38 protein-coding genes and 1 rRNA gene (1 of these 39 only partly in view) are annotated in these 47923 nt (G+C 70.7%); 17 read left to right on the top strand and 22 right to left on the bottom strand.

Going from position 1 to position 47923, the window contains the following annotated elements:
* Nucleotides 1–88: ribosomal RNA gene (gene rrf / locus ABZ470_RS09400) — 5S ribosomal RNA — on the top strand; the annotation flags it as partial.
* A 458-nt stretch (nt 89–546) separates the two neighbouring features.
* Here the strand turns inward: rrf and ABZ470_RS09395 are convergent.
* From ABZ470_RS09395 to ABZ470_RS09385, 3 genes are all read right to left on the bottom strand, one after another.
* Nucleotides 547–2010 (bottom strand): phosphodiester glycosidase family protein, encoded by a 1464-nt coding sequence (locus ABZ470_RS09395; protein ID WP_352008387.1) that lies wholly within the window; start codon nt 2008–2010, stop codon nt 547–549.
* A 219-nt stretch (nt 2011–2229) separates the two neighbouring features.
* Complete coding sequence (locus ABZ470_RS09390; protein WP_352008388.1) at nt 2230–2625, bottom strand: cupin domain-containing protein; 396 nt, start codon at nt 2623–2625, stop codon at nt 2230–2232.
* A gap of 9 nt (nt 2626–2634) precedes the next feature.
* A complete protein-coding gene (locus ABZ470_RS09385; RefSeq protein WP_352008389.1) occupies nt 2635–4260 on the bottom strand; it encodes a PucR family transcriptional regulator ligand-binding domain-containing protein in 1626 nt (541 codons plus the stop codon).
* Nucleotides 4261–4456: 196 nt separating this feature from the next.
* On the opposite strand from ABZ470_RS09385, the gene ABZ470_RS09380 reads away from it, so the two are divergent.
* The gene (locus ABZ470_RS09380) at nt 4457–8386 is read left to right on the top strand and encodes a HAMP domain-containing protein (RefSeq protein ID WP_352008390.1); all 3930 of its coding nucleotides are present in this window, start codon (nt 4457–4459) and stop codon (nt 8384–8386) included.
* Nucleotides 8387–8392: 6 nt separating this feature from the next.
* Here the strand turns inward: ABZ470_RS09380 and ABZ470_RS09375 are convergent, their stop codons facing one another.
* Nucleotides 8393–9118, bottom strand: coding sequence for a TetR/AcrR family transcriptional regulator C-terminal domain-containing protein (locus tag ABZ470_RS09375; protein WP_362910987.1), 726 nt, complete (start codon nt 9116–9118; stop codon nt 8393–8395).
* A gap of 495 nt (nt 9119–9613) precedes the next feature.
* On the opposite strand from ABZ470_RS09375, the gene ABZ470_RS09370 reads away from it, so the two are divergent.
* The 4 genes from ABZ470_RS09370 to ABZ470_RS09355 all read left to right on the top strand — a co-directional run bounded on the left by ABZ470_RS09370 (nt 9614) and on the right by ABZ470_RS09355 (nt 15123).
* On the top strand, nt 9614–10912 hold the full coding sequence (locus tag ABZ470_RS09370) for an aspartate aminotransferase family protein (RefSeq protein WP_352008392.1): 1299 nt from the start codon (nt 9614–9616) through the stop codon (nt 10910–10912).
* The gene (locus ABZ470_RS09365; RefSeq protein WP_352008393.1) at nt 10909–12420 is read left to right on the top strand and encodes a CoA-acylating methylmalonate-semialdehyde dehydrogenase; all 1512 of its coding nucleotides are present in this window, start codon (nt 10909–10911) and stop codon (nt 12418–12420) included. The genes ABZ470_RS09370 and ABZ470_RS09365 overlap by 4 nt, the downstream gene beginning before the upstream one ends.
* A 121-nt stretch (nt 12421–12541) precedes the next feature.
* A complete protein-coding gene (locus ABZ470_RS09360) occupies nt 12542–13735 on the top strand; it encodes an extracellular solute-binding protein (RefSeq protein WP_362910986.1) in 1194 nt (397 codons plus the stop codon).
* Nucleotides 13736–13896: 161 nt separating this feature from the next.
* Nucleotides 13897–15123: a saccharopine dehydrogenase C-terminal domain-containing protein gene (locus tag ABZ470_RS09355; protein ID WP_362783638.1), complete on the top strand. Its 1227-nt coding sequence runs from the start codon at nt 13897–13899 to the stop codon at nt 15121–15123.
* A 19-nt stretch (nt 15124–15142) separates the two neighbouring features.
* Here ABZ470_RS09355 and ABZ470_RS09350 read toward each other — a convergent pair whose 3' ends face one another.
* Nucleotides 15143–15388: a hypothetical protein gene (locus tag ABZ470_RS09350; protein WP_352008396.1), complete on the bottom strand. Its 246-nt coding sequence runs from the start codon at nt 15386–15388 to the stop codon at nt 15143–15145.
* A gap of 179 nt (nt 15389–15567) precedes the next feature.
* Nucleotides 15568–16920, bottom strand: a complete 1353-nt coding sequence (gabT, locus tag ABZ470_RS09345) for a 4-aminobutyrate--2-oxoglutarate transaminase (RefSeq protein ID WP_352008397.1) — start codon at nt 16918–16920, stop codon at nt 15568–15570.
* Nucleotides 16921–17012: 92 nt separating this feature from the next.
* On the opposite strand from gabT, the gene ABZ470_RS09340 reads away from it, so the two are divergent.
* Nucleotides 17013–18500 carry a PucR family transcriptional regulator gene (locus ABZ470_RS09340; protein ID WP_362910985.1) on the top strand — a complete coding sequence of 496 codons (1488 nt, stop codon included), beginning with the start codon at nt 17013–17015 and terminating at the stop codon, nt 18498–18500.
* A 16-nt stretch (nt 18501–18516) separates the two neighbouring features.
* On the opposite strand, the gene ABZ470_RS09335 is transcribed toward ABZ470_RS09340, so the two are convergent.
* Complete coding sequence (locus ABZ470_RS09335) at nt 18517–19143, bottom strand: TetR/AcrR family transcriptional regulator (protein WP_352008399.1); 627 nt, start codon at nt 19141–19143, stop codon at nt 18517–18519.
* 214 nt (nt 19144–19357) lie between these two features.
* Here ABZ470_RS09335 and ABZ470_RS09330 point away from each other — a divergent pair, with 214 nt between their 5' ends.
* A complete protein-coding gene (locus ABZ470_RS09330) occupies nt 19358–20785 on the top strand; it encodes an aldehyde dehydrogenase family protein (protein ID WP_362910984.1) in 1428 nt (475 codons plus the stop codon).
* Between the two features lie 45 nt (nt 20786–20830).
* Here the strand turns inward: ABZ470_RS09330 and ABZ470_RS09325 are convergent, their stop codons facing one another.
* Nucleotides 20831–21949 (bottom strand): hypothetical protein, encoded by a 1119-nt coding sequence (locus ABZ470_RS09325; RefSeq protein WP_352008401.1) that lies wholly within the window; start codon nt 21947–21949, stop codon nt 20831–20833.
* Nucleotides 21950–22073: 124 nt separating this feature from the next.
* Between ABZ470_RS09325 and dxr the strand changes: the two genes are divergently transcribed.
* The 4 genes from dxr to ABZ470_RS09305 all read left to right on the top strand — a co-directional run bounded on the left by dxr (nt 22074) and on the right by ABZ470_RS09305 (nt 25669).
* Entirely contained in the window at nt 22074–23258 is a 1185-nt protein-coding gene (dxr, locus tag ABZ470_RS09320) for a 1-deoxy-D-xylulose-5-phosphate reductoisomerase (RefSeq protein ID WP_352008402.1), read from the top strand.
* A gap of 34 nt (nt 23259–23292) precedes the next feature.
* Complete coding sequence (gene ispG / locus ABZ470_RS09315) at nt 23293–24462, top strand: flavodoxin-dependent (E)-4-hydroxy-3-methylbut-2-enyl-diphosphate synthase (protein ID WP_352008403.1); 1170 nt, start codon at nt 23293–23295, stop codon at nt 24460–24462.
* Between the two features lie 40 nt (nt 24463–24502).
* Nucleotides 24503–25006: a GNAT family N-acetyltransferase gene (locus ABZ470_RS09310; protein ID WP_362910983.1), complete on the top strand. Its 504-nt coding sequence runs from the start codon at nt 24503–24505 to the stop codon at nt 25004–25006.
* A gap of 201 nt (nt 25007–25207) precedes the next feature.
* Nucleotides 25208–25669, top strand: coding sequence for a hypothetical protein (locus ABZ470_RS09305; RefSeq protein ID WP_352008405.1), 462 nt, complete (start codon nt 25208–25210; stop codon nt 25667–25669).
* Nucleotides 25670–25752: 83 nt separating this feature from the next.
* Here ABZ470_RS09305 and ABZ470_RS09300 read toward each other — a convergent pair whose 3' ends face one another.
* Nucleotides 25753–26136 carry a RidA family protein gene (locus ABZ470_RS09300; protein ID WP_352008406.1) on the bottom strand — a complete coding sequence of 128 codons (384 nt, stop codon included), beginning with the start codon at nt 26134–26136 and terminating at the stop codon, nt 25753–25755.
* Nucleotides 26137–26268: 132 nt separating this feature from the next.
* On the opposite strand from ABZ470_RS09300, the gene ABZ470_RS09295 reads away from it, so the two are divergent.
* Together ABZ470_RS09295 and ABZ470_RS09290 are read left to right on the top strand one after the other, a co-directional pair.
* Nucleotides 26269–27828 (top strand): alpha/beta hydrolase, encoded by a 1560-nt coding sequence (locus tag ABZ470_RS09295; RefSeq protein WP_362910982.1) that lies wholly within the window; start codon nt 26269–26271, stop codon nt 27826–27828.
* Between the two features lie 82 nt (nt 27829–27910).
* A complete protein-coding gene (locus tag ABZ470_RS09290) occupies nt 27911–28753 on the top strand; it encodes a DUF4081 domain-containing protein (RefSeq protein WP_352009434.1) in 843 nt (280 codons plus the stop codon).
* A 9-nt stretch (nt 28754–28762) separates the two neighbouring features.
* On the opposite strand, the gene ABZ470_RS09285 is transcribed toward ABZ470_RS09290, so the two are convergent.
* Together ABZ470_RS09285 and ABZ470_RS09280 are read right to left on the bottom strand one after the other, a co-directional pair.
* Nucleotides 28763–29140, bottom strand: coding sequence for a DUF3037 domain-containing protein (locus ABZ470_RS09285; protein WP_352008408.1), 378 nt, complete (start codon nt 29138–29140; stop codon nt 28763–28765).
* The gene (locus ABZ470_RS09280) at nt 29137–29958 is read right to left on the bottom strand and encodes a HipA family kinase (RefSeq protein ID WP_352008409.1); all 822 of its coding nucleotides are present in this window, start codon (nt 29956–29958) and stop codon (nt 29137–29139) included. Before ABZ470_RS09280 ends, ABZ470_RS09285 begins: the two co-directional genes overlap by 4 nt.
* A gap of 154 nt (nt 29959–30112) precedes the next feature.
* Here ABZ470_RS09280 and ABZ470_RS09275 point away from each other — a divergent pair, with 154 nt between their 5' ends.
* Nucleotides 30113–31903, top strand: coding sequence for a trypsin-like peptidase domain-containing protein (locus ABZ470_RS09275; protein ID WP_362910981.1), 1791 nt, complete (start codon nt 30113–30115; stop codon nt 31901–31903).
* 8 nt (nt 31904–31911) lie between these two features.
* Here the strand turns inward: ABZ470_RS09275 and ABZ470_RS09270 are convergent, their stop codons facing one another.
* Nucleotides 31912–33609: a CHAP domain-containing protein gene (locus tag ABZ470_RS09270; RefSeq protein ID WP_362910980.1), complete on the bottom strand. Its 1698-nt coding sequence runs from the start codon at nt 33607–33609 to the stop codon at nt 31912–31914.
* A 315-nt stretch (nt 33610–33924) separates the two neighbouring features.
* Nucleotides 33925–34527 carry a helix-turn-helix domain-containing protein gene (locus ABZ470_RS09265; protein ID WP_362910979.1) on the bottom strand — a complete coding sequence of 201 codons (603 nt, stop codon included), beginning with the start codon at nt 34525–34527 and terminating at the stop codon, nt 33925–33927.
* Nucleotides 34528–34627: 100 nt separating this feature from the next.
* Here ABZ470_RS09265 and ABZ470_RS09260 point away from each other — a divergent pair, with 100 nt between their 5' ends.
* Nucleotides 34628–35566 carry a zinc-binding dehydrogenase gene (locus tag ABZ470_RS09260; RefSeq protein WP_362910978.1) on the top strand — a complete coding sequence of 313 codons (939 nt, stop codon included), beginning with the start codon at nt 34628–34630 and terminating at the stop codon, nt 35564–35566.
* Here the strand turns inward: ABZ470_RS09260 and ABZ470_RS09255 are convergent.
* The 6 genes from ABZ470_RS09255 to ABZ470_RS09230 form a co-directional block, all read right to left on the bottom strand.
* Nucleotides 35551–35916 carry a VOC family protein gene (locus tag ABZ470_RS09255; RefSeq protein ID WP_362910977.1) on the bottom strand — a complete coding sequence of 122 codons (366 nt, stop codon included), beginning with the start codon at nt 35914–35916 and terminating at the stop codon, nt 35551–35553. The genes ABZ470_RS09260 and ABZ470_RS09255 overlap by 16 nt on opposite strands.
* Entirely contained in the window at nt 35913–38216 is a 2304-nt protein-coding gene (locus tag ABZ470_RS09250) for a serine/threonine-protein kinase (RefSeq protein WP_362910976.1), read from the bottom strand. Before ABZ470_RS09250 ends, ABZ470_RS09255 begins: the two co-directional genes overlap by 4 nt.
* 105 nt (nt 38217–38321) lie before the next feature.
* The gene (locus ABZ470_RS09245) at nt 38322–39578 is read right to left on the bottom strand and encodes a serine hydrolase domain-containing protein (protein ID WP_362910975.1); all 1257 of its coding nucleotides are present in this window, start codon (nt 39576–39578) and stop codon (nt 38322–38324) included.
* Between the two features lie 84 nt (nt 39579–39662).
* The gene (locus ABZ470_RS09240; protein WP_352008417.1) at nt 39663–39932 is read right to left on the bottom strand and encodes a GntR family transcriptional regulator; all 270 of its coding nucleotides are present in this window, start codon (nt 39930–39932) and stop codon (nt 39663–39665) included.
* 81 nt (nt 39933–40013) lie between these two features.
* Complete coding sequence (bluB, locus tag ABZ470_RS09235) at nt 40014–40640, bottom strand: 5,6-dimethylbenzimidazole synthase (RefSeq protein ID WP_352008418.1); 627 nt, start codon at nt 40638–40640, stop codon at nt 40014–40016.
* Nucleotides 40641–40855: 215 nt separating this feature from the next.
* Nucleotides 40856–42292: a BTAD domain-containing putative transcriptional regulator gene (locus ABZ470_RS09230; RefSeq protein WP_362910974.1), complete on the bottom strand. Its 1437-nt coding sequence runs from the start codon at nt 42290–42292 to the stop codon at nt 40856–40858.
* A gap of 254 nt (nt 42293–42546) precedes the next feature.
* Between ABZ470_RS09230 and ABZ470_RS09225 the strand changes: the two genes are divergently transcribed.
* On the top strand, nt 42547–43926 hold the full coding sequence (locus ABZ470_RS09225; protein WP_362910973.1) for an alpha/beta fold hydrolase: 1380 nt from the start codon (nt 42547–42549) through the stop codon (nt 43924–43926).
* Between the two features lie 25 nt (nt 43927–43951).
* Here the strand turns inward: ABZ470_RS09225 and ABZ470_RS09220 are convergent, their stop codons facing one another.
* The 3 genes from ABZ470_RS09220 to ABZ470_RS09210 all read right to left on the bottom strand — a co-directional run.
* Nucleotides 43952–45370: an ATP-binding protein gene (locus tag ABZ470_RS09220; protein ID WP_352008421.1), complete on the bottom strand. Its 1419-nt coding sequence runs from the start codon at nt 45368–45370 to the stop codon at nt 43952–43954.
* A 10-nt stretch (nt 45371–45380) separates the two neighbouring features.
* On the bottom strand, nt 45381–47066 hold the full coding sequence (locus tag ABZ470_RS09215) for an FAD-dependent oxidoreductase (RefSeq protein ID WP_352008422.1): 1686 nt from the start codon (nt 47064–47066) through the stop codon (nt 45381–45383).
* A 77-nt stretch (nt 47067–47143) separates the two neighbouring features.
* Nucleotides 47144–47923 carry the 3' portion of a helix-turn-helix domain-containing protein gene (locus ABZ470_RS09210; RefSeq protein WP_362910972.1) on the bottom strand. Its footprint extends 72 nt past the window's final position, so 780 of the gene's 852 nt are visible here — the last part of the coding sequence; its start codon lies off the right edge, out of view; the stop codon is at nt 47144–47146.

Raw genomic sequence — 47923 nt, 5'->3', positions numbered from 1 at the left:
CGGTTACATTCCGAACCCGGAAGTTAAGCTCTTCAGCGCCGATGGTACTGCACCGGGGACGGTGTGGGAGAGTAGGTCGCCGCCGGACAATCTTTTGTGGGGGGTCATCCTTTGGGGTGGCCCCCCTTTTTTTTGTTGTGGGGTGGTGTGTGGGGGTGGCTGGGGGCTGCCCCCTTTTTTGTTTGTGCCTGGCCCGGGAGTGCGGGGGTGTTTGAGGGGTAGCGGGGCTGCCCCTTTTTGTGCCTGGCTCCGGGGTGTGCCCGGGGGTCCCGGGGGTGTTTGGTGCGGTGGGGTTGTGTTCCGGGCGAGGCGTCTGGGGGTTAGGGGTGGCGAAAGCCGCCCCCTTTTTTTGTTTGTGCCCGGCCCGGGAGTGCTGGGGTGTTTGAGGGGCGGCGGGGACCGCCCCTTTCTGGGTTTCGAGGGTGGGCGGTGGGAGGGTCGGGTGGGCGCCGTACGGGGTGTGCTCCGGTGCTCGGAGGAGTGCTTCTCGTAGCGGAGACGACAACGCCCTGGTCGGAGTGACCAGGGCGTTGAAGTCAAACAGGGTCAGGGGGTGACGAACAGGCCGTCGCCGACCGGACGTTCGGCACCGTCCGAGGGCTGGTTGACGACCTTCCCACGAACCACCATCGCGCTCGATCCGCCTCCGTCGAGGTTGATGGCCTGCTTGGCGCCCAGCCAGCGCATCAACTGAGCGGCCTCGACCATCGACGCTCCCACGGTGACGCCCGGGATGCGGCCGTCGATGGTGGCCAGGATCAGTCCGCCGTTCTTGGTGACGCCCGCCATCGTCCGAGGGTGACGGCGGAGCATCATGTTGAGGGAGGCCTGCCCGTCGGCGAGAGCGGTGATGTGGATTCGGCCGTTCTTGACCAGGCCTACGCCGCCCGCCATGACGTATGTCTCGGGGGTGAGGGGAACGGCCCGCCGGGTCCGCAGATCGATGACCTTGGTGTCCACCTTCACCGTCGCGGTCTCCGCGGCGTGTTCGAGCAGCCAGTCGGACATGAGGCCGGTGCCGTGCAGTACGGAGAAACCGCGCGGGACGACGCCACCCGCCTGACGGGCCGAGACGACCCTTCCCTGGGGGTCGATCACGGCCTCGGTGCCGCCGTCGGCCGCGGTCTTGGTGCCGAACTCCTCGGTGTAGAGGACGAGTTCGTCGGCGGCCGGCGCCCGGTTGACTCCCTGGATCGCGGTCTTCTCCCCGTCGGATGAAGTGGCTGTGACAGCCGACCTCAACTCGGTGATCTTGACCTTCCTGCCGTTCAGGATCAGTCCGGTCCGGCCTTCCACGGCCTCGCTGAGGAGTTTGCCGCCGACCACGGAGATCCCCATCGGATCTCCCTTGATCTCCTTGACCGTGTGGATGTTGAAGAAGCCGCCGTTGACGCCGGCGATGGCACCGACGAGCTTGCCCATCGAACTGGTGGTCTCGCGCTTGGCGATGGACTTGCCGATGCTCGTTTTGAACGATCCCCGGAAGGTTCTGGGGTCGATCGTCAGCACACGCAGGTTCCAGGGGCCGGTCGTCTCCAGGCCGTCGTCACCGAGGTAGTCGGCCTTGGCCTTGATGTCGAATCCCTTGAGTTCCTTGACCACCTTGTCCGCCTCGGCGCGCTTCTTGAACGGCCACTGCCCGACGCGGACCAGATAGCGTTCCACGGAGGGGGCGTCAGCGGCGGCGGGTTGGACGACCTTCTGGACCTCCGGGGTGAATCCGGCGGACTCGACCTCGGAGGCCTTCGCCTGGGCGGTGGCCAGACTGCCGTCCTCGTGCCCGTTGGGCATCAGCACGGCCACGGTCCAGCCCTGGGTGGATGTGCCGTGCCTTACGGTGAAAAGGTCGACTCCGGGGGCCACGTTGCGTTGCTTCGTCACCGGGGCCACTCGTTCGCCGAGCGGGAACGCCGAGGAGGGGAAGGGCAGGGTCGCCTGTCCCGCCTGGGCGGGCATCGCTGTCGCTACGAGTGTGATGGCGGAAAGCCCGACGACGAGACGTCGTGACATGAATATCTCTCCCCGTTGGTGATCAGACTGCGGCGTACCATCGTGCCGAAGATCTACCTACCGGGGTGGGCGAAACACGCTAAACGTATTGAGAAAGTGTTCTTTCCCACACGGTGTCTTTGCGGGCGAAGCCCCTCAGACCCTCTGTTACGCGAGGGACCTGCGCCAAGCGAATGGGCCGTATGGAAATCCACTTTCCATACGGCCCGTAGCCGGGACTCAGGACACGGAGTGATACACCTTGCGAAGGGTCTCGTGGACGATCCAGGTCGTTTTGGTCCCTGCGGAGAGCAGGCAGACCGAGCCCGGGGTGAGTTCGATGCTGGTGCCGTTCTCGACTTCGAGGGTCGCGCGGCCGGCCAGGACCACGAAGATCTCGTCGTTCTCCACGTCGGTCACGGTTCCGGGGGTTATCTCCCAGATTCCCCGGCTCTGCGAGCCGTCGGGCGACGACCAGAGCTCCACGGAGGAGACCTGGGGCGAGCCCGCGAGGATCTGGGCGGGGTCCAGCTCGTCGGGCGACAGCCGTACGTCTCCGGCGGGGACGGCGAAGACGCCTGCGGCGCCGACCATGCGGGCAAGGTCGGCGGCCTCGGGGACGAGGATCTCGGGCATGGGGGCCTTTCAGGTGCGGGGGTTGTCTCTCCGGAACGACTCCAGCGCCAGAAGCGCCACGTGGAGGGAGAGACAGGACTCGACATCGTCCAGGTCGATGTCGAGAACACGTTCCAGCCTACGGAGCCGGTCGTAGAAGGCGGGCCTCGACAGGTGGGCCTTCTGTGCGGCGACGGCCTTGTTGCGGCCCGCGGCCAGGTAGACGCGCAGGATTCCGGTCAGGTCGCCGCCGCGCTGGGCGTCGTGGGCCAGCAGGGAGCCGAGCTCGCGTTCGGCGAAGGTCTGCAGACGGGCGTCGTCCCGGAGCAGGTGCAGAAGGCCACGTAGCCGCAGGTCCGGCAGCCGGTAGAAGGGGCGTCCGTCGGGTTGTCTGACGGCCACGTCCGCGACCTGCTCGGCTTCGAGGAAGCTGCGCCGTACGTCGCGGAGCGAGTCGACCACGGATCCGGCGGCCAGGACGAAGGGTGTGGCGAAGGTCATTCGCAGGCGGTCGGCGAGTGCGGTCAGCGAGGGCTCGGCGAGGGTCCGCGGGGGCAGGGGGAGCAGGACACCGACGCGGTCCTGGTCCAGGGCGCCGACAAGGGCGGGGAGGCGGGCGTCGCGGCAGGCCGAGGCCGCCGCCTCGGCCAGCTCGTCGAGCCTCACGAGCCGCTCCTGCCCTTCGAGGGAGTCGTCCTGCGGATCACACAGGCGTAGCACCACGCTGATCAGCTTGCGTCCGGTGAGCGGCACGCCGACCGCCCTGGCGCGGGCGGCGGCCTCCTCCGGGTCGGCGTAGGAGTGGGTCAGGATGCCGGTGATGATCGTGCCGTGGGCCTGGCGCTCAAGGGACTCCTGGTGGCGTTCCAGCAGGCGGCCCAGGGCGAGGGTGGTCGCGGCGCGCTCGGCGAGCACGACGTCACGCGGCCCCGGGATGCCCTCGCAGAGCAGGATCAGGCGGCCCCAGTCCTGGCCGCGCGCGCCGACCGTGGTGACCAGCCAGCCGGAGGAGGAGTCGTAGGCGGTCCTGCCCTCGGGGGCGACCGCCCGTGAGCGGGTCTCCCAGCTGGCCAGCAGCGTCCCGGTGTCGCGGCCCGCCGTCTCACAGGCGAGCACCTGGTGGGCGAGGTTCTCCAGCAGCACGGGGCGCCCGGAGAGGCGTGCGACCTGGCTGAGGACCTCCGCCGGGGAGGCGCCCTCGACCGACAGCTCGGTGAACACCTCGTGGAGCTGCTCTGAGGCGCGCAGCTCCTCAAGCTGGATGTCGATGATCCTGGCGTGCACCGACTCGGTGATCTGCACGAAGGGGGTCTCGCGGGCGAGAGTGACCAGGGGCAGGCCGTGCTTCTCCGCGGCGTTGATCACCGATCGGGGCAGCTCCCTGATGAACTTGCGGCCCAGTTCGACGATCAGGCCGGACGCGCCGACGGCGGCCAGTTCGGCGACGTAGGCCGTCAGGCCCTCCTGGTCGTCGGGCAGCGCGATGCCGGTGGTGAGAACGAGTTCTCCGCCGCGCAGCAGGTGGGCGATGTCGGTGACCTCGCCGACGTGGACCCAGCGGACCCGGGTGCCGAGCCGGTCGGCTCCCGCGACCACCCGTGGGTTGCCCCGGCGGACGGTGTCCAGGGCGAGAACGTCGGCGATGGTTGGGAGCACTCGTTGAGAGTATCCGATCAGCCTGTAAGTTAGAATGCCGCCTGCTTTACAGCCTGAAAGGTCAACTCCCTCTTTGAGTGGACCTTTCTCTGCGTTCAGGCGGATTTCCCGCCTAATCATCAACCGCCCGGCCTCCCCGTCCACTGGCCTTAGGATGACTTGACCTTTTCTCGGCCGAACGAACGCGGTGGTGAACATGGTTGAGACTACGGACGGAACGAGACGTGGTTCCACACAGGCCGCCGGTGTGGAGGAGCTCGATCTGCGTCAGCTTCTGGCGGGGCTCACCGCCGTACGGGACGGTGACTTCGGCACCCGGCTGCCCGACGAGGGCGACGGTCTGCTCAAGGAGATCGCCACCGTCTTCAACGGGATGGTGGACCAGCTCTCCCTGTTCACCTCCGAGGTGACGCGGGTGGCCCGTGAGGTCGGCACGGAGGGCCAGCTGGGCGGGCAGGCCGAGGTGCCCGGTGTCTCCGGCACCTGGAAGGACCTCACCGACTCGGTCAACGCCATGGCGGGCAACCTGACCGACCAGGTCCGTGACATCGCCCAGGTCGCCACCGCCGTGGCCACCGGTGACCTCTCGCAGAAGATCACGGTGGACGTCCGAGGCGAGATCCTGGAGCTGAAGAACACCCTGAACACGATGGTGGACCAGCTGTCGTCGTTCGCCGACGAGGTGACGAGGGTGGCCCGTGAGGTCGGCACGGAGGGGCGGCTCGGCGGGCAGGCGGAGGTGACCGGCGTCGCGGGGACCTGGCGTGACCTGACCGACTCGGTGAACTTCATGGCGGGCAACCTCACCGACCAGGTGCGCAGCATCGCGCAGGTCACCACGGCGGTGGCCAGGGGTGACCTGTCGCAGAAGATCACGGTCTCCGCGCGGGGGGAGATCCTGGAGCTGAAGAACACCATCAACACGATGGTCGACCAGCTGTCCTCCTTCGCCGACGAGGTGACGAGGGTGGCCCGTGAGGTGGGTACCGAGGGGCGGCTCGGCGGGCAGGCGGACGTCAAGGGAGTCTCCGGCACCTGGCGCGACCTGACCGACTCGGTGAACTACATGGCGGGCAACCTCACCGACCAGGTACGGAACATCTCCCAGGTGGCGACCGCGGTGGCCAGGGGTGACCTGTCGCAGAAGATCACGGTCTCCGCGCGGGGGGAGATCCTGGAGCTGAAGGACACCATCAACACGATGGTGGACCAGCTGTCGTCGTTCGCCGACGAGGTGACGAGGGTGGCCCGTGAGGTCGGCACGGAGGGGCGGCTCGGCGGCCAGGCGGACGTCAAGGGAGTCTCCGGCACCTGGAAGGCGCTCACCGAGTCGGTCAACGTCATGGCCGACAACCTCACCGCGCAGGTGCGCAGCATCGCCGAGGTCACCACCGCGGTCGCCAAGGGCAACCTGTCGCAGAAGATCCGGGTCGACGCCAGGGGGGAGATCCTGGAGCTGAAGGACACCATCAACACGATGGTGGACCAGCTGTCGTCGTTCGCCGCGGAGGTCACGCGGGTGGCCCGTGAGGTCGGCAGCGAGGGACGGCTCGGCGGCCAGGCGGAGGTCGAGGGTGTCTCGGGCACCTGGAAGCGGCTGACCGAGAACGTCAACGAGCTCGCGGGCAACCTCACCCGTCAGGTCCGTGCGATCGCCGAGGTGACCAGCGCCGTGACCTCGGGCGATCTGACCCGTTCCATCACCGTGGACGCCTCGGGGGAGGTGGCCGAGCTCAAGGACAACATCAACTCCATGGTGAAGTCCCTGCGGGAGACCACCCTGGCCAACCAGGAGCAGGACTGGCTCAAGTCCAACCTGGCCCACATCTCCGGTCTCATGCAGGGTCACCGTGATCTCGCCGTCGTGGCCGAACTGGTGATGAACGAGCTGGCCCCGCTGGTCCGCGCGCAGCATGGCACGTTCCTGCTCGCCGAGGAGGCGGGTGGCCGCTCGGAGCTGCGGGTCGTCGGCGGCTACGGTCATCGGGACACCAGCCGCCGCTACGGCTTCGGGGAGTCGCTGGTGGGGCAGGCGGCCCTGGCCAAACGCCCCATCCTGGTCGAGGACATCGCCGACGGCTATCTCACGATCTCCTCAAGCCTGGGGGCGGCAGGGCCGGTCAACCTCATCATCCTGCCGATCATCGTCGAGGATCAGGTGCTCGGGGTGATCGAGCTGGCCAGCCTGAACAGGTTCACCCCGGTGCATCGGGCCTTCCTCGAACAGCTGGTCGGCACCATCGGCGTCAACGTCAACACCATCGTCGCCAACGCCCGTACCGACTCCCTGCTCGCCGAGTCGCAGCGCCTGGCCACGGAACTGCAGATGGGGCAGGAGGAGCTCCAGCGTTCCAACGCCGAGCTTGAGGAGAAGGCCGAGCTGCTCGCCCGGCAGAACCGCGACATCGAGACGAAGAACAGGGAGATCGAGCAGGCCCGCCAGGAGCTTGAGGAACGCGCCAAGCAGCTCGCCCTGGCCTCCAAGTACAAGAGCGAGTTCCTGGCGAACATGAGCCACGAACTGCGCACCCCGCTCAACTCGCTGCTGATCCTGGCCCAGCTGCTGGCCCAGAACCCGGCCCGCAACCTCACCGCCAAGCAGGTGGAGTACGCCAACGTCATCCACTCGGCAGGCACCGACCTGCTGCAGCTGATCAACGACATCCTCGACCTGTCCAAGATCGAGGCCGGCAAGATGAACGTCAGCGTCGAGCCGCTGCCGCTGCGGCGCCTGCTCGACTACGTCGAGGCCACCTTCAGACCGCTGACCACGGAGAAGGGCCTCAGGTTCGACGTCACCATCGCCCCGGACGTGCCCGGAGAGCTGCTCATGGACGAGCAGCGGCTGCGTCAGGTGGTGCGCAACCTGCTGTCGAACGCGGTGAAGTTCACCGAGAGGGGTTCGGTCGGGCTGCGCATCGAGCTGATCGAGGAGACCGACCTGCTGGGGGTCCCGGGCCAGGAGGTGCTCGCCTTCCACGTCGTGGACACCGGGATCGGCATCGCCGAGGAGAACCTCTCCCAGATCTTCGACGCCTTCCAGCAGGCCGACGGGACCACCAGCCGCAGATACGGCGGCACCGGTCTGGGACTGTCCATCAGCCGTGAGATCGCGGCCCTGTTCAAGGGCGAGATCAGGGCGGTCAGCGTCCTGGGGCAGGGCAGCACCTTCAGCCTCCGGCTGCCGGTCGCGGACGTCGCCCCCCGTGGCCGTGACGTTCCGGCCGCCGGGCCCGTGGCGAGGGCGGTCGTCCCGCCGGGGGAGGAACAGGCCGGTGGGGAGGGGCGCCGCCTGCTCGTCGTCGAGTCACGCCGGGGCGGGCTGCTGTCCCAGCTCGCCGAGAGCGTCGCGGCCGACCTGGACGAGACGCACGGGCCGGTCAGGGTGGCCACGGCCAACGACCCCGTCACCGCGGTCGAGGCCCTGAGGCGGGACGACCATCACTGCATCGTGCTCGACCTCGGGATGTGGCAGGACGGGGCGGCGGAGTTCCTGCGCGGGCTTGAGGAGGACCCGGTGCTGCGTGAGCTGCCCGTGCTCGCCCACCACACCCGCACGCTCACCCGGCCGCAGGAGGACCTTCTCAAGGGTCGTTCGAATCCCCAGCCTCTGGAGCTCCTGCCGAGTCTCGACGAACTGCGCGAGCGCATCACGTTGCACCTGTCGGCCCAGGCGCGCGGCGCGGTTCTGCCACTGGTACGGCCTGACCTGGACGAGCGGCCCCACGCGCTCCGGGAGGCGGACGCCGTACTGGCCGACAAGAAGGTGCTGGTGGTCGATGACGACGTGCGCAACGTCTTCGCGCTGACCAACATCCTGGAACTGCACGGCATGCGGGTGCTGTACGCGGAGAACGGCCGCAAGGGCATCGAGATGCTGTCGTGCAACGAGGACGTCGACCTGGTCCTGATGGACATCATGATGCCGGAGATGGATGGTTACGCGGCCACCGCGGCCATCCGCAAGATGCCGCGCTTCGCGGACCTGCCGATCATCGCGGTCACGGCCAAGGCCATGCAGGGCGACCGGGAGAAGACACTGTCGGCGGGGGCGAGCGACTACGTCACCAAACCCGTCGACGCGCAGGAGCTGCTCACCCGCATCCAGCAGTGGATGTCGCCGTGAGCCCCCTCATCGCTGCTTGAGGCGCGCTTCGAGGCCGTCGAGGAAGCAGGTGAGCCCGAAGTCGAAGTTGACGGCGCGGAGGGCCTGCTGGTCGAGGTCGGCGTACTCGGAGTAGCGGGCGGCCAGTTCGGGATAGTCGTTCGCGGCACGGGTCACGATGTCCGTCATCGCCTTGACCAGGTCCTGCTCGTTCAGCCCGGATCGCCTGGTGGCGGACCGCCAGGCGATCTCCGGCAGGGTCGTGCCCAGCACGTAGGCCATCATCGTCGAGGCGGCGTGGTCCAGGCCCATGCCGGTGAACCCCGCCTTGGCGAAGGTGCGCATCAGCCCGTCGGACAGGCGCATGGCGTTGGGGCCGATGCTGGGCATGGTGCCGATGAGCACCGCGGACCAGGGGTGGGCGAAGAGCGCCTGGCGCACACCGTAGGCGAAGGCCGAGGCCGCGTCGCGCCAGCCGCTCGTCTCCGGGTCGAACGGCGGGACCTCGCTGAAGACCTCGTCGAGGACGAGTTCGAGAAGGTCGTCCTTGTTGGCCACGTGCCAGTAGATGCTCGTGGCCCCCGCCCCGAGTTTGGTGCCCAGGCGGCGCATGCTCAGCGCCTCCATCCCCTCGGCGTCGAGGATCTCCATGGCCGCGCGCACGATCTGCGCCCGGCTCAGCGTCGGGCTCTTCGAAGGACGCTTCTCACGGGTCCACACCGAGGACAGGGGCTGTTCCACATCCCTAAGCATACGGCTGATAATACGGTGTTCGATTTATCGCACAATGTGCGAGTGCCGAGGGCGGGCATCCGAGGGTGAGGGGGATGTCACGGAAGGGTGCCAAAAATTCATGTATTTCAGATTGCTTAAGTGGGAAATATGGGCGACGATGGTTCATGAGTCGCCCGAGCCCGTGGAGGTGGACATGGCCGGCACAGCCCGCGTCTGGCGAACGTCCGGGCGTGCCGGTGCGAGGGCCCGTGGCGTTCGGGGCCTTCGTGGCTCAGGCGGCTCACGGCGTCCCGGTCTGGCCGGGGCCGCCTCCTCCGAGAAGCCCGGGCGGGGAACCTGGGGGGTGCTCCGCCCGGCATCCTGTACGGCTTGCGCCAACCGTCGCAGGGCGCAAGCCGTACAGGAACTCGGAGGTAGGACTGGAACGGCGTTCTAACAACATGACGGCTTTGCCGGTCATATCCCGACAGTCTGGTGGTTTGAGCAGGTGAGGTAACCCGACATACTCGTTGTATGTCGGACCTTTTTGCACGCCACCGCGCGGTAATGCCCAACTGGTTGGCCCTCTACTACAACGAGCCCATCGAGATCGTCGGCGGCAAGGGCAACCGGGTCGTCGACGCCTCCGGTAAGAGCTATCTGGACTTCTTCGCGGGCATCCTGACCAACATGATCGGCTACGACGTGCCCGAGGTGCGCGAGGCCGTGGAACGTCAGCTCGCGACCGGCGTGGTGCACACCTCCACGGTCTATCTGCTCCGCGGCCAGGTCGAGCTCGCCGAGAAGATCGCCCGGCTCTCCGGCATCGAGAACGCCAAGGTCTTCTTCACCAACTCGGGCACCGAGGCCAACGAGACCGCGCTGCTGCTGGCGACCTACGCCCGCCGGTCCGACCAGGTCCTGGCCATGCGGCAGAGCTACCACGGCCGCTCCTTCGGGGCGATCAGCGTGACGAGCAACCGCTCCTGGAAGAACAACTCCCTGTCGCCGCTGAACGTGCACTTCCTGCACGGCGCCGACCGGCATCTGACCCAGTTCCGCGGCCTGTCCGACGCCGACTACATCGCCGCCTGCGTGGACGACCTGCGCCACGTGCTCGCCACCTCCGTCGGAGGCGACGTGGCCGCGCTGATCGCCGAGCCGATCCAGGGGGTCGGCGGCTTCAGCATGGCGCCCGACGGGCTGTTCGCCGCCTACAAGGAGGTCCTCGACGCCGAGGGCGTCCTGTTCATCTCCGACGAGGTGCAGACCGGCTGGGGCCGTACCGGTTCGGCGTTCTTCGGCATCCAGAACCACGGCGTCACGCCGGACATGATGACCTTCGCCAAGGGGCTCGGCAACGGCTTCGCGGTCGGCGGCGTCGTGGCGCGGGGCGACCTGATGGACGGCCCGCACGCGGCCGGCCTCGCCACCTTCGGCGGCAACCCGATCTCCATGGCCGCCGCCAACGCCACCCTCGACTACGTGCTCGACCACGACCTGCAGGCCAACGCCGCCAGGACCGGCGCTCTGATCATCGACGGGCTCAGGCAGGCCGCGCCGCGTCTGCCGATCGTCGGCGACGTGCGGGGCAAGGGCCTGATGTTCGCCGTCGAACTGGTCGACCCGGCGACCGGGGCACCCTCTCCCGCGATCGCGGCCAGGTTCATGGAGGAGACGAAGAAGGCGGGCCTGCTGGCGGGCAAGGGCGGCCTGTACGGCAACGTGCTGCGGATGGCCCCGCCGCTCACCCTGACCCAGGACGAGGCCGCCGAGGGCCTCGGGATCATCGTCAACGCGCTCGAAACCGTCAACGCCGAGGTCACGTCGTGAAGAACATCACCCACTGGATCGACGGCGCCCTCACCGAGGTTCCCGAGGCGGGCCGTACGTCGGAGATCTTCGACCCGGCGACCGGCCGGGTGGCCGGGCACGTCCACCTGGCCTCGACGGAGGAGGTGGACGCGGCCGTCGCCTCGGCCGTGGCCGCCTACCCCGCATGGAGGGACTCCTCGCTGGTCAAGCGCTCACAGGTGCTCTTCCGCTTCCGTGAGCTCCTGAACGCCAACCGTGACGAGCTGGCCCGGCTCATCTCGGCCGAGCACGGCAAGGTCCACTCCGACGCGCTGGGCGAGGTCGCCAGGGGCATCGAGGTCGTCGAGTTCGCCTGCGGCATCCCGCACCTGCTCAAGGGTGGCTTCTCCGAGGGCGTCTCGACCCGGGTCGACTCCTACTCGATCCGTCAGCCGCTGGGCGTCGTCGCGGGCATCACCCCGTTCAACTTCCCGGCCATGGTGCCGATGTGGATGTTCCCGATCGCGATCGCGGCGGGCAACGCCTTCATCCTGAAGCCCTCGGAGCGGGACCCGTCCGCCTCCCTGCTGCTGGCCGGGCTCTGGAAGGAGGCGGGGCTGCCCGACGGTGTCTTCACCGTGCTCCAGGGTGACAAGGTCGCGGTCGACCGGCTGCTTGAGCACCCCGACGTGCGGGCTGTCTCGTTCGTCGGCTCGACCCCGGTCGCCCGTTACGTCTACGAGACCGGCAGCGCGGCGGGCAAGCGGGTACAGGCGCTCGGCGGCGCGAAGAACCACATGCTCGTGCTGCCCGACGCCGACCTCGACCTCGTCGCCGACGCGGCGGTCTCGGCGGGCTTCGGCTCCGCGGGGGAGCGGTGCATGGCGATCTCCGTCGTGCTCGCCGTCGACCCGATCGGGGACGAACTGGTCGACAAGATCGTCTCCCGTGTCTCGGCGCTGACCGTCGGCCCCGGCGACGACCCGGCCTCCGAGATGGGACCGCTGGTCACCGGGGCACACCGCGACAAGGTGGTCTCCTACCTCGACCTGGGGGTGTCAGAGGGGGCCAAGCTCGTCGTGGACGGCCGCCTGACCCCGGTGCGCGGTGGCACGACAGCCGAGGAGACCCCCGGTTTCTGGCTCGGCCCGACGGTCCTGGACCACGTCCCGGCCGACTCCCGCGTCCATCGCGAGGAGATCTTCGGGCCGGTGCTGTCGATCGTGCGCGTCTCCTCCTACGAGGAGGGGCTCGGCCTGATCAACAGCGGTGAGTACGGCAACGGCACCGCAGTCTTCACCAACGACGGCGGCGCGGCCAGGCGCTTCCAGAACGAGGTCGAGGTCGGCATGGTCGGCATCAACGTGCCGATCCCGGTGCCGATGGCCTTCTACAGCTTCGGCGGCTGGAAGGCGTCACTGTTCGGCGACAGCCACGTCCACGGCACGGAGGGCGTGCACTTCTACACCCGGGGCAAGGTCGTCACCTCCCGCTGGCTCGACCCGAGCCACGGTGGGGTCAACCTCGGATTCCCGACCAACCGGTAGCCGCGCGGGCGGTGACGGGACGGCCCCGCGGGAAGATCTCCCGTGGGGCCGCTCCGTATGTGGACGGGGCTCCGCGGGCGGCCGATAGGCTCCGGACAGATCGAGTCGTAGGGGGAGCTGCGTGAGCGGGGACAGGTTCCGGCGTACACGTCTCGGCGCACTGGCCGGTGTTGTGGCCCTGACGGTCTGTCTCCCGGTCGCGACGGCCCCCGGCGCGCTCGCCCGGCGGGCGGCCGTTCAGGAAACGCGGTCCCCGACACCGACACCGAGCCCGAAGCCTTCGGCGTCGATCGGCAAGGGGGAGGGCACCCTGCAGGTGCTCACCTACCAGGGCCACGTCGAGTACGGCGGCGCGACCGCGAGCGCCGACTGGCTCTCGCCCTTCGAGAAGCTCACCGGCTGCAGGGTCAGCAGGCTCGACCGGGTCCACTCCGGCGAGGAGATGGCGGAGAAGGTCCGTTCGGCCTCCTACGACGTGATCTCGGCCTCCCCCGACCTGGCCGGGAGGCTGATCGCGGACGGCGCGGTCAGGCCGCTGGACACCACGCTCCTGCGGTCCTACAAGGACATCCCCCGGCGGCTGCGTGAACTGCCCGCCACCCGGGACGCGAGCGGCAAGGTCTACGGAGTCCCCTATCTGTGGGGGACCAACCAGGTCATACGCGAGCCCGGCGCCCCCGACGGGCCGGACGCGGTCTACCGGACGGAGCAGTCGGCCGTCAGGGACACCCCGCTGAGCATCGCCGACGCCGCCCTGGCACTCAGGCGGACCAGGCCGGAGCTGGGGGTCAAGGACCCCTACCAGCTCACCCCCGCCCAGCTCGACGCCGCCGTCGGGCTGCTGGCCGAGCACGACGGGCCCCGCCGGGTGTACTGGACGAGCACCCTGGAGGTGATCCAGGCCTTCTCGACGGGGGAGGCGCACGTGGCCCAGGCGCTGCCGTACCACCTGGATCTCTTCGAGCGCGCGGGCAGGACGGTCGAGCGGGAGAAGGGGCCGGTGACCGGGTGGGCCGACGCCTGGATGGTCGGGACCGGCGCCACCAGCCCCAACTGCGCCTACAAGTGGCTCAACTGGGTCGGCTCCGCGGACACGCAGCACTCGGCCGCCGCCTGGACGGGGCTGGCCCCCGCCAACGTCAAGGCCTGTGACGGTGAGGTCCGGAGGCTGTGCGACGCCTACCACGCGCGTGACGACCGCGAGCTCGGGCATGTCCTCTTCGCCACGCGTCCGACGAAGGACTGCGGTGGTTCGGGTGGGGAATGCACTGACTACACCGAATGGGAAAAAAGGTGGAAGGACCTGGTGAAGTGAGCGGGGTGGCCACCGCCCGCGGCTGAACGGGACGCCCCCCTCCGTCCATGTGTGAGGCGGCCACGGTTTCCGTGGGGGCGTCCGTCACCCGCGACGAATCCGGTGGTGAAATCACGTCCCGAATATCGACTGGTTGACCAGTCAGTGGATAGGATCCCGCCATGAGAATCCTTCTTGTGGGAGCGGGCGGGGTCGGCTCGGCCGTCGTCCCCATCGCGGCGCGCCGAGATTTCTTCGAACACATCGTGGTGGCCGACTCTCAACAGAGCCGGGCCACCGCCGCGGTGGCCAGAGCCGGTGACCCGCGGTTCAGCGCGATCACGCTGGACGCCTCCGACCAGGAGGCGGTCGAGGCCGCCCTGGCCGGGCACCGCTGCGACGTGCTCCTCAACGCCGTCGATCCGCGTTTCACCATGCCGCTGTTCAGGGCCGCGCTCAACGCGGGGGCGGACTACCTGGACATGGCGATGTCGCTGTCCCGCCCCCACCCGGGCAGACCGTACGAGCTGCCGGGGGTGAAGCTCGGTGACGAGCAGTTCGCTCTGACCGGGCGGTGGCGGGACAGAGGTCGCCTCGCGCTGGTCGGCATGGGGGTCGAACCGGGGCTGGCCGACGTGTTCGCGCGCTACGCGGCCGAGCACCTCTTCGAGAGCATCGAGGAGATCGGTGTCCGCGACGGGTCGAACCTGGTGGTCGAGGGCTACGACTTCGCGCCGACCTTCTCCATCTGGACGACCATCGAGGAGTGCCTGAACCCTCCTGTGGTCTGGGAGGACGGCGCCTGGCACACCACCGAGCCGTTCAGCGAACCCGAGGTGTTCGACTTCCCCGAGGGGATCGGCCCCGTCGAGTGCGTCAACGTCGAGCACGAGGAGGTCCTGCTCGTGCCGCGCTGGATCGACGCCGGGCGGGTGACGTTCAAGTACGGTCTCGGCGAGGAGTTCATCGGCGTTCTGAAGACCCTGCGCAAGCTCGGCCTGGACAACGCGGGCAAGATCCGGGTCGGTGGTGTCGAGGCCTCACCGAGGGACGTGGTCGCCGCGGCCCTGCCCGATCCGGCGACGCTCGGCGAGCGGATGCGCGGCAAGACGTGCGCGGGCACCTGGGTGAAGGGCGTCGGCAAGGACGGCGCGCCCAGGGAGGTCTACCTGTACCACGTGGTGGACAACGCGTGGTCGATGCGGGAGTACGGCTGCCAGGCCGTGGTGTGGCAGACGGCGCTGCACCCGGTGGTCGCGCTCGAACTGCTGGCGAGCGGGGTCTGGGCGGGCTCGGGGGTGCTGGGGCCCGAGGCGTTCGACGCGGTGCCGTTCCTGGACCTGCTCGATGACTACGGCTCGCCGTGGAGGATGCGGGAGCAGACGCACGGGGCGCTGCTGTCCGCCTGAGACGGCGCGGAGGCGAGCCTCAGAAGAAGGCCGCGCGGCGGGGCAGGTGGTAGATGTTCTCCTCGGTCTCCTGGACCAGTGCCTCGGCGCACTCGTCACAGGCGAACAGCGGGGAGTCGTTGGGCAGCCTGCCGATCCTGATCCTTGGCCGGGGCCATCTCTTGTGGCAGGTAACACAGGCGTCGCCCTCGCACTGAGCCCGGGTGAGGCCCTCCGGGTCGAACGTCGCCGTGATCCGTGCCGCCCTGGTATGCCGCCAGTCCATCACGTCTCCCGTCTTGATCGCGAAGTCTTATACCGGAACCGTTATAACGCCGTTTCCGTCCGTGATCAGTGTGGTAAGTGTCAAGCGGTGGTTAAATCACTCCCTGTGCGCCTTCCATAACGCAATAAAAGGGGCACCCAGTCTTAAGCCGGGTGCCCCTTTTGCGGTGATCCAAACCGTTAGATCTCGCTGATGATCTTCTCCAGGATCGTCAGCCCCTCTTCGAGCAGGTGGTCGGGCATGACCAGCGGCGGAAGGAATCTCAGAACGTTGCCGTAGGTGCCGGCGGTCAGCACGAGCAGTCCCTCCGCGTGGCACCTGGCGGCGATCTCGCCGGCCGCCGTCGGGTGCGGCTCCTTGGTGCCGGGGACGACCAGCTCGATCGCGATCATGGCGCCCCGGCCGCGCACGTCACCGATCACCGGGTTGCGCTCCGCCACGGCCCGCAGCCGGGGGAGCATGACCTCGCCGATGTGACGGGCCCTGCCGGTCAGGTCCTCGGCCTCGATGGTCTCGATCACACCCAGCGCCGCCTCACAGGCCAGCGGGTTGCCGCCGTAGGTGCCGCCGAGACCGCCGACGTGGACCTTGTCGAGCAGTTCGGCCCTGCCGGTGACGGCCGACAGGGGCAGGCCGCCCGCGATGCCCTTGGCGGTGACGATGATGTCGGGGACGACGCCCTCGTCCTCACAGGCGAACAGGTGGCCGGTGCGCGCGAAACCGGTCTGGACCTCGTCGGCGATGAAGACGATGCCGTTCTCCCGGCAGAACTCCGCGATCCTGGGCAGGAAGCCCTTGGCCGGCTCGATGAAGCCGCCCTCGCCCGCGATCGGCTCGATCACCACGGCGGCCACGTTCTGCGCGCCGATCTGCTTGCCGATCTGGTCGATCGCCTGGGCCGCGGCCTCCTCGGCGCAGTTCTCCGGGCCGGTCGGCCAGCGGAAGGGGTAGGCCAGCGGCATCCGGTAGACCTCAGGGGCGAACGGCCCGAACCCGTGCTTGTACGGCATGCTCTTGGCCGTCAGCGTCATCGTCAGCAGCGTGCGGCCGTGGTAGCCGTGGTCGAAGACGACGACCGCCTGGCGCCCCGTGGCGTGCCGCGCCACCTTGACCGCGTTCTCCACGGCCTCGGCGCCGCTGTTGAGCAGGAAGGTGCGCTTCTCGTGGTCACCGGGGGTCAGCTCGTTGAGCCTCTCGCAGACCCGGACGTAGGACTCGTAGGGAGTGACCATGAAACAGGTGTGCGTGAAGTCCGCGACCTGCCTGGTCACCCGCTCGACCACGCGCGGGGCGGAGTTGCCCACGCTGGTCACCGCGATGCCGGAGCCGAAGTCGATCAGTGAGTTGCCGTCGGCGTCGACGACCACACCGCCCCCGGCCTGCGTCACGAAGACGGGCAGCGTGGTGCCGATGCCCGGAGGAACGGCGGCCTGCTTGCGCGCGAACAGCTCGCGGGATTTGGGGCCGGGAATCTCGGTGACGACCCGGCGCTCCTGAGGAAGCGAGGGGCCGCCCTGGGTGACGGTGCTCATGCTGTGACGGTATGTCGCGCGTACCGGGATGCGGATGATGCACTATGGCAAAATTACCGACGGCACTCTTGCCGTAACGTACAAATCCGGGGGTGATCGTGGCACCGACGCTCCGCACCGTCGTGCGGCGTCTGCCGCTCAAACTCGCCGTGCTGGCCGGGCACGACGCGCTCGACAGTCAGGTCCGCTGGGTCGCGGTCAGCGAGCTTGAGGACCCCACCCCCTTCCTTGAGGGCGGCGAACTGGTGCTGACCACCGGTATGCGCCTGCACGAGGCGGACGCGGCCCCCTACGTCGGCAGGCTCGTGGCCAGGAACGTCACCGGTCTCGGCTTCGGCGTCGGCCTCGGGCACGAGGAGATCCCCGCCGGGCTGGTCGAGGCCGCGGCGCTGGCGGGCCTGCCGCTGATCGAGGTGCCCCGCGACACCCCGTTCGTGGCCATCAGCAAGCTGGTCAGCGACCTGATCGCCGCCGAGCAGTACGAGGAGATCAGCCGCGCCTTCGCCGCCCAGGGACGCCTGACCCGCGCCGCGCTCCGTCCGGAGGGGGCCGCCGCGGTGATCGACCGCCTGGCCCACGAACTGGGCGGCTGGGCCGCGCTGCTCGACGAGGCGGGGGCCGTACGGCACGCGGCGGGCAGGGACGCCTCCCACGTCACCAGGCTGCTGCCCGAACTGGAGCGGCTCAGGAAACCCGCGGGACGCGGCGCCCCGGCGAGCCTGGCGCTGTCCACCCCGGCCGAGCACATCGTCGTGCAACCACTCGGCGCCCGCCGGGTCAGGGGGTTCTTCGCGGTCGGCGCGGAGCGGCCGTTCACACCGGTCGCGCACACCGTGGTCAACGCCGCCGGGTCGCTGCTGACGCTGGCCATCGAGCACGGCAGGGAACATCTGGCCGCCGAGCGCAGGATCCGCGCGGCCGTGCTGAGGTTGCTGCTGGCCGGGCAGACCGAGGCAGGGCGGGAGGTCCTGGGATTGCTGGGGGAGACGTTGCCCGTGGACCGGCTGGTCGTGCTGGCCGTCCGCGGCGACCGGGAGGCGGTGCTCGACGCCGTCGCGGCGGGCTTCGCCGGGGCACCCACCGGAGTCTTCGCCGCGCCGGACGCGGAGCGGGTGGTCCTCCTCGCCCCCGAGGGCCTCGCGGACGAGGTGGCCCAGGCACTCGCCGAGTACGGCGAGGTCGGTCTCGGCGCCCCGGTCGGTCTCGACGACCTGCGCGCCGGACTCGGCCAGGCGGACCGGGCACTGGCCGCGGCCGGTCGCGGCACCGAGCGTGTGACGCGCTTCGCCGACCTGGCGGGCCAGGGTCTGCTGTCCCTGCTGGACGCCGAGGCGGCCGAGGCGTTCTCCGCCGCGCTGCTCGCCCCCCTGCGCGAGTACGGCTCGCGCGCCGACCTGCTGGAGTCCCTGCGCGCCTACCTGGCCTGCAACGGCCACTGGGACGCCGCCGCGCAACGGCTCGGCGTGCACCGGCACACTCTGCGTTACCGTATGCGCCGTGTCGCCGAGCTTCTCGGCCGCGACCTCGACGACCCCGGCGCCCGCGCGGAGCTCTGGGTCGCGCTGACCACGGCGGGATGACCACGTCCTCCGCAGGTCACGGCTTCTCGGTCAGATAACGGGAGATGGTGGCATAGGTGACCGCGTTGTAGGTCTCGCCGTCCCGCAGGTGACCTGACCGCTCCAGGCTGATGGCGCCCTGCGCGGCGGCCCACAGGGCGTCGGCGATTCTCCTGGGCTGGGTCGGGATGATGTATCCGGCGGAGATGCAGTCCGCGATCACCCGGTCGAGGATGTTGAGCGCGGCCCTGGCCAGGGTCCTGGCCCGCTCACTCGGCACGAAACCGGGGATCGCCCGCTCGAACATCAGGGCGTAGTAACCGGGCTCGGCCAGGGCGGCCTCCCGGTAGGCGGGACCGAGCGCGGTGAGGTGCTCAAGGGCGTTCCTGCGCGGAGGCACGGCCTCAAGGCGCCGTCTGAACCGCTCGAACCCCTCAAGGTAGAGCGCCTCGGCCAGCCCTTCCTTGCTGCCGAACATGGTGTAGACGACCGTCGTCGAGCACCCGGCCTCGGTGGCGATGCGGCGCATCGACAGGCTTTCCGGGCCGACGGTGACGAGAAGCTGACTGGCCACGTCGAGGAGCCGTCCGCGAAGCTCGTCCTGGCCCGCCCGTTCGCCGAGGTGATAGGCACCCTGCAGCCCGCGCGGCGCCGGAGAGGTCATGCGGCCACGCCCTTCCGCTGTGAGGGAGTTGCAACCGTGACTTAGCCAGAGCGAAGATCGTTCAAACCGTCGTCATATAGGAATATCCATAAAGCGGGCCGGTTTCGTTACAGCCCCCAAGAGAGAAGAGGACATACGGAACGGCGCATCGCGCTGACCGTCTTGTACGCCCTGGAGTAACGCCCCGTCGTGGCGGTTGGCATACCGTCTGAGCATGGACGTGCGCCCCTTCTGGCTCGCCGGCCGTCCCGCCACCGGGGACGCCGAGCTCACCGTGACCAACTCACACGACGGCCGTGTCGTCGGCCTCTGCTCAGTGCCGACGGCCGACCAGGTCGAGGAGGCCGTCGCAGCGGCGGTGGCCGTGCGCGGGCAGGCCGCCGCGCTCCCCATCCACGTGCGGGCCGACGCCCTCGCCCACGTCTCGCGCCGCCTGGCCGAGCGCGCCGAGGAGCTCGCCCGGCTGATCATGGAGGAGAACGGCAAGCCGATCTTCTGGGCCCGTGGCGAGGTCAACCGCGCGATCTCCACCTTCAGGTTCGCGGCCGAGGAGACCCGCAGGCTCAGCGGCGAGGTCATGCGCCTGGACACCGAGGCCGGCTCCGCGGGCCGTCTCGCCTACATCTCGCGCGTCCCGCACGGCCCGGTCCTGGCGATCACGCCGTTCAACTTCCCGCTCAACCTGGTGGCCCACAAGGTCGCCCCCGCCATCGCGGTCGGCGCGCCGGTCATCGTCAAGCCCGCCCCCGCGACCCCGCTCTCCGCCCTGGTGCTCGGCGAGATCCTGGCCGAGACCGACCTGCCCGAGGGCATGTTCTCCGTGCTGCCGGTGCCCAACGACCGCGCGGGCGCGCTGGTCGAGGACCCGCGCCTGCCGGTGGTCTCCTTCACCGGCTCCGGCCCCGTCGGTTACGCGATCATGGACCAGGTGCCGCGCAAGCACGTCACCCTGGAGCTCGGCGGCAACGCCGCCGCGGTCGTGCTCGCCGACGCCGACCTCGACTGGGCGGCTTCGAGGGTCGCGCTGTTCTCCAACTACCAGGCCGGGCAGAGCTGCATCGCCGTCCAGCGTGTGATCGTCGAGGAGTCCGTGCGTGAGGACTTCCTGGCCAGGCTGGTGCCCGCGGTCGAGGCCCTGGTCGTCGGCGACCCCGCCGACGACCGGACCCAGGTCGGGCCGCTGGTCTCGGTCGAGGCCGCGGAGCGCGTCGAGCAGTGGGTCAAGGAGGCCGTCGCGGCCGGTGCTCGGCTGCTGGCGGGCGGCACCCGCGAGGGCGCGACCGTCGCCCCGACCGTGCTCGCCGACGTCCCGCACGACGCCAAGGTCTCCTGCGAGGAGGTCTTCGGCCCGGTGATGATCGTTCAGTCGGTCTCCGGCGTGGACGAGGCGTTCGCCACGGTCAACGACTCCAAGTACGGCCTGCAGGCCGGGGTGTTCACCCGCAACCTGGACGTCGCCTTCCGCGCCAACCGCGAGCTTGAGGTGGGCGGCGTGGTCATCGGGGACGTTCCGTCCTACCGCGCCGACCAGATGCCCTACGGCGGCATCAAGGAGTCCGGCGTCGGCCGCGAGGGCATCCGCTCCGCCATCGTCGACTTCACCTACGAGAAGGTCATGGTCCTGACCGGGCTCTCCCTGTAGGCCCCAGAGAGGTACGGCCCGCACCCTGGGGCGCGGGCCGTACCCTCATGATCTCTGGGCGACGGCGTAGAGCCGTCTGGCGGTCTCACCGAAGTAGGGGCCGTACATCGTGCCGCGGTCGTCGCTGTACTTGAAGCTGCTCACCGAGGTGACCGTGCCGTGCCCGGTCACGGGGTCGAAGCCGCTCAGCCAGGGGCCGCCGCTCGACCCGGCGGTCATGTCGCAGCGCAGGCCTTGGTCGCTGGTCTGGCCGTGCGGGTCGTCACGGACCGTCCCCGCGCAGAAGACCAGGTTCTCGCCGTCGTAGGGCAGGTCGGCGGGGAAGCCGAAACCGTGGGTCTGACGGCCCCTGGCGGTGTCGAAGGCGATGTCCTGGACGCCGACGACCTCGGCCAGGTGCCTGCCGCCCCGCGGGTTGACCGCGACCATGCCGATGTCGTGGCTGTCGTCACCACCCCGCGCCCACGCGCCCGTCACGAACATGCGCCGGGCCGTGAACTGCCCGTACGGCCGTCGCCCCCGGTCGTAGCCGGGCACGAAGACCCAGTTGTCCGCCCACGCGCCCGTGCCGTTCTTGACGCAGTGGCCCGCGGTGACGACCAGGTCCGCGTTGGCGCTCCTGACCGAACTCGCCGAGCACACGAAGTCGGTCCCGCCGAGGGTCATGAACACGCGCCCCGTCGTACGGGCGACCTGCCCGCCCGCGCCCCAGCGGGCACCGCCGACCCGCGCGCCGTACCGGGTGCGGGTCGCGCCCGGCGGGGCCTTGACGGACCGCACGGCGGACCTTCCGCCGGGTCTCGCGGCGAGTCTCACGACGGAGGGTCTCGTGCCGGGTGTCTCGAAGGAGGCCTTCAGCCCGAGCAGGCCGGTGACCGCGCCGAGCACGCCGGTCACCGGCCCGAGCAGGCCGATGGGGGCGGCGGCGGCCATCCGGCGGGGCGTCCAGTAGGCGAGCACACGGCGCTGCTCGGCGGAGTTTCCCGCGCCCGTGTGCCCGGCGACGCCGGTGTCGTCTCCACCCGGGGTCGCCGGCTGTGCGAGGTGTTCGGCCAGTCCGTGCGAGGTCTGCCGGTGTTCGGGGGCCGTCGTGCCGGTCGCGGGGGCGCCGAGCAGCCCGGCGACGAGCACGGCACCCAGGAGCAGGGGGAGGCTCGAAGTCATGGGCCGAGTTTGCACTACCAGATGTGTTCTTGTTGCTACTTTCGGTGAAAGTCGAGGGTTGTCGGCGCTCTGCGTACCCTCGGCGGCGGTCCGACCGGGAGGGGCCATCCGGGAGAATGGGCCCGTGCAGCCAGACACCACGCGTTCGGTCGCCCTGCTCGGCTCTACCGGCTCGATCGGGACCCAGGCCCTCGACGTCATCGCCCGCAATCCCGCCCGGTTCCGGGTCGTGGCCCTGGCCGCGGGGGGTGGCAGGGTCGACCTGCTGGCCCGCCAGGCGGCCGAGTTCGGGCCCGACGTGGTGGCCGTCGCCGATCCGGCCGCCCTGCCCGAGCTGCGGCGGGCACTGGCCGGGCACGGGGTGAGCCCCACGGTCCTGGCCGGGCCGGAGGGGGTCGCCGAGGCGGCAGCCTGGCCGTCCGATGTGGTCCTCAACGGCGTCACCGGGGCGCTCGGACTGACCTCGACGCTGGCCGCGCTTGAGGCGGGCCGGGTGCTCGCCCTGGCCAACAAGGAGTCGCTGATCATCGGCGGTCCCCTGGTCAAAAGGCTGGCCAAACCCGGGAGACTGCTGCCGGTCGACTCCGAGCACTCCGCCCTGGCCCAGTGCCTGTGGGCCGCGGGTCCGCAGGGGCCGGACGCCTCCGCCGTACGGCGGCTGGTCGTCACCGCCAGCGGCGGCCCCTTCCGCGGCAGGCCGAGGGAGCAGCTCACCGGGGTGACCCCGGAGCAGGCCCTGGCGCATCCGACCTGGTCGATGGGGCCCGTCGTCACGGTGAACTCCGCCACACTCGTCAACAAGGGCCTTGAGGTCATCGAGGCCCATCTGCTCTTCGACATCGGCTTCGACCGGATCGAGGTGGTGGTCCACCCGCAGTCGGTCGTGCACTCGATGGTCGAGTTCGTCGACGGCTCGGTCGTCGCCCAGGCCAGCCCGCCCGACATGCGGCTGCCGATCGCGCTGGCCCTCGGCTGGCCGGAACGGGTCCAGGCCGCGGCTCCTCCGGTCGACTGGACCAGGGCCCACACCTGGACCTTCGAGCCCCTCGACGACGAGGCGTTCCCCGCCGTCGCGCTGGCCCGCCACGTCGGCTCCGCGGGGGGTACGGCCCCGGCCGTCTACAACGCCGCCAACGAGGTCTGCGTCGAGGCCTTTCTCACCGGGCGGCTGCCGTTCACCGGCATCGTGGACACCGTGGCCGCGGTCGTCTCCGAGCACGCCGTGACCTCGGCGGAGACGGTCGCAGAGGTGCTGGACGCTGACGAATGGGCACGGATTCGGGCACGGGAGCTCACGGCTACTGCCTAGACTGGAGATGTCCCCGACTCACCAAGGGCTGAAAATGACTTCTGTTGCTCTCGGGATCCCGTCCGTGAGGACCAGGCCGATCGCCGAGCGACGCAAATCCCGTCAGATCATGGTTGGTTCCGTTCCTGTCGGCGGTGACGCGCCGGTCAGCGTGCAGTCGATGACCACCACGCTCACCGCGGACGTCAACGCGACGCTCCAGCAGATCGCCGAGCTGACCGCGTCCGGCTGCCAGATCGTCAGGGTCGCCGTGCCGTCCCAGGACGACGCCGACGCGCTGCCGATCATCGCCAGGAAATCCCAGATCCCGGTCATCGCCGACATCCACTTCCAGCCGAAGTACGTCTTCGCCGCGATCGAGGCGGGCTGCGCGGCGGTCCGGGTCAACCCGGGCAACATCAAGAAGTTCGACGACAAGGTCGGTGAGATCGCCAGGGCCGCCGCCGACCACGGCGTGCCGATCAGGATCGGCGTCAACGCCGGCTCCCTGGACCCCAGGCTGCTGCAGAAGTACGGCAAGGCCACCCCGGAGGCGCTGGTCGAGTCGGCGCTGTGGGAGTGCTCGCTGTTCGAGGAGCACGGTTTCCAGGACATCAAGATCTCGGTCAAGCACAACGACCCGGTCGTGATGGTGCAGGCGTACCGGCTCCTCGCGCAGCGCTGCGACTACCCCCTCCACCTGGGCGTCACCGAGGCGGGGCCCGCCTTCCAGGGCACGATCAAGTCGGCCGTGGCCTTCGGCGCCCTGCTGGCCGAGGGCATCGGCGACACGATCCGGGTCTCACTGTCGGCCCCTCCGGTCGAGGAGGTCAAGGTCGGCGCCGCGATCCTGGAGTCGCTGAACCTCCGCGAGCGCGGTCTGGAGATCGTCTCCTGCCCCTCGTGCGGACGCGCCCAGGTCGACGTCTACACCCTGGCCGAGCAGGTCCAGGCGGGCCTGACCGGCCTGAAGGTCCCGCTGCGGGTCGCGGTGATGGGCTGCGTGGTCAACGGTCCCGGCGAGGCGCGGGAGGCCGACCTGGGGGTCGCCTCGGGCAACGGCAAGGGCCAGATCTTCGTCAAGGGCAAGGTCATCAAGACCGTCCCCGAGTCGCAGATCGTGGAGACCCTCATCGAGGAGGCCCTGCGGCTTGCCGAGGAGATGGGTGTGGAGATCGACTTCGACGACGAGGACGCCCCCGGCCCCGAGGTCGTCGTCCGTTAATCCGTTGCCGTCCCTGCCCGGACAGGGCAGGGTTCACGTCATGATCGAAGTACGTGTCCTGAGCTCGGACGACTGGCCGCTGTGGCGGGAGCTGAGGCTGGCGGCCCTCGCCGAGGCGCCGGCCGCCTTCGGGGCGAGACTGGCCGACTGGCAGGGGGACGGCGACCGCGAGGACCGCTGGCGGGGCCGCCTTGAGATACCCGGTTCGCACAACGTGGTCGCGGTCCTCGACGGAGTGCTCGCCGGAATGGCCAGCGGTGTCCCCGCCGACGGCGCGGACACGGTCGAGCTGATCTCGATGTGGGTCAGCCCCCAGGCCCGGGGCCGGGGGGTCGCGGGCCACCTGATCCAGGAGATCGAGCGGTGGGCGGCGCTGCGGAGCACCGCGACCCTGCGCCTGTGCGTGATGCCGGACAACGACGCGGCCATCGCGCTCTACCGGGGCCACGGCTTCAAGGACACCGGGGAACTCGGCGACCTGCTCGACGACGGCAGGAGCAGGGAGATCGTCATGGCCAAGCCCCTGGGTGGCTCCGGAGGGTGACCGGACGGCCGGTGGAAAAGGTGAGATCTCCTGATCTCTGGGGCGAACGGGGCGAATGTGTCGGGTGAACAACCTGGGGCCATAACTCAGAGTCGCCATTGACTACCCTTGGTCGCTGGGCTTGATTTGGTTGCGGTCCTCACTCGTCGTCACGTTCCGCGACGGGGAGGCAAGGCGTCGTCCTCCGTTGAAAGGAAGCGCATGTTCCGCACCTCTGCCCGCGCGGCGACCCTGGCCCTGGCGGCTCTGACGGGTCTGGCCGGTCTCGTGCCCGCCTCCTCCGCCTCGGCCGCCGTGTCGAGTACCCCCGTCCACACCACCGTGGCGGGGGCCGACGACTGCGGTCGCGAGCTAGGCGAGTGGATCGACGGCGGCCACGCCGTCTACCGGGGAAACCTCCGTGCCGAGCTCAGTGACGAGACGGTCGAGGCGATCGTCTCCTTCCAGGACGACCGGGTCGAGGTCGTCCTCGACGGGCGCTCCTCCGGGTCGCGGCGCCACCGGTTCAACCCGGACCGGCCCGGCATCACCTGGACCACCTTCGGCTTCTCGGTCCTGCTCGACCGTCCCACCTGTGAACGGGACGGCGTGGGCGAGGCCAACCTCGCCCTGAGGGCCCCGGGTCTCGGGCGCCTGCAGGGCCAGGTCCACCGGGAGGAGTAGGTTCGCGGGCGGGTTGTCTCGTGGGGCGGTTCCGCGCGGGCGCGCGGGGTCGCCCCACGGCGTCTCCCGGACCGGCCAGGTGTTCAGGGGCGTCGCGCGTCCACCTCGATCTCTATCCTCATCCGCGGATCGGACAGGCCGCAGACGATCATCGTCGCCGCGGGCCGTACCTCGCCGAAACGGCGGCGCAGGGCGGGCCAGCACAGCTCGAAGTCCGCGCGGTCGGGCAGCATGTAGCGCACGCGCACGACGTCGGCGAACGAACAGCCCGCCTGGGTCAGTGCGCTCTCGATGTTGCGCAGGCACTGTTCGGCCTGCTCGACCACGTCATCCGAGATCGTCATCGTCGCGTAGTCGAACCCGGTCGTCCCGGACACGTGGACCCGGTCGCCGTCGACCACCGCGCGCGCGTAACCGATCTCCTCCTCGAAGGTGGAACCGCTCAAGATCGCATATCGCTCCGTCATGTGATGGATGCTAGTCAGGGCTCCCGGACGGCAACGTGACGGTCACGGGATGGCAAGGATCTCGTCGTACCGCCCGTGGCCGGGTCACCGGCTGGGAGACCATCGCCTCTGCCGTACGAGTAGGGGGAATTCGTGAAAAGGGTTGTCGGGGTCGCCGTGGGCTTCGCGGTGTTCGCCGCCATGGCCGGGCTACCGCAGGAGGCGGCGGCGCAGGAACGGGACGATCTGGTCTGGGGGCCCTGCGAAACACCGGGCAAGGCCTCGTCGGACGCGGACGCCTCCTCAGGGACCGGTGAACAGGCGGGTGTGGCGGTCGAGTGCGCCTCCCTGAGGGTCCCGCTCGACTACGCCGATCCTGACCGGACCATCAGCCTGGCGCTGAACCGGATCAGGGGCGGGGACTCGCGGAACCATCTGGGGGCGTTGCTGGTCAACCCGGGAGGGCCGGGGGCCTCCGGCCTCAGCCTGGCCAGGCGGGTCGCCGCCCAGCTTCCCCCCGACCTCGCCGGACGGTTCGACGTGATCGGGTTCGACCCGCGGGGGGTCGGCCACAGCGAACCCGCGCTGCGGTGCGTCGATCCCGCCGAGTACTACGCCCCGCCCCGTCCGGACAACGTTCCCGGCAACGCCGAACAGGAGGCGGTGCTGCTCGGCAGGGCCCGCCGGTACGCCGAGGCCTGCCAGAGCCGGTGGGACTGGATGCTGCCGCACCTGAGCACGGAGAACAGCGCCAGGGACATGGACGAGATCAGGAAGGCGCTGGGCGAGGAGAAGATCAGCTATCTGGGCTACTCGTACGGCACCTATCTCGGCGCGGTCTACGCCACCCTCTTCCCCGGCCGGGTGAGCCGGATGGTCATGGACAGCGTGGTCGACCCGAAGGGCATCTGGTACGGCTCCAACCTCGCCCAGGACGTCGCCTTCAACCGGCGCCACCGGGACTTCCTGCGCTGGACGGCCCGTCACAACGACGTCTACCGGCTCGGCCGGACGACCAGGATGGTCTCCTTCGCCTGGTACGCCATGCGCAACCGGCTGCGTGTCCGCCCGGCGGGCGGGGTGGTCGGGCCGAGTGAACTCGACGACATCTACACCCTCGGCGGCTACTCCGACCTCGTCTGGCCTCAGCTGGCCAAGGCCTTCTCCACCTACGTCAAGAAGGGGGACGACGCCCCGCTGCTCGCCGCCTACCACAGGTACGCCGAGAACGACGCCGAGGACGAGAACGGCTACGCCGTCTACCTGGGGGTGCAGTGCCATGACGCCGCCTGGCCCGGCCAGTGGAGCAAGTGGCGCGCCGACATGTCCAGGACGCACGCCAAGGCCCCCTTCCTGACCTGGTCGAACGCCTGGTACAACGCGCCGTGCGTGTTCTGGCCCGAGCGCGGGGGCACCCCGGTGACGCTCAAGGACAACGCCGGGCTGCCGCCCATCATGATCGTTCAGGCGGAGCGCGACGCCGCGACGCCGTACCGGGGGGCGCTGCGCATGCGGGCGGTGTTCGGGCGCTCCAGGATGCTGGCCGTGGCCGGGGGAAACCACGGGGCCACCTTCAGCGGCAACCAGTGTGTGGACCGCAGGCTGGCGACCTACCTCAGGGACGGGACGCTCTTCGGCCCGGCCAGACGGGCGGCGCGAGGACCGGACGCCCGCTGCGCCGCGACCTCGCAGGCACCGGCCGCGGCCGGGTGACAACACAGGCCACCCAGGGTAGATGACAGGCTCTGTGTTGGTTCCTGCCAAAATCGTGGGGGTCGCGTAGGCTGGGCGCGTGATGCTGCGCACAATGGCGTCGCGCGTGCTCGACGACAACGATCGTGACGAGGTGCTGGCGATCCTGGACGCCGACCCCGTCTCCAACGTTTTCGTCGCCTCCAGGGTTCGTGCCGTCGGTCTCAGCCCGGCCAGGCTCGGCGGCCAGATGTGGGGGTTCGGCCCGCGCGGCGGCCTCACCTCGCTCTGTTACGCGGGAGCCAACCTGGTCCCGGTCAACGCCGGCGCCGAGGCCGTGCACGCCTTCGCCGAGCGTGCCCGCAAGCAGGGGCGCCGCTGCTCCTCGATCGTCGGCCCGTCCGACGCGGTCGAGCCGCTCTGGGAGCGGCTCGAACCGTACTGGGGGGCGGCCCGCGCGATCCGGTGGACCCAGCCGGTGATGGAGGCGACCGAGCCGTCCCCGGTCCCGGCCGACCCCCTGGTCAGGCGGGTCAGGCCGGAGGAGTTCGAGATCCTGCTGCCCGCCTGCGTCGCGATGTTCACCGAGGAGGTCGGCATCTCGCCCGAGGTGGGCGACGGGGGCGCGCTCTACCGGTCACGGGTCGCCGAGCTGATCCGGATCGGCAGGTCCTACGCCAGGATCGACGACGGCCGGGTCGTCTTCAAGGCCGAGATCGGCGCCGTGACCCCCCAGGCGTGCCAGATCCAGGGGGTCTGGGTCCACCCCGAGCTGAGGGGCAGGGGCCACGCGGTCGCCGGGATGGCCTCGGTGCTCAAGCACTCCCTCGAATGCTTCGCGCCGGTGGTCTCGCTGTACGTCAACGACTACAACGCCCCCGCGAGGGCGGCCTACCGCAGGGCGGGGTTCCGCGAGGTCGGCACCTTCATGTCCGTCCTCTTCTGAGGAGCGGGTTCACAGGGCCCGGACGAGCCTGGTCAGCAGGTGTTCCAGTTCGGCGCCGGGGTCGGCGGTGAGACCCGCGTGCACCGGGCCCGTCTGCACGATCGTGCTTCGCGGGGCGGTCAGCCAGCGGAACCGGCTGCCGAGCGACTCGCCCGTCAGCGGACCCTCCTCGCCGAGGCAGGAACGCCGGTAGGCGCCCAGAGCGTGTCGTACGCCCTCGACGTCGGCGTTCGCGTCGAGGGCCCGCAGCCTGGCCTCGTCAAGCTCGATCCCGGCGCACAGGTAGTCGCGCGGCTGGCAGTACAGCAGCACCCCGGCGTTGATCAGTTCGCCGCGTTCGACGCGGGGGACGACCCGGATCACGGCGTACTCGTAGACGTCTCTCACCGGTTGTCCTTCCAGAACGCGCCCACCGAGCCGGTCTTGCCGCCCTGCCGTGCCCCGGGAGCCCCCTGGGGAAGCTCCTGGGGGAGCCACCGCCTGGGGGCCTGCGCCCTGGCCAGCAGATGCTCCACATAGGCCTGCCGTACGGCCTCGGCCCCGTCGAAGCCGGGTTCGTCCTCAAGCCACTCGTCGGGGACCTCGTCGACGACTCCGTCGAGGAGGTCCCTGGTGATCGTCTCGCTCAGCTCGGCGTCGACCTCAGGGAGAAGGGTCGCGTGGGGGGCGAGCACGTGGTCGGAGCCGTCGAAGGGGCGCTCCGGGTCGGCGGCCGGCCAGTTGTGGTGGAACCACAGGGCGGCGCCGTGGTCGATCAGCCAGGTGTCGCCGTGCCAGACGAGGAGGTTCGGGTTGCGCCAGCTGCGGTCCACGTTGTGGATCAGGGCGTCGAACCAGAGCAGCCGGGAGGCGAAGCCGGGGTCGGGCGGCCAGGTGAGCGGCTCGAAGCCGAGGGCCGCGGGCAGGAAGTCGACCGCCAGGTTGAGCCCGGCGCTGGCCCGCAGCAGGTCCTGGATCTCCTCGTCGGGCTCCCGCACGCCGAGCTGCGGATCGACGTCGATCACCTTCAGGTCGGGGGTGCGGAAGCCGAGGCGGCGGGCCAGCCCGGCGGCGATGATCTCCGCGACGAGCACCCTGCGGCCCTGCCCCGCGCCCCGGAACTTCACGACGTAGGTCCCGAGGTCGTCCGCCTCGACCACGCCGGGAAGCGACCCGCCCTCGCGCAGCGGGGTCACGTATCGGGTGGCCGTGATCTGTTCCAGCACTCCGCCAGGCTAGCGGATGGTCACGGTCCTCTATCGCCACTCGTGTCACGACATATGGGCAGCTGTTAACGAATGTCCCAGTCGCTTCCAAGTGCCCCCCAAGTGCGGCGGGCCATGCTCTCGCCTGGGAAGCGAGTTTGGGGAGAGTAAGAAAATGTGGCGAAGACTCAGCGCCGTCGCCGGACTGGCCATGGCCGGGGTGCTGGCCCTGCCGGGCGCCGCCATGGCCAAGCCGAAGGAACTGGACGTTCCCGTGGGAACGTGGCTCGCGGCGAGGACACATCCCGCCGTGCAGCTGACCTCGGTGTCCTACACCGCGGAGGTGGCCGTGCCGACGCCGGTCGCCAACCTGGACGCGATCAAGCAGCTGACCCAGCAGGGCATCTCCGCCGTCCAGTCGGGCAAGATCTCGGCGGACGAGAACAGCATCTACCGGTGGGTCGTCCAGCAGATGGCCAAGGAACCGGGGCGTTACTTCTCGCCGGGCACGCCGGAGCGCGTCGTCGAGGCGAGCGCGGGCGGCCTGTGCACCGGCTGGTGGGTGACGCCCGACGGTTACATGGTGACCGCGGCGCACTGCGTCGGCCAGGAGGAGACCGAGCTGGCGCAGACCTTCGCGGAGCAGGCGCTCACCGAGGTCAACAAGAAGGACGCCGCCGACCTGATCGCCGATCTCGGCGACGCCGCCTCAGACGACGAGATCGTCAGGACCGCCTCCAAGATCTTCCAGGTCTGGAACGCGGACAACATCAAGATCCGCAACGTCCAGAGCTCGCTCTCGTTGTTGCAGAGCCTGCCCGGCGGCGGGGTGGACAAGACGGCCAAGTCGGTCCCCATCGAACTGGTCGCCAAGGGCACGGTCTACCCGGGCAAGGACGTGGCGATCCTCAAGGCCAACGGGCAGAACAACCTGCCGACCGTTCCGCTCGGCCAGGACTCCGACGTCCGGGTCGGTGACACGCTCTACATCAGCGGGTTCCCCGGCACGGTGACGCAGACCTCGATCTTCAACGTCGAGTCCAAGCTCGACCCGGCCTTCACCGAGGGCCCCTACAACGCCAGCAGGCAGACCCCGGAGGGCGTGCCGTACATCCAGACGCAGGCCCCGTCCTACCCGGGCAACTCGGGCGGGCCGGTGTTCAGCAGGGACGGCAAGGTCATCGGCATCCTGGTCGGCGGTCTCATCCAGCAGGACGGCGGCTCGACCGAGGGCGAGAGCTTCGTGTTGCCGGTCAGCATCGTCAAGGAGAAGCTCAACGAGAAGAACATCAAGCCCGCAGAGTCGGCCACGACGAAGGCCTACAACGAGGCGCTCGACCTGTTCTTCGCCAACCACTACTCCGAGGCGCTGCCGAAGTTCCGTGAGGTCCAGGCGCTGCAGCCGAACCACCCCTACGTGGCCAAGTACATCACCGACTCCCAGCAGGCCATCACCGCGGGCAAGGACGAGAGCTCCTCACCGATCCTGCCGTGGGTGCTGTGGGGCGGTGGCGGGGCGGTCGCCCTGCTGGTGGTCGGCGCCCTGGTGGCCATGGCCGGTAAGGGCAGGCGCCGGGTGAAGACGCCGCCCACCTCGTTCCCGCCCGTGTCCTACGGTGCCCAGCCCGGTCACTCGCCGCAGGGACCGGGGTACGGCCAGCCGTACGGCGGGGCACCCGGGGGAGCGCTCGGAGGGCCTTCCGCGGGGGCGCAGGCCTACCAGCAGCGGCCGCCCTACCCGTTGCCGCCCGGCTCTGAGGAGACCCGCTCGGTCCGCCCCCATGCCCAGCAGTACGGCGCGCCGCCCCAGATCCAGGGCCCCCAGGCTCAGGGTCCCCAGGCCCCTCAGGCTCAGGCCCCTCGGGCACAGGGGCCGGGGGCGAACACCCGCATCGCCGGGCTTGAGGCGGAACTTGAGGAACTGCGCCGCAGCATGGGGCAGCAGCGCCCGCCCGAGCGACGCTGACGCCTCCCTCAGACGGTGACCCTGGCCCTGCGCCGCCCCTGGTAGGGACGGCGCAGGGCCGGGTCGTCAGCGGGGAGCGGCGCCGTCAGTACGGGAACCGGCCCGTCCTGGACGGCGGCCGGGGTGGTCGCGGGACGGGCGTGCACGGGCCGGGTCGGCCGTGCGGACCGCATGGTCGTGCTGACCGGGGTCTCGGGCCTGCGGTGCCGCCTGCCCCGCAGCGGGGCGTCCTGCGCGAAACCGGGCGACAGGGTGGAGGACTCGGTGACCGGGTGCTCGCGCAGGCGGCGCCTCCCCTGGTAGGGCAGGCGGGGGCCGTCGTAGCGGCGGACCGTGCCCGGCTCCGTGGCGCGGAGCGGATCGGTGTGGGGCCGCGTGTGCCGTCCGCCGCCGGGGAGGTCGGGGACCTCCGGCTCCTCGACACGCGCGGGTGGAGCGGTGACCGAGGGGAACCCCGTCGTCTGGGCGGACCTGAACGTGGTCTCCGCGACGGCGGGCGCCGTGGCGGACAGCCCGGCGGGAACCGTGGCCGACACAGGGGCAGGCACGGGAACGGCCGCCGTGACAGGCGCCGTGGTGGCCATCACGGCGGGCGCCGCAGTGGGCGCCAAAGTGGGTGCCACAGTGGGCGCCACGGTGGGTACCGCGGCAGGTGCTGTAGCGAAGGCCGTGACGGGCACGGCGCGGGTGACGCGGCGGCGTCCCGGGGCGCGGCGGCGGCCGGGCGCCCGGCGGGTGCCGGCCGTACTCCCGGCAGCGGCCATGGCGAGCGCTGGGCGTGCCTTCAGCTGCCTGGTCTTGGCGTGGGCGATGAGCGCGACGGCGGTCAGCAGGACCGGCGCGAGGATCGCGGGGGTGCCGAGCTGGGGGGCCTCCGAGGGCAGGCGCAGGCTCGTGGCGGCGGGGGCGGCGGCGATCGCGTTGGTGTCCGCGGTCGCGGGCTTGGCGTGCTTTCCGGTACGGCCCGCGGCCTGCGTGGTGGCGGGCGGCGCGGTCTTCGCGGTCTGCTTGGCGGGAGGCTGGGGTTTCGCCTGTGCCGCTGAGGGGTCCTTCGCGTGGGCCCCGGTCTCCGGCTTGGCGTGCTTGGGGCCGGTCCTGACCGGTGGGGAGGGCGGCAGGTTCTCCCGCACCGTGGCGGGCGGGGCCTGTGACAGCAGGTCGGGGTTACGGGTGAGGGCGACGGAGTTGTCCGGGCGGGGGGACGCCGTGACGATCTCCTGCTGCTGGGCGGCCTCCTCGTCCAGACGGGCCTTGATCTTCTCGGGGTATCCGTATCCGACGACCTTGTCGGTGTCGCGCACCTTGCGTTTGGCGACGCCGCCGTCGATGTTGCCCTCGATGGTGTGGATCTTCTTGCCCTCGACCCGGGTGACGATCCCGACGTGGTCGATGCCGTCGAGCTTCTTGCCGCCGCTCCAGTCGAAGAAGACGAGGGCGCCGGGCTTGGGGACGGTGCCCCAGGCGTCCTGCTGGCGGAACCACTTGGCGTGGTGGACGGTGTAGGCGAACTGCCCCACCCAGTCTTCGTAGCCGAGCTTCTTGGCCGCCCAGGACAGGTACATGTCGCACCAGGGGGCCGTGCTGTAGTCGGCGTCGAACTCGACGGTGTTGTACCAATCGCCGAACTTGGTGTAGCCGCTGCCCCGCTCGGAGTACCCGAGCTGGCTCTCCAGCAGTTCGATGAACTTGTACGTCTCAGGTGTCATCTGGAAGTTTCCGGTCATCCTCCGACGGCCGTCGAAGCATGGTCGCGCCGCCCTCGCGACCTGGCCGCCGGAAGACGGGGGTCGAGCGATGGTGCGTCACGGGACCGACCGGCGAGGCGGCCGAGACACGTGTGGCGGCACCATTGGCCAGTTGTCTTCCGTGACGAGGGAGGTTACCTCCCTTAAAGGGAAGGTCAAGACGGTCCGGGACCCGCTCCGGGACGAGCTATGGTGCACCGGACGGCAAAAGCCGACGTCAAAGGCGTTTTCATGATTTTTCCACTGTAAACGCCCAGCCAAAAAAGATCTGGCGAATCACGAAATCCGCAGTGGGGCGGGGGCGTCGAGCAGGGCGAGGGCCAGTTCGGTGACGGACCGGGTGAAGCGCCGGGGCTCCTCGGGCGACGCCGTCCGCCGGACCAGTTCACCGTCGAACACGGCGAGCAGGGCGTGGGCGAGGAAACCCGCGAAGTCCGCGTCGAGGCCGGGACGCGCCTCGGCCACCAGGGTCGCGATGTGGCCGTGCCAGAACAGGTAGCTCGGCTCGGTGTACTTGGCGTCGGCGCACGCCTGCTCGTGCGCGGTCAGCAGGGCGGCGTTGGCCTCGGCGATCCCGCAGAGCCCGTCGAGGAAGGCCGTCAGGCGCTCCCGCGCGGGCGCGCCCGGCCCCAGGGGCGGGGGGCCGTCCACGATCGCCTCACGCAGCGCGAGCGAGCGCTCCTCAAGGAGGGCGCGCAGCAGGCCGGTTCGGCTGCCGAACCTGCGGAAGACGGTCCCCTTGCCGACCCCCGCCTCGGCCGCGACCCGGTCGAGGGAGACGTGGTCGCCGCCGTGCTCGGCCACCAGCCGTTCGGCCGCCCGCAGGACGGCTCTCCGGTTGCGTGCGGCGTCGGCGCGCTCCTGACGCTGCTCGGCCATGGGCTCTCCCGTTGACAAGCGGACCGATGGTCCGAATATTCTAGCGTCCAGGTAAGCGGACCGACGGTCCGCTGCAGTGATCCCCACGGAGGGAAGTCCCATGACCGTTCGCGCCGTCGTCACCGACCCCCGGGCACGGGCCGCGCTGCGGATCGCCGAGGTCGCCGACCCCGAACCACGTCCCGGCCAGGTCCTGATCGACGTGCGGCACATCTCACTCAACCGGGGCGAGGTGGCCTTCGCCGGGAGTCTTCCCCCGGGAACGGTGTCCGGCTACGACGCCTCGGGCGTCGTGGCACGCGCCGCCGCGGACGGCAGCGGGCCCGCGGAGGGCACCCGCGTCGTCGCCTTCGGGCCTGGCGCCTGGGCGCAGCGCGTCGCGGTGGACACCGACGCGGTCGCCGAGGTCCCCGACGCCGTCGACCTGGCCCACGCCGCGGCGCTGCCGATGGCGGGGGTCACCGCGCTGCGGGCGCTGCGGACCCGCCCGATCCTGGGCCGCAGGGTCCTGGTCACCGGGGCGGCGGGAGGGATCGGCCGGTTCGCGGTGCAACTGGCCGCGCTGGGCGGGGCACACGTCGTGGCCTCCGTCGGCTCCGCGGCACGCGGGGAGGGGCTGACCGGACTGGGCGCCCGCGAGGTGGTCGTCGGCCTCGACGGGATCGACGGCTCCTTCGACCTGATCCTGGACAACGTCGGCGGGGCGCAACTGGTCGCCGCCTGGCCGTTGCTGGCCCCCGGAGGCGACCTCCAGAGCATCGGCTGGGCCTCGGAAGAACCCGCCGTGTTCGCGCCGGGCTCACTGTTCTTCCTCGGCCGGTCGAGGACGATCAGCACGTTCGGCGATGCCACGGCCTTCGGTCCCGACCTGGCCACCCTGCTCGGCCTGGCCGCCGAGGGCAGGCTCTCCGCCGAGATCGGCCTGCGAGACACCTGGGAGCGCCTCGCGGAGGCCGCCGAGGCCCTGCTCGGCCGCCAGGTCGCGGGCAAGGCCGTACTGGACGTCGAACCGTGGCGGGCGGGTCAGAGCGGGGCGTAGAGCACCAGGACGTTGCCGGAGGGGTCGCGGAGCACCGCCCTGACCTCGTGCGGCCCCCTCTCGGGCTCCTGGACGACCTCGGCGCCCGCCCCGGTCAGCTCCCGTACGGCCAGCGCCACGTCCGCCACCCGGTAGGAGGGCGCGGTGACGTCGCCCGCGACCCGCTCGGCCGCCCCGACCAGCGCGACCGTGACGCCGCCCCCGTCGAGAGCGGCGAACCGGTCGCCGTCACGGAAACGCACCGCGAGACCGAGCGCACCCGAGTAGAAGGCGATCGCCCCGTCCATGTCCTCGACGGGGACCAGCACGTTGCCGAGCCTGCTCGCACCGGCCTCCAGGGGAGAGGTCATCCCGGCTCCCCGGGAACGGAGGGGACGTCCTGCGGCGCCTCCGAGGGGTCGGAGGGGCCGGGCTCCTGCTCGCAGGGCGGCAGGTCGACCCGGGCCTGGCTCGAACGGCTCTCGCCCGCGGGCACCGTGGTGATCGTCACGGTCCGCCGGGCGTACTGCCCGCACTCGGGCAGCGTGGCGAACTCGCCGGCCACCGTGCGCGTGTAGTCGGTGCGGCCGGACAACTCGATCGTCTTGGCGCTGCCGGTCGTCCCGCCGTCGGCGCCGGGGACCTGCTGGGTGAAGGCCAGCCGTACGGTCACCGGGGAGGTGCCGGAGGCGCGCACCCGGAAACCGACGGAGGTGCCGTCGAAGGAGGTGATCGTGACGGCGGGGGGCGCGCACTCCTCACCCTCGACCACCGTCTGGGCGTACTGGGCGCCGTTGCCCGCGGGACGGTCCGTGGTGACCGTGACCCCGAGCACGGCCCGCCCGCCGCACGGCACCTCGGCCGGGGGAGCGGGAAGTTCGACGGAGTAGCCGGTCTCCCCGGACAGGGTCCTGGTCACGGTGTCCAGCGTGCTGACGCCGCCCTCGTCGTCCTTGCGGGTGAAGGACGCGGTGAGCCGTACCCTGCCCGGACCGCCCGCGCGGACCTTGACGACGGCCGTCTCGCCGTCCCAGGAGGTGATCTCCGCGTTGCGCACCTCGGGGGCAGGGCACGGGCCGCCCCTGACCTCGACCGTACGGCTCAGCTCCCCGCCGGAGAACCGGGGCGAGGTCGAGGCCGTGACCCTGCGGTAGAGGGTCTGCTCGCAGGCGGGGGCGGTGAAGGCGTAGGGAACGGGCTGGGAGTGGACGCCGTTGCCCCTGAGGGTGAAACTCCGTGTGGCCACCTTCGTCAGGTCGTCACGCTCCTCACCCTGGGCGAAGGAGACGGTCAGCACGACGGAGGCCGGGGTCGAGGAGCGCAGGCTGAGCGTCGCCCCGCCCGCGTCGAACCGGGTGATCGCGAGGTCGTCGACCCCCGGGCTGGAGGTCGGGGTGGGGGACGGCGTCCGCGACGGGTCGGTGATCGGGGTCGGCCGCGCGCTCGGGGACGACGTCGGGGTCCTGCGCGGCGTCGGGTGGGCCTTCGGGGGCGTGCTCTCCGACCTGGCCGAGGTCCGTTCCGTTCCGGTGTGCGGCCGTTTGACGGGAGGCCGGGCCGGTTCCGGCGGGGGAGAGCCGCCCGCGCCGTCCGGCGGGGTCTTCCCGGCCCCGGGCACATGCGCGGGCGGAGTGAAGATCGAGTTCGCCGAGAGCCTGTCGGCCGACCGCCCCGAGGCGACCAGCCCGACGGTGACCGCGACGGTGATCACGACGACCCCGGCGAGCAGCCTGGGGCCGAGACGGGGACGGCGCCTGCCGCCGCCCCTGCCGAGCACGGTGCTCGCCAGCGAGGTGCTCGTCCGCTGGGCCGGCCTGGCCAGCGGGAACGACAGCGCCAGCAGGGTGGCCAGCTCTGCCAGGTGCCGCCGCCCCCGCTGCTCCCACTCCGGTCCGTACGCGGCGGTCGCGGCGGCTTCGAGTTCGAGGACGAACGCCTCCGCCGTCGCGGGCCGGTCCGCCGGATTCTTCGCCATGCCCCGCGCGACCAGGCCCCGCACCGAACTCGGCACGGCCTCGATCGGGATCGGCGCCCGCTGGTGCTGGTGCATCAGCGCGGCCCCGTTCTCCGCCCGGTAGGGCCGGTGCCCCGTGAGGCACTCGAAGAGCACGCAGGTGGCCGCGTAGACGTCGCTCGCCGGGGTGGCCGGATGCCCGGCCCACTGCTCGGGGGCCATGTACGGCGGGGTGCCCTGGGGCGCGTCGGAGGCCCCGGTGCGGGCGGCGATGCCGAAGTCCGTCAGCTTGCTGGCGCCGTCCGCCTGGATCAGTACGTTCTCGGGCTTGTAGTCGCGGTGCACGATCCCGGAGGAGTGCGCGAACGCCAGTCCGAGCAGCGAGCCCTTGAGCACGACGAGCGCCGCCTCGGGGCTGGTGGTGCCGTGCTCGGCCAGGATCCTCCTGAGGGAGACGCCGTCGACCAGCTCCATGACGATCGCGGCGTCGCGGGTGTCCTCGTAGTACTCGTAGAACTGGACCACGTTCGGGTCGTACAGCTCGACCATGACGCGCGCCTCCTCGCGGAAGCGCGCCAGGAACCTGTGGTCGCCCCGCAGGGCCGTGTTCAGATACTTGATCGCCACGTAGGCGCCGGTCGCGGTGTAGGTGGCCAGCACCACCCGGCCGCCGCCTCCCGCACCGAGGTCTCGAACCTCGTGGTATCCCGGAACCAATGGAGTCCCCCTCCGAGCGCCGTCGCTTGTTCGACGGTCTCACCCCTGCCGTCGGTTGTCACGGTTCGCGAATTTCGTAAGGAAATCGCTATGTGGGAGACCGGTCTAAAGAGACGCGTAGACGGCCTCGGCGAGCCGGTGGGCACGAGGGCTGCCGGCGACGGCGTCGGTCATCCTGTTCATCGTGTACGCCATGCCCAGGCCGTGTTCCACGTCGCCGAGGCTGAGGAAACCGCCCATGCCGGTGTGGCCGAAGGCGGTCCGCATCCCCTGCTCGGGGACCCGGAAGGCCTGTGCGGGCCGCATGTAGCCGAGGCCGAAGGAGCTGTCGAGGAGCAGCACCCGGTCGGGGCCGGAGACCCGGGGCCTGACGGCGTCCCGCAGGGTTTCCGGGCGCAGGATCCGCCCGGCGACCAGATGGCGGTAGAACCCGGCCAGGCCGAGGGCGGTGGCGACGACCCCGATCGCGGGCCAGCCCGCGCGCAGGACGACCGGGTGGTTGGCGCCGCCGCGCAGCTTGGTGACCTGCGGGTTGCCCATGGCGCGGCCGGTCAGGCTCTCGCCGTCCCGCATGGCCCTGCCGAGCGCCTCCCCGGCGTCGGCACCGGGGTTTGTCACGTTCCCGGGCGCCGCCGGGGTTCCCGAAGCCGCCGGTTCCCCGGGTGTCGCAGGCTTCCCGGGTGTCGCAGGCTTTTCCGAAGTCGCCGGTGCCGAGGCCCCGAGACGCAGCCCGCCGGACAGCCGGGCCGCCCGCGCCGCCACGTCGTCCGGCGCGCCGAGCCAGAGTTCGAGCCCAAGCGGGTCGGCGATCTCGGCGGCCACGAACTCACCCGCCCGTTTGCCGGAGACCCGGCGGATCACCTCGCCCAGCAGGAAACCGTAGGTCAGCGCGTGGTAGCCGTGCCCGGTCCCCGGCTCCCACAACGGCGCCTGCCCGGCCAGCCGGTCGGCGATGGCCTCCTGGTCCTCGAACTCCTCGACCGGCACCGGCTCCTCGATCACCGGCAGCCCCGCCTGGTGGGTGAGCAGGTGCTCGACGGTGACACGCTCCTTGCCCGCGCGGGCGAACTCGGGCCACACCTCGGCGACCGGTGCCGTGACGTCCAGCAGACCGCGCTCGGCCAGCAGCAGCACCGCCGTCGCGGTCACCGCCTTGGTGCACGAGTAGACCAGCGTGGGGGTGCCACGCTCCCAGGGACGCCCGTCACGGCGGTCGGCCACACCACCCCACAGGTCCACGACAGGCCTGTCGTCAAGGAAGACGGAGAAGGCCGCGCCGAGCTCCCCGTCGCCGGCGAAATTCTGGCGGAACACCTCGCGCACCCGCGAGAACCGAGGATGGCACCATCCGTGAACCGCCATCGTCCACTCCTGTGAAAACGCATGTGAGCGCGGAAAACCCGCCGGGCGTTGAGCCTAACAACGCCCGGGAGCGACCCGGGACCCTCAGCCCCCGCCGGTCTCCTCCGCGCGGGAGGACACGTAGGCGCCCCCGCCCTCCACGGTGTAGACGAGGCCCTCGTCGGACAGGACCTGGATCGCGCGCCGTACGCTGCCCGGATCGAGGCCGTAGCTCCGCTGGAGGCTCTCCTCCGAGGGGAGCGGGCGGTCGAGCTGGAGCTCACCGCTCGTTATCCGCGCACGGAGGATGCCCGCGAGCCGCAGGTGGGCGGGGACGGAGTCGCCCGGGTCACCGGGCTCGATGGTCGCGGCCATATGTCCTGGATGCCCGCCGTACGGCTTCGTGTCCCAGGTGTGCCGTAACAGGGACGACGGTTGACAGACGTTTTGTACGGCTCAGCGTCCCCGCCAGCCGTCCCGATGGAGGAGGTCGGCCAGGGGGACGCGTCCGCGCCACCCCTTGCGTTCGAGGTCGGGCACGCGCTCCCGGTGCGTCACCGGTCCCAGGCAGAGCCAGGCCACCGGGCGCACCCCCTCCGGGATGCCGAGCAGGTCGCTGACGAACTCCTCCCGGTAGAAGGACACCCAGCCGACCCCCAGGTCCTCCGCGGTGGCCGCGAGCCAGAGGTTCTGGATCGCCAGGCACACCGAGTAGAGCCCGGCGTCCGCGATCGAGTGGCGGCCGAGGACGGCCGGGGCCCCGCGCGCCGGGTCGTAGGTGACGACGACGGAGAGCGTCGACTCGCGCACCCCGTCCACCTTGATCGTGGCGAACGTCGCGGCCCGCTCGGCGTCGAGGGTGGCCGCGAAGACGGCGCGCTCCCGCTGGACATGGCCGGCGAAGGCCTCGCGGATCTCCCGGTCGCGGACCACGATGAAGTCCCAGGGCTGGGAGAGGCCGACGCTGGGCGCGGCGTGAGCGGCCCCCAGGATCCGTAGCAGGACCTCCTCGGGCACGTCCTTGCCGGTGAACTCACCGCGCACGTCCCGTCGTTCGAAGATCACGTCGTAGAACTCAGGCATGATCGCCAGCATCTCGTGTCGCGCCGCGCACCGGTACGCCCGCCGTACCTCTTCTCCCGGCCACGCCCCCGTGGGCCCCCGCGCCCTCTCGTGGCCGGAGAAGAGATACGGCGGACGCGCCCCCCTTCAGCCGAGGGCGACACCACCGCGGTCAGCCTGCCGGGCGGCCCTGCACGTTTCCTGTACGGCGGGCACGGGCCGAGTGAAGGCCCAGGTCAGGGCACCACCGTGACGTCGAAGAAGATGCCGCTGAGGTGGGGCATGTACTGGTTGCCGTCCACGTCGACCATCTTCCAGTAGACCTTGCACCGGGCCGGTTCCCTGGGGGCCCGCACCTCGACGCTCACCAGCGCGGACTCGCCGGGCTCCGTGTCGGGGATGCGCACACTCCTGTGCTCGGTCTGGCACAGGTCCTCGCCGTCCCACGGCCACTGCCGGTACAGGTAGCGGTCCCGCCACGGGACCGTGCCGATGTTGTCGATCTGCCAGGTCTTGACGAACGTCTCACCGACCCGGACCGTGCTGCCGTCGGGGTAGGTCACGTCCTTGGCGAGCCGTGACCGGTCGCCGGGGATGGGCCGGACCAGATGGGTCTCGGGGGGCAGTTCCTCGGGGCGCGGCAGCCACAGCCACAGGGCCGCCCCGAGGAGCAGGCAGACGACCACGGCCACGACGGCCGTCAGCCGCGCCCGTTTTCCGGAGAGCCGTCTCCTGAGAAGCACCCCCCAGGGAACCGTCTCCTTGAAGGACCACCCCCAGGACCCGTCCGCCAGGACCGCCGGGATCGTGGACCCCGCCGGGGGCGCGGGGTCCACGGCCTCCACAGGCTTCGCGGGCGGCGCCGGGTCGGTCGCGGACCCGGTCTCGGCAGGCTCAGGACGGGGTTCCACGGTCTCCGTGCCGTCGGAGCCGGAGGCCAGGATCTCCCGGTGCAGGTCGCGCAACTCGGGACCGGGGTCGGTGCCGAGTTCGTCGCGGAGGGTCCTGCGCAGCCGTTCGTAGAGCGTGAGCGCCTCGGCCGACCGCCCGGTCGCGTGCAGGGCGCGCATCAGCCGGTGGTGCAGCGTCTCGCGCAGCGGGTTACGGCTCGTCAGTTCGGCCAGCTCGGCGACCAGGGTCCCCAGGGCGGCCTCCCCGGAGAACGTCAGCTCGGCGTAGAGCTCCATGGCGGACAGCCGCAGTTCCTGCGCGTGCGCCGCCCGTTCCAGGACGCACGGTGTCTGCGGGACGTCGCTGAACGGCTCCCCGCGCCACAGGTCGAGCCCCTCCCGCAGGGTCTTCGCCGCCGCCTCCGGGTCGCGCTCTTCACCGGCCAGGGACAGCGCCCGCTGCATCCGCGCCAGGTCGGTGCCGGTCTCGCCGAGGTTGAGCCCGTAGCCGCCCGCCCTGCTGTACAGGACGGGTTCCGTCTCCACGGGTCCGGTGAGGGAGCGAAGCAGGGCGCGTAGCCGGGAGGCCCGGACCTGGACCGCGTTGGCCGGGTCGGCGGGCAGCCGGTCGGGCCACAGCGCGTTGGCGAGGTGCTCGGTCGAGACGGTCTCGCCGGGGTGGGCGAGCAGTTCACCGAGGAAGGCACGATCCTTGGCGGCGGTGGGGGCGGTGGACTGCCCCTGGTGCGTGATCGTCAGGTTCCCCAGCACGAGAAAGTCCACGCGGTGGAGTATGGCAGCTTTCGTCCAGTATTCGTCTGCCCTTCGGCGTGCTGTCAGAGACAACGCGAGGAGGTATGGTTCGGACGCGCCGATGTCGAAGGCATCGTGCAGGGAAGCCGTCGGTTCAGGGCTGCCGAGTCCGTGCCACCGTCAGGCGTCGGGAAGAAACACGGTCTGACGCTTCGGCGCCGTGTGCGAAGGGTTTCGGCTTGGGCGCGTCGGTGTCTGGACTGAGGAGCGAAGGAGCGCAGCGGATGAGCGACGAGGGAAGACACCGACCCGAGGCGCCCAAGCCCGCGGTGCCGGAGGCGCCGCGAAGAGGCGCAGACACCGACTTGAGAGCGCCCAAGCCCGCGGTGCCGGAGGCGCCGCGAAGAGGCACAGTCCACCTGCCCGGGGTGGCGCTCACCGACCATGTGTTCACCGTGCCTCTCGACCACGCCGATCCCGGCGGGGAGACGATCGAGGTCTTCGCCCGTGAGGCGGTCGACCCGGCCAGGCGGGGGGACGACCTGCCGTGGCTGGTCTTCCTCCAGGGCGGTCCCGGCGGCAAGTCGCCCCGGCCGCACGCGGCGGACGGCTGGCTGGCACGCGCGCTGCGCACCCACCGGGTCCTCCTGCTCGACCAGCGGGGGACGGGCCGCAGCACCCCGATGACCGCCGCGACGCTGACCGGAACCGACGCCGAGGTGGCCGCCAGGCTGCGGCACTTCCGCGCCGACGCGATCGTCGCCGACGCCGAGCTGATCCGGCGGGAGCTGGCCGGTGAACGGCCGTGGGAGACCCTTGGGCAGAGCTACGGCGGGTTCATCACGCTGACCTACCTCTCCAGGGCGCCCGAGGGGCTGGCGGCGTGTTACGTGTGCGGTGGGCTGCCGGGGCTCGCGGCGGACGCGGCGGAGGTCTACTCCCTCACCTACCCCCGGGTCCGTGCCAAGGTCGAACGCTTCTTCGCCCGCTATCCCGGGGACTCGGCCAGACTGGACGCCGTCGCCGACCGGCTGCGCGAGGAGGAGGTCAGGCTTCCCGACGGGGACGTGCTGACCGTGCGCCGTCTGCAGAGCCTGGGCATGTGCCTGGGGATGAGCGACGGCGCCGAGTACCTGCACTGGCTCCTGGACGAGGCGTGGACCGGGCGGGAGCTGTCCGACCTGTTCCGCTACGAGGTCATGATGGCCACCGGGTTCGTCGGCAACCCCCTCTACGCGGTCATGCACGAGTCGATCTACGCCCAGGGGGCGGCGACCGCGTGGGCCGCGCACCGGCTGCTGCCCGCCGAGTTCGCCGAGGACGCCCGGCCCCTGCTGCCGACCGGGGAGATGATCTACCCCTGGATGTTCGAGGAGATCGCGGCCCTGCGTCCCTTCAGGGGCGCGGTGGAGATCCTCGCCGCCGACGACTCCTGGCCCCACCTGTACGACCCCGTACGGCTGGCCGCCAACCGGGTCCCGGTCGCCGCGGCCGTCTACTACAACGACATGTACGTCGACGAGGGCCTGTCCATGCGGACGGCCGCCGAGGTCGGTGAGGTGCGGACCTGGGTGACCAGCGAGTGGGAGCACGACGGCGTGCGGGTCTCGGGCGAACGCGTGCTCGCCCGCCTGATGGACACGATGACGGGCGTGTACGGCTGAGACCGGGGCACCCCTCTCCGGGGGCTCAGGGGGAGAGGACCTCGGTCAGCGGCAGCCGTACCTGGAAGCGGGTGTCGCCGGGCACCGACTCCACGCGCAGGTCGCCGCCGTGGCGTCCGGCGACGATGCGGTAGGAGATGTCCAGGCCGAGTCCGGTGCCCTCCCCGACGGCCTTGGTGGTGAAGAACGGCTCGAAGATCCGGTCGCGCAGGTGTTCGGGCACGCCGGGCCCGGTGTCGCAGATCTCGATGAGGGCGGTCGTGCCGTGTTCGAGGCGGGTGCGGACGGTGAGGGTCCCCTCGCCCGCCATGGCGTCGAGCGCGTTGTGGACCAGGTTGGTCCACACCTGGTTGAGCTCTCCGGCGTAGCCGGGCAGCGGTGGCAGCTCCGGGTCGTAGTCGGTGGCCACGGTGATTCCCGGCGGGATCTTGCCGCGGAACATGGTGAGCGTGCTGTCCAGCAGTTCCCGCAGGTCGACCCGCTGGTACGGCGCGCGGTCCATCTGGGAGTACTGCTTGGCCGAGGCGAGCAGCGTCGAGATCCGCTCGGTCGCGTCGGTCACCTCGTCGAGCATCTGGGAGATCTCGACGGCCTCCGCCAGCCAGCGCACCGCGCCGGCCAGGTGCTCCTCCCCGATCTTGGCTCTGACCTTCTCCAGGCCCTCCTGGCCGAACCCGGCGCTCACCAGTGGCGCCGCGATCTCCCAGGCGTCCTCGACCCCGGCGGCCTCCAGGGCGTCGCCGAGTTCGTCCTCGGCGTCAGAGGTCTCAAGCGGGGTGCGGGCGGGCACGTTCCCGACGCTCTCCGCGCAGCCCTCCTGCAGGTCGACCAGCGCGCGCAGCCGCTCGGGCGGGATGCCCGCCTCGGTGAGGTCGGCCAGCTCCCGCCGCGCCGACTTGATCTTCTCCCGCAGCTCGCCGACCGCGCGTACGGCCGCGGCGGCCGGATTGTTGAGCTCGTGGGTGAGCCCGGCGGTGATGGTGCCGAGCGCGGTCAGCCGCTGCCGTCTGTCGATGAGCTCGCGCTGGGCCAGCCCGCCCAGACGCACCCCGTCGAGCAGGTGGACGGCCATCGGGAACCACTCGGCGACCATCTTCCCGTACTTCCTGGCGGGCAGGACGAACAGCCGGGAGGGCTTGGTGGCGCGCAGCGAGTGGGCGTAGGTCTCCGGGGCGCGCTCGCCCAGGTAGGCCGAGGTCGCCCCGGCGTAGACCCCGACCTGGGAGGTGGGGGTCATGGTCACCACACCGGCCGGGGTCTCGGTGGACATGACGATCTCGCCGTCGATGAGGACGACGAAGTGCTCGGCGGGCTCGCCCTGCCGGATGATCGTCCCGCCCGCGCCGAACTCACGCTCCTCGCCGTGCGAGGCCAGCCACCGCAGCTTCTCCTCGTCGAGCTTCTCGAACAGGAACAGCCCGCGGAGCACGTCGATGTCGATCATGCGGCCTCCGTCACGTCTTCTCCAGGTAGCGGTGCACCAGCGCGACGGCCATGGCCCCCTCGCCGACCGCGGAGGCGACCCGCTTGATCGAGTCCGCCCTGACGTCCCCGGCGGCGAACACCCCGGGCACGTTGGTCTCCAGGTGGTACGGCTCCCGCCGCAGCGGCCAGTTGCGCGGCCGGTTCTCCGCGGCGGTCAGGTCGGGGCCGGTGAGGACGAAGCCCCTGCGGTCGCGTTCGACCGTGTCGCCCAGCCAGTCGGTGAAGGGCTCGGCGCCGATGAAGACGAACAGCCACTCGGTCTCGGCCGTGCGCTCGCCCTCGGGGCCCTTGAGCGTGAGCCGTTCCAGGTGGTCGTCGCCCCCGGCGCCGACGACCTCGGTCTCGGTGTGCACCTCGATGTTCGGGATCTGGGAGATCTGCTCGATCAGGTAGTGCGACATGGACTTCTCCAGCCCCTCGCCCCTGACGACCAGGTGGACCTTGCAGGCGTACCCGGACAGGTAGACCGCGCCCTGCCCGGCGGAGTTGGCGGCGCCGACGACGTAGACCTCGCGGTCGCGGCACTCGGGGGCCTCGGTCACCGCGGCACCGTAGTAGACGCCCCTGCCGACGAAGTCGTCGAGACCGGGGGCGCTCAGCCTGCGGTAGGAGACGCCGGTGGCCAGGATCACGGTGTGCGCCGCGATGCTGCCGCCGTCGGCGAACCCGACGACCTTGGCCTGTCCCCTGACCTCCAGGCTGGTGACCGTACGGGCGGTGAGCAGCTCGGCGCCGAACTTCAGGGCCTGGCGGCGGGCGCGGTCGGCGAGCTGGGCGCCGGAGACGCCGTCGGGGAAGCCGAGGTAGTTCTCGATGCGGGAGCTCTGGCCCGCCTGCCCGCCGGAGGCGTGCTGCTCGACCATCACCGTGCGCAGCCCCTCCGAGGCCCCGTAGACCGCGGCGCCGAGGCCGCCGGGACCGCCGCCGATGACGATCAGGTCGTAGAAGTCGGTCGCGGGGGCGGTGGACAGGCCGACGGCGGAGGCCAGCGTCGAGGTGTCCGGGGCGACGAGCTTGGCGCCCTCGCCGGTGACGACCAGCGGCAGCCTGGCCGGGCTGACCTCGTGGGCCGCGTCCTCCTCCCCGGTCCGCTCGCCCGCCGCGGTCAGGAGCTGGACACCCTCGGGGGAGTCGGCCAGCAGCCAGCGGTAGGGGACCTGGTTGCGGGCCAGGAAGTCGCGGACCTCGTAGGACCTGGCCGACCAGCGGGCCCCGACCACCCGCAGCTCGTCGGAGTCGCGCCGCTCGGCGCGCTGCCAGGCGTCGAGCAGCGAGTCGAGCACCGGGTAGAACTTCTCCTCGGGCGGGTCCCACGGCTTGAGCAGGTAGTGGTCGAGGTCGACCACGTTGATCGCCTGGATCGCGGCGTCGGTGTCGGCGTACGCGGTGAGCAGCACCCGGCGGGCGTACGGGTACAGGTCCATGGCCTGTTCGAGGAACTCGACGCCGTTCATCTGGGGCATCCGGTAGTCGGCGAGGATGGCCGCGACGTCGTCGCCGCGCAGCCGCATCTCGCGCACGCTGTCCATGCCCTGTGTGGCGCTGTCGGCCCTGACGACCCGGTAGGACTGGCCGTACCGGCGTCTGAGGTCGCGTGCGACGGCCCGCGAGACGCCCGGATCGTCATCGACAGTTACGATGACCGGTTTGTCCATGACCAGCCTTCCCCCGAAGCGTGACATCTTCCTCCGAAGAATGTCATATCCCCCTGTGGTGCCCGGCCACCGCGGTCTCAGTGGTCGGACATGCCCACGGCGCGCAGCAGGGCCGCGGGGTGGCCGTGGGCGGCGCGCAGCCGCATCAGCTCCGGATCGCTGCTCCAGAAGTCGGTCAGCGTGCCGTGCCCGATCCGGTCGGCGATGATCTGCAGGGCGATGTCGTGCTTGATGTACTCGACCGCCATCAGGACGACGGCCGGGTCCTCGGTGTAGACGCCCCAGGCCGAGCCGTTCACGAACCCGCCGATCAGGACCTCGCGGCCGTCGCCGACGACCACCAGCAGGCCGCAGCCCAGGTTGTCGGCCACCGAGTCGGGCACCGGGAAGCGGTGCTCGTACAGGTAGCCGACCTGGGTCTCGGCCGGGCCGAAGTGCACGACCGACACCTCGACCCCGCGCTCGGCCGCCCGTCCGACCAGCGGGGAGAGCTGCTTCATCTCCTCCGGCCAGATCGACAGGAACAGGTCGGTGCGCGCGGCGGCGACCACGTCCTCCGCCCGCGCGAGGACGGCCTCGGTGCCCTTGAGGTTGTGGATGATGTGCGCCCCGGGAGGCGCGACGATCGTGGGCAGCGAGGACTGGAGCGACTCGATCGAGTCGTCGAACTCCCTGCGCATGCGTTCGAGCAGGGACCTGGGCGGCAGCGGCAGGTAGCCGACCGCCTCCTCGGGGCCGCGCAGCTCGTAGGCCGCGCCCTTGGACACCAGCTTGCCCAGCGTCTCGTAGACGGTGCTTCGTGGCACGCCGGAGCGCTTGGCCACCTCGTAACCGTTGAGGGGTTGCCCGGCGACGAC

Origin of the sequence: Streptosporangium sp. NPDC020072 (genome assembly GCF_040631445.1) — a bacterium.
Classification (GTDB): domain Bacteria; phylum Actinomycetota; class Actinomycetes; order Streptosporangiales; family Streptosporangiaceae; genus Streptosporangium.
The sequence above is the reverse complement of the archived record's forward strand: the minus strand, read 5'-3'. Positions and strand labels throughout refer to the sequence as shown.

Coding starts and splice junctions, on each gene's coding strand:
- ABZ470_RS09370 (WP_352008392.1), top strand. CDS start 9,614: ATGTCGGACCTTTTTGCACGCCACCGCGCGGTAATGCCCAACTGGTTG.
- ABZ470_RS09330 (WP_362910984.1), top strand. CDS start 19,358: ATGGACGTGCGCCCCTTCTGGCTCGCCGGCCGTCCCGCCACCGGGGAC.
- ABZ470_RS09375 (WP_362910987.1), bottom strand. CDS start 9,118: ATGCTTAGGGATGTGGAACAGCCCCTGTCCTCGGTGTGGACCCGTGAG.
- ABZ470_RS09395 (WP_352008387.1), bottom strand. CDS start 2,010: ATGTCACGACGTCTCGTCGTCGGGCTTTCCGCCATCACACTCGTAGCG.
- ABZ470_RS09220 (WP_352008421.1), bottom strand. CDS start 45,370: ATGATCGACATCGACGTGCTCCGCGGGCTGTTCCTGTTCGAGAAGCTC.
- ABZ470_RS09240 (WP_352008417.1), bottom strand. CDS start 39,932: ATGGCCGCGACCATCGAGCCCGGTGACCCGGGCGACTCCGTCCCCGCC.
- ispG (WP_352008403.1), top strand. CDS start 23,293: ATGACTTCTGTTGCTCTCGGGATCCCGTCCGTGAGGACCAGGCCGATC.
- ABZ470_RS09325 (WP_352008401.1), bottom strand. CDS start 21,949: ATGACTTCGAGCCTCCCCCTGCTCCTGGGTGCCGTGCTCGTCGCCGGG.
- ABZ470_RS09310 (WP_362910983.1), top strand. CDS start 24,503: ATGATCGAAGTACGTGTCCTGAGCTCGGACGACTGGCCGCTGTGGCGG.
- ABZ470_RS09335 (WP_352008399.1), bottom strand. CDS start 19,143: ATGACCTCTCCGGCGCCGCGCGGGCTGCAGGGTGCCTATCACCTCGGC.
- ABZ470_RS09290 (WP_352009434.1), top strand. CDS start 27,911: ATGCTGCGCACAATGGCGTCGCGCGTGCTCGACGACAACGATCGTGAC.
- ABZ470_RS09255 (WP_362910977.1), bottom strand. CDS start 35,916: ATGACCTCTCCCCTGGAGGCCGGTGCGAGCAGGCTCGGCAACGTGCTG.
- ABZ470_RS09245 (WP_362910975.1), bottom strand. CDS start 39,578: ATGGCGGTTCACGGATGGTGCCATCCTCGGTTCTCGCGGGTGCGCGAG.
- ABZ470_RS09300 (WP_352008406.1), bottom strand. CDS start 26,136: ATGACGGAGCGATATGCGATCTTGAGCGGTTCCACCTTCGAGGAGGAG.
- ABZ470_RS09350 (WP_352008396.1), bottom strand. CDS start 15,388: ATGGACTGGCGGCATACCAGGGCGGCACGGATCACGGCGACGTTCGAC.
- ABZ470_RS09380 (WP_352008390.1), top strand. CDS start 4,457: ATGGTTGAGACTACGGACGGAACGAGACGTGGTTCCACACAGGCCGCC.
- ABZ470_RS09225 (WP_362910973.1), top strand. CDS start 42,547: ATGAGCGACGAGGGAAGACACCGACCCGAGGCGCCCAAGCCCGCGGTG.
- ABZ470_RS09260 (WP_362910978.1), top strand. CDS start 34,628: ATGACCGTTCGCGCCGTCGTCACCGACCCCCGGGCACGGGCCGCGCTG.
- ABZ470_RS09390 (WP_352008388.1), bottom strand. CDS start 2,625: ATGCCCGAGATCCTCGTCCCCGAGGCCGCCGACCTTGCCCGCATGGTC.
- ABZ470_RS09355 (WP_362783638.1), top strand. CDS start 13,897: ATGAGAATCCTTCTTGTGGGAGCGGGCGGGGTCGGCTCGGCCGTCGTC.
- bluB (WP_352008418.1), bottom strand. CDS start 40,640: ATGCCTGAGTTCTACGACGTGATCTTCGAACGACGGGACGTGCGCGGT.
- ABZ470_RS09275 (WP_362910981.1), top strand. CDS start 30,113: ATGTGGCGAAGACTCAGCGCCGTCGCCGGACTGGCCATGGCCGGGGTG.
- gabT (WP_352008397.1), bottom strand. CDS start 16,920: ATGAGCACCGTCACCCAGGGCGGCCCCTCGCTTCCTCAGGAGCGCCGG.
- ABZ470_RS09265 (WP_362910979.1), bottom strand. CDS start 34,527: ATGGCCGAGCAGCGTCAGGAGCGCGCCGACGCCGCACGCAACCGGAGA.
- ABZ470_RS09215 (WP_352008422.1), bottom strand. CDS start 47,066: ATGGACAAACCGGTCATCGTAACTGTCGATGACGATCCGGGCGTCTCG.
- ABZ470_RS09305 (WP_352008405.1), top strand. CDS start 25,208: ATGTTCCGCACCTCTGCCCGCGCGGCGACCCTGGCCCTGGCGGCTCTG.
- ABZ470_RS09270 (WP_362910980.1), bottom strand. CDS start 33,609: ATGACACCTGAGACGTACAAGTTCATCGAACTGCTGGAGAGCCAGCTC.